Source organism: Streptacidiphilus sp. ASG 303 (genome assembly GCF_020991365.1).
Taxonomy (GTDB): domain Bacteria; phylum Actinomycetota; class Actinomycetes; order Streptomycetales; family Streptomycetaceae; genus Peterkaempfera.
This window is the reverse complement of sequence record NZ_JAJLRA010000010.1, coordinates 57,672-115,342: the sequence shown is the minus strand read 5'-3', so window position 1 is coordinate 115,342 and position 57,671 is coordinate 57,672. Positions and strand designations below refer to the sequence as shown.

Annotated in this window: 42 protein-coding genes (1 of these 42 only partly in view); 23 read left to right on the top strand and 19 right to left on the bottom strand. The window is 78.4% G+C overall.

The features are described from left to right. The 9 genes from LO771_RS15620 to LO771_RS15580 all read left to right on the top strand — a co-directional run. Window positions 1–567, top strand: partial view of a TIGR03084 family metal-binding protein gene (locus tag LO771_RS15620; protein WP_230652781.1) — the 3' portion only. The gene continues 228 nt to the left of window position 1, outside the view; the window shows 567 of its 795 coding nt (coding positions 229–795); its start codon lies beyond the left edge, outside the window; it ends in the stop codon at window positions 565–567. Next, window positions 564–2,399 (top strand): acyclic terpene utilization AtuA family protein, encoded by a 1,836-nt coding sequence (locus LO771_RS15615; protein ID WP_230652779.1) that lies wholly within the window; start codon window positions 564–566, stop codon window positions 2,397–2,399. The genes LO771_RS15620 and LO771_RS15615 overlap by 4 nt, the downstream gene beginning before the upstream one ends. Beyond that, complete coding sequence (locus LO771_RS15610) at window positions 2,396–3,994, top strand: carboxyl transferase domain-containing protein (protein ID WP_230652777.1); 1,599 nt, start codon at window positions 2,396–2,398, stop codon at window positions 3,992–3,994. The genes LO771_RS15615 and LO771_RS15610 overlap by 4 nt, the downstream gene beginning before the upstream one ends. A 14-nt stretch (window positions 3,995–4,008) precedes the next feature. Beyond that, a complete protein-coding gene (locus LO771_RS15605; protein ID WP_230652775.1) occupies window positions 4,009–6,006 on the top strand; it encodes a biotin carboxylase N-terminal domain-containing protein in 1,998 nt (665 codons plus the stop codon). 286 nt (window positions 6,007–6,292) lie between these two features. Further along, window positions 6,293–7,474 carry an acyl-CoA dehydrogenase family protein gene (locus tag LO771_RS15600; RefSeq protein WP_230652773.1) on the top strand — a complete coding sequence of 394 codons (1,182 nt, stop codon included), beginning with the start codon at window positions 6,293–6,295 and terminating at the stop codon, window positions 7,472–7,474. Between the two features lie 167 nt (window positions 7,475–7,641). Further along, a complete protein-coding gene (locus tag LO771_RS15595) occupies window positions 7,642–9,348 on the top strand; it encodes an AMP-binding protein (RefSeq protein ID WP_230652771.1) in 1,707 nt (568 codons plus the stop codon). Beyond that, complete coding sequence (locus LO771_RS15590; RefSeq protein WP_230652769.1) at window positions 9,345–10,115, top strand: enoyl-CoA hydratase family protein; 771 nt, start codon at window positions 9,345–9,347, stop codon at window positions 10,113–10,115. The genes LO771_RS15595 and LO771_RS15590 overlap by 4 nt, the downstream gene beginning before the upstream one ends. 87 nt (window positions 10,116–10,202) lie before the next feature. Continuing rightward, complete coding sequence (locus tag LO771_RS15585; RefSeq protein ID WP_230652767.1) at window positions 10,203–10,811, top strand: TetR/AcrR family transcriptional regulator; 609 nt, start codon at window positions 10,203–10,205, stop codon at window positions 10,809–10,811. 77 nt (window positions 10,812–10,888) lie between these two features. Beyond that, window positions 10,889–11,686, top strand: a complete 798-nt coding sequence (locus tag LO771_RS15580; protein ID WP_230652765.1) for an acyltransferase — start codon at window positions 10,889–10,891, stop codon at window positions 11,684–11,686. A gap of 48 nt (window positions 11,687–11,734) precedes the next feature. On the opposite strand, the gene LO771_RS15575 is transcribed toward LO771_RS15580, so the two are convergent. Continuing rightward, window positions 11,735–13,054, bottom strand: coding sequence for an MFS transporter (locus LO771_RS15575; protein ID WP_230652763.1), 1,320 nt, complete (start codon window positions 13,052–13,054; stop codon window positions 11,735–11,737). Window positions 13,055–13,377: 323 nt separating this feature from the next. Here LO771_RS15575 and LO771_RS15570 point away from each other — a divergent pair, with 323 nt between their 5' ends. Further along, window positions 13,378–15,105 (top strand): MFS transporter, encoded by a 1,728-nt coding sequence (locus LO771_RS15570; RefSeq protein WP_230652761.1) that lies wholly within the window; start codon window positions 13,378–13,380, stop codon window positions 15,103–15,105. A 162-nt stretch (window positions 15,106–15,267) separates the two neighbouring features. Beyond that, on the top strand, window positions 15,268–16,110 hold the full coding sequence (locus tag LO771_RS15565) for a hypothetical protein (protein ID WP_230652759.1): 843 nt from the start codon (window positions 15,268–15,270) through the stop codon (window positions 16,108–16,110). Between the two features lie 180 nt (window positions 16,111–16,290). On the opposite strand, the gene LO771_RS15560 is transcribed toward LO771_RS15565, so the two are convergent. Continuing rightward, window positions 16,291–17,598: an MFS transporter gene (locus tag LO771_RS15560; RefSeq protein ID WP_374228179.1), complete on the bottom strand. Its 1,308-nt coding sequence runs from the start codon at window positions 17,596–17,598 to the stop codon at window positions 16,291–16,293. 92 nt (window positions 17,599–17,690) lie between these two features. Between LO771_RS15560 and LO771_RS15555 the strand changes: the two genes are divergently transcribed. Beyond that, complete coding sequence (locus LO771_RS15555; RefSeq protein WP_230652929.1) at window positions 17,691–18,899, top strand: ROK family protein; 1,209 nt, start codon at window positions 17,691–17,693, stop codon at window positions 18,897–18,899. A 304-nt stretch (window positions 18,900–19,203) separates the two neighbouring features. Here LO771_RS15555 and LO771_RS31350 read toward each other — a convergent pair whose 3' ends face one another. Both LO771_RS31350 and LO771_RS15545 read right to left on the bottom strand, forming a co-directional pair. Continuing rightward, window positions 19,204–20,595 (bottom strand): peptidoglycan-binding protein, encoded by a 1,392-nt coding sequence (locus tag LO771_RS31350; RefSeq protein ID WP_230652757.1) that lies wholly within the window; start codon window positions 20,593–20,595, stop codon window positions 19,204–19,206. Between the two features lie 234 nt (window positions 20,596–20,829). After that, on the bottom strand, window positions 20,830–21,423 hold the full coding sequence (locus LO771_RS15545) for an ATP-binding protein (RefSeq protein ID WP_230652755.1): 594 nt from the start codon (window positions 21,421–21,423) through the stop codon (window positions 20,830–20,832). A 326-nt stretch (window positions 21,424–21,749) separates the two neighbouring features. On the opposite strand from LO771_RS15545, the gene LO771_RS15540 reads away from it, so the two are divergent. Next, window positions 21,750–22,877, top strand: a complete 1,128-nt coding sequence (locus LO771_RS15540) for a PLP-dependent cysteine synthase family protein (RefSeq protein ID WP_230652753.1) — start codon at window positions 21,750–21,752, stop codon at window positions 22,875–22,877. 25 nt (window positions 22,878–22,902) lie between these two features. On the opposite strand, the gene LO771_RS15535 is transcribed toward LO771_RS15540, so the two are convergent. Then, window positions 22,903–23,403 carry an SRPBCC family protein gene (locus LO771_RS15535; RefSeq protein WP_230652751.1) on the bottom strand — a complete coding sequence of 167 codons (501 nt, stop codon included), beginning with the start codon at window positions 23,401–23,403 and terminating at the stop codon, window positions 22,903–22,905. Between the two features lie 202 nt (window positions 23,404–23,605). Then, entirely contained in the window at window positions 23,606–24,415 is an 810-nt protein-coding gene (locus LO771_RS15530; protein WP_230652749.1) for a DeoR/GlpR family DNA-binding transcription regulator, read from the bottom strand. Window positions 24,416–24,860: 445 nt separating this feature from the next. Between LO771_RS15530 and LO771_RS15525 the strand changes: the two genes are divergently transcribed. Both LO771_RS15525 and LO771_RS15520 read left to right on the top strand, forming a co-directional pair. Beyond that, window positions 24,861–27,833, top strand: a complete 2,973-nt coding sequence (locus LO771_RS15525; RefSeq protein WP_230652747.1) for a hypothetical protein — start codon at window positions 24,861–24,863, stop codon at window positions 27,831–27,833. Window positions 27,834–28,289: 456 nt separating this feature from the next. Continuing rightward, entirely contained in the window at window positions 28,290–28,790 is a 501-nt protein-coding gene (locus tag LO771_RS15520; protein WP_230652745.1) for a hypothetical protein, read from the top strand. A gap of 161 nt (window positions 28,791–28,951) precedes the next feature. Here LO771_RS15520 and LO771_RS15515 read toward each other — a convergent pair whose 3' ends face one another. Together LO771_RS15515 and LO771_RS15510 are read right to left on the bottom strand one after the other, a co-directional pair. Further along, entirely contained in the window at window positions 28,952–29,536 is a 585-nt protein-coding gene (locus tag LO771_RS15515; protein WP_230652743.1) for a hydrolase, read from the bottom strand. Between the two features lie 279 nt (window positions 29,537–29,815). Then, window positions 29,816–30,310: a MarR family transcriptional regulator gene (locus LO771_RS15510; protein ID WP_230652741.1), complete on the bottom strand. Its 495-nt coding sequence runs from the start codon at window positions 30,308–30,310 to the stop codon at window positions 29,816–29,818. A gap of 147 nt (window positions 30,311–30,457) precedes the next feature. On the opposite strand from LO771_RS15510, the gene LO771_RS15505 reads away from it, so the two are divergent. Then, window positions 30,458–31,087: an MBL fold metallo-hydrolase gene (locus tag LO771_RS15505; protein ID WP_230652739.1), complete on the top strand. Its 630-nt coding sequence runs from the start codon at window positions 30,458–30,460 to the stop codon at window positions 31,085–31,087. A gap of 73 nt (window positions 31,088–31,160) precedes the next feature. Here LO771_RS15505 and LO771_RS15500 read toward each other — a convergent pair whose 3' ends face one another. The 9 genes from LO771_RS15500 to LO771_RS15460 form a co-directional block, all read right to left on the bottom strand. Beyond that, window positions 31,161–33,611 carry a right-handed parallel beta-helix repeat-containing protein gene (locus LO771_RS15500; RefSeq protein ID WP_230652737.1) on the bottom strand — a complete coding sequence of 817 codons (2,451 nt, stop codon included), beginning with the start codon at window positions 33,609–33,611 and terminating at the stop codon, window positions 31,161–31,163. A 148-nt stretch (window positions 33,612–33,759) separates the two neighbouring features. Next, complete coding sequence (locus LO771_RS15495; protein ID WP_230652735.1) at window positions 33,760–34,650, bottom strand: MOSC domain-containing protein; 891 nt, start codon at window positions 34,648–34,650, stop codon at window positions 33,760–33,762. Between the two features lie 394 nt (window positions 34,651–35,044). Continuing rightward, on the bottom strand, window positions 35,045–35,659 hold the full coding sequence (locus LO771_RS15490; RefSeq protein WP_230652733.1) for a DUF6643 family protein: 615 nt from the start codon (window positions 35,657–35,659) through the stop codon (window positions 35,045–35,047). Window positions 35,660–36,050: 391 nt separating this feature from the next. Next, entirely contained in the window at window positions 36,051–37,256 is a 1,206-nt protein-coding gene (locus tag LO771_RS15485; protein ID WP_230652731.1) for a DegT/DnrJ/EryC1/StrS aminotransferase family protein, read from the bottom strand. A 206-nt stretch (window positions 37,257–37,462) separates the two neighbouring features. Then, window positions 37,463–39,052 (bottom strand): hypothetical protein, encoded by a 1,590-nt coding sequence (locus LO771_RS15480; RefSeq protein WP_230652729.1) that lies wholly within the window; start codon window positions 39,050–39,052, stop codon window positions 37,463–37,465. Beyond that, window positions 39,052–40,251 carry a GNAT family N-acetyltransferase gene (locus tag LO771_RS15475; protein WP_230652727.1) on the bottom strand — a complete coding sequence of 400 codons (1,200 nt, stop codon included), beginning with the start codon at window positions 40,249–40,251 and terminating at the stop codon, window positions 39,052–39,054. The genes LO771_RS15480 and LO771_RS15475 overlap by 1 nt, the downstream gene beginning before the upstream one ends. Beyond that, the gene (locus tag LO771_RS15470; RefSeq protein WP_230652725.1) at window positions 40,248–41,498 is read right to left on the bottom strand and encodes a glycosyltransferase; all 1,251 of its coding nucleotides are present in this window, start codon (window positions 41,496–41,498) and stop codon (window positions 40,248–40,250) included. Before LO771_RS15470 ends, LO771_RS15475 begins: the two co-directional genes overlap by 4 nt. Beyond that, a complete protein-coding gene (locus LO771_RS31345) occupies window positions 41,495–43,327 on the bottom strand; it encodes a tyrosine-protein kinase family protein (RefSeq protein WP_230652723.1) in 1,833 nt (610 codons plus the stop codon). The genes LO771_RS15470 and LO771_RS31345 overlap by 4 nt, the downstream gene beginning before the upstream one ends. Before the next feature lie 531 nt (window positions 43,328–43,858). Further along, the gene (locus LO771_RS15460) at window positions 43,859–45,037 is read right to left on the bottom strand and encodes a glycosyltransferase family 4 protein (RefSeq protein WP_230652721.1); all 1,179 of its coding nucleotides are present in this window, start codon (window positions 45,035–45,037) and stop codon (window positions 43,859–43,861) included. Between the two features lie 378 nt (window positions 45,038–45,415). On the opposite strand from LO771_RS15460, the gene LO771_RS31065 reads away from it, so the two are divergent. The 6 genes from LO771_RS31065 to LO771_RS15425 all read left to right on the top strand — a co-directional run bounded on the left by LO771_RS31065 (window position 45,416) and on the right by LO771_RS15425 (window position 54,260). Next, window positions 45,416–46,516 (top strand): glycosyltransferase, encoded by a 1,101-nt coding sequence (locus tag LO771_RS31065; RefSeq protein WP_308188911.1) that lies wholly within the window; start codon window positions 45,416–45,418, stop codon window positions 46,514–46,516. 145 nt (window positions 46,517–46,661) lie between these two features. Continuing rightward, window positions 46,662–47,594 (top strand): class I SAM-dependent methyltransferase, encoded by a 933-nt coding sequence (locus tag LO771_RS15445; protein WP_230652719.1) that lies wholly within the window; start codon window positions 46,662–46,664, stop codon window positions 47,592–47,594. A 165-nt stretch (window positions 47,595–47,759) separates the two neighbouring features. After that, window positions 47,760–50,735 (top strand): AAA family ATPase, encoded by a 2,976-nt coding sequence (locus LO771_RS15440; RefSeq protein WP_374228178.1) that lies wholly within the window; start codon window positions 47,760–47,762, stop codon window positions 50,733–50,735. Window positions 50,736–50,958: 223 nt separating this feature from the next. Then, window positions 50,959–51,846 (top strand): ABC transporter permease, encoded by an 888-nt coding sequence (locus tag LO771_RS15435; protein WP_230652717.1) that lies wholly within the window; start codon window positions 50,959–50,961, stop codon window positions 51,844–51,846. Further along, entirely contained in the window at window positions 51,836–53,029 is a 1,194-nt protein-coding gene (locus LO771_RS15430) for an ABC transporter ATP-binding protein (RefSeq protein WP_230652715.1), read from the top strand. The genes LO771_RS15435 and LO771_RS15430 overlap by 11 nt, the downstream gene beginning before the upstream one ends. A 1-nt stretch (window position 53,030) precedes the next feature. Continuing rightward, on the top strand, window positions 53,031–54,260 hold the full coding sequence (locus tag LO771_RS15425; protein ID WP_230652713.1) for a glycosyltransferase family 4 protein: 1,230 nt from the start codon (window positions 53,031–53,033) through the stop codon (window positions 54,258–54,260). Window positions 54,261–54,294: 34 nt separating this feature from the next. Here the strand turns inward: LO771_RS15425 and LO771_RS15420 are convergent, their stop codons facing one another. Next, the gene (locus tag LO771_RS15420) at window positions 54,295–55,473 is read right to left on the bottom strand and encodes a glycosyltransferase (protein ID WP_230652711.1); all 1,179 of its coding nucleotides are present in this window, start codon (window positions 55,471–55,473) and stop codon (window positions 54,295–54,297) included. A 134-nt stretch (window positions 55,474–55,607) separates the two neighbouring features. Here LO771_RS15420 and LO771_RS15415 point away from each other — a divergent pair, with 134 nt between their 5' ends. Then, window positions 55,608–56,399, top strand: coding sequence for a glutamate racemase (locus LO771_RS15415; RefSeq protein ID WP_230652709.1), 792 nt, complete (start codon window positions 55,608–55,610; stop codon window positions 56,397–56,399). A gap of 101 nt (window positions 56,400–56,500) precedes the next feature. On the opposite strand, the gene LO771_RS15410 is transcribed toward LO771_RS15415, so the two are convergent. Next, a complete protein-coding gene (locus LO771_RS15410) occupies window positions 56,501–57,502 on the bottom strand; it encodes a polysaccharide deacetylase family protein (RefSeq protein WP_230652707.1) in 1,002 nt (333 codons plus the stop codon). Window positions 57,503–57,671: the final 169 nt, after the last annotated feature.

The window sequence follows — 57,671 nt, the reverse complement described above, 5'->3', positions numbered from 1 at the left end:
GGGGGCTTCGCCGACGCCGAGGCCGCCCGCACCGCGGACCAGCCCCGCGACCGGCTGCTGGCCGCCTGGCGGTCCGGCCGCGAGGCCCTGCTGGAGGCGCTGGCCGCCGTCCCGCAGGGCGCGCGGATGCCCTGGTTCGGCCCGCCGATGAGCGCCGCCTCCATGGCCACCGGCCGGCTCATGGAGTACTGGGCCCACGGGCAGGACGTCGCCGACGCCCTCGGGGTGCACCGCGTGCCCACCGGCCGCCTGTGGCACGTCGCCCGCCTGGCCGTCCGGGCCCGCGACTACGCCTACTTCGTGCACGGCGAGCAGCCCCCCGCCGGGGAGTTCCGGGTCGAGCTGGCGCCGCCGGGCGGCGGGGAGGCGTGGACGTACGGGCCCGAGGACGCCGAGCAGCGGGTGACCGGACCCGCCCTCGACCTCTGCCTGCTGGCCACCCGCCGCCGCCACCGCGCCGACCTCGGCCTCAAGGCCGAGGGCGCCGACGCCGACCACTGGCTGGACATCGCCCAGTCCTTCGCCGGGCCCGCCGGGCCCGGCCGCACCCCGGGGCAGTTCGCATGACCGCCGCCCCCGCGCCCGGCCCCGCCCCCGCGCCCGGCCCCGCCCCCGCCCCCGCGCCCGGCCCGGACCCGGCGGCCGGGCCCGCGCCGCTGCGGATCGGCAACGCCTCCGGCTTCTACGGCGACCGCTTCGAGGCCGTCCGCGAGATGCTCACCGGAGGCCCCCTCGACGTCCTCACCGGCGACTACCTCGCCGAGCTGACCATGCTCATCCTCGCCCGGGACCGCATGAAGGACCCCTCCCGCGGCTACGCACGCACCTTTCTGCGCCAGATGGAGGAGTCCCTCGGCCTCGCCGTCGACCGCGGCGTGAAGGTCGTCGTCAACGCGGGCGGCCTCAACCCGGCCGGCCTCGCCGACGCGCTGCGCGCCCTCGCCGACCGCACGGGCGTCCCCGCCGCCGTCGCCCACGTCGAGGGCGACGACCTGCTGCCCCGCGCCGCCGAGCTCGGCCTGACCGGTGAGGACGGCCCGTCCGGTGAGGGCCGCCCGTCCGGCGGGGGCGGCCTGCTCGCCGCCCACGCCTACCTCGGCGCCCGCGGCATCGCGGAGTGCCTCCGCGCCGGGGCCGACGTCGTCGTCACCGGCCGCACCACCGACGCCTCCCTCGTCGTCGGCCCCGCCGCCGCCCACTTCGGCTGGCGCTGGGACGACTGGGACGCCCTGGCCGGCGCCACCGCCGCCGGGCACGTCCTGGAGTGCGGCGCCCAGGCCACCGGCGGCAACTACTCCTTCTTCACCGAGCACGACGTGCGCCGCCCCGGCTTCCCGCTCGCCGAGGTCCGCGCCGACGGAAGCAGCGTGATCACCAAGCACCCGGGCACGGGCGGCGCCGTCACCGTGGAGACCGTCACCGCCCAGCTGCTCTACGAGACCGGTCCCGCCCGCTACGCCGGGCCCGACGTCACCACCCGCCTGGACACCCTGCGCCTGCGCCAGGAGGGCCCCGACCGGGTCGCCCTCACCGGGGTGCGCGGGGAGGCCCCGCCGCCCGCGCTCAAGGTCGGCCTCAACCGGCTCGGCGGCTGGTACAACGAGGTCGTCCTCGTCCTCACCGGGCTCGACGTCGAGGCCAAGGCCGCCCTGGTCCGCGAGCAGCTGGAGGCCGCCCTCGGCAAGCACCGCCCCGCCGAGCTCCGGTGGACCCTCGCCCGCACCGACCGGGCCGACGCCGCCGTCCAGGAGGAGGCGAGCGCCCTGCTGCGCCTCGCCGTCCGCGACCCCGACCCGGAGGCCGTCGGACGCGCCGTCAGCGGCGCCGCCGTCGAGCTGGCCCTCGCCAGCTACCCCGGCTTCCACGTCACCGCGCCGCCCGGCAACGGCACCCCGTACGGGGTCTTCGAGGCCGCGTACGTCGACGCCGCCGCCGTGCCGCACACCGCGGTGCTGCCCGACGGCCGCCGGGTCGCGGTGCCCCCGGCGCCCCGGACCGCCGCCCCGGCGGAGGTCCCCGCACCGGAGCCGCCCGAACCGGAGCTGCCCGCGCCGCTGCCGCCCGGCCCGACCCGCCGCGCCCCGCTCGGCCTGGTCGCCGGGGCCCGCAGCGGCGACAAGGGCGGCGACGCCAACGTCGGCGTCTGGGCCCGCACCGACGACGGCTGGCGCTGGCTCGCCCACGCCCTCACCGCCGACCGCCTGCGGGAGCTGCTGCCCGAGACCGCCGGCCTGCCCGTCACCCGCACCGTCCTGCCCCACCTGCGCGCCGTCAACTTCACCGTCACCGGCCTGCTCGGCGAGGGCGTCGCCTCCCGCGCCCGCTTCGACCCCCAGGCCAAGGCGGTGGGGGAGTGGCTGCGCTCCCGCCACCTCGACATCCCGGAGGTGCTCCTGTGACCGTGCTCGCCTCGTCGCTGGACCCCGGCTCGCCCGACTTCGCCGCCAACCGCGACGCCATGCTCGCCAAGCTCGCCGAGCTCGACGCCGAGCACGCCAAGGCGGTCGGCGGCGGCGGACCCAAGTACGTGGAGCGGCACCGCCGCCGCGGCAAGCTCCTCGCCCGCGAGCGCATCGAGCTGCTCCTCGACCCCGACTCGCCGTTCCTGGAGCTCTCCCCGCTCGCCGCCTGGGGCAGCGAGTACCCGGTCGGGGCGGCCCTGGTCACCGGCATCGGCGTCGTCGAGGGCACCGAGTGCGTCATCACCGCCAACGACCCCACCGTGCGCGGCGGCGCCTCCAACCCGTGGACGCTCCGCAAGGCGCTGCGGGCCAACGAGATCGCGCTGCGCAACCGCCTCCCGCTGGTCAACCTGGTGGAGTCCGGCGGCGCCGACCTCCCCAGCCAGAAGGAGGTCTTCATCCCCGGCGGCGCCCTCTTCCGCGACCTCACCCGCCTCTCCGCCGCCGGCATCCCCACCGTCTCCGTCGTCTTCGGCAACTCCACCGCCGGCGGCGCCTACGTGCCCGGCATGTCCGACCACGTGGTGATGGTCAAGGATCGCTCCAAGGTGTTCCTCGGCGGCCCGCCGCTGGTGAGGATGGCCACCGGGGAGGAGGCCGACGACGAGTCGCTGGGCGGCGCCGACATGCACGCCCGCGTCTCCGGCCTCGCCGACCACCTCGCCGTCGACGAGCCCGACGCGCTGCGCCTGGCCCGCCGCGTCGTCGCCCGGCTGCGCTGGGACAAGCGGGGCCCGGCGCCCGCGGCCGGGGTGGAGCCGCCCAAGTACGACCCGGAGGAGCTGCTGGGCGTCGTCCCCGGCGACCTGAAGACGCCCTTCGACCCGCGCGAGGTGGTCGCCCGGGTGGTCGACGGCTCCGACTTCGACGAGTTCAAGCCGCTGTACGGGACGAGCCTCGCCACCGGCTGGGCGTCGGTCCACGGCTACCCCGTGGGCATCCTCGCCAACGCGCAGGGCGTGCTCTTCAGCGCCGAGGCGCAGAAGGCCACCCAGTTCATCCAGCTCGCCAACCAGCGCGACATCCCGCTGCTCTTCCTCCACAACACCACCGGCTACATGGTGGGCCGGGAGTACGAGCAGGGCGGCATCATCAAGCACGGCGCCATGATGATCAACGCCGTCTCCAACAGCCACGTGCCGCACATCTCGGTGCTCATGGGCGCCTCCTACGGCGCCGGGCACTACGGCATGTGCGGGCGGGCGTACGACCCCCGCTTCCTCTTCGCCTGGCCCAGCGCCAAGGCGGCGGTGATGGGTCCGCAGCAGCTCGCCGGGGTGCTCTCCATCGTGGCCCGGCAGTCGGCGGCGGCCAAGGGCCGGCCGTACGACGAGGACGCCGACGCGGCGGTCCGGGCCATGGTGGAGCAGCAGATCGAGGCGGAGTCGCTGCCGGTCTTCCTCTCGGGGCGGCTCTACGACGACGGGGTCATCGACCCGCGCGACACCCGCACCGTGCTGGGCCTGTGCCTCTCCGCGGTGCACAGCGCGCCCGTGGAGGGCGCGCGCGGCTACGGCGTCTACCGGATGTGAGGGCCACCGAACAGATGATCACCTCAGTGCTGGTCGCCAACCGGGGCGAGATCGCCCGGCGCGTCCTCCGCAGCTGCCGGGACGCCGGCCTGGACGGTGTCGCGGTCTTCTCCGACCCCGACGCCGACGCCCCGCACGTCCGGGAGGCCGACGCCGCCGTCCGCCTCCCGGGCGCGGCCCCCGCCGACACCTACCTCCGCGCCGACCTGCTGGTGCAGGCGGCGCTGGCCGCGGGCGCGGACGCCGTCCACCCCGGCTACGGCTTCCTCTCCGAGAACGCCGGCTTCGCCCGCGCCGTCCTCGACGCGGGCCTGGTCTGGATCGGCCCGCCGCCCGAGGCCATCGCCGCCATGGGCTCCAAGACCGGCGCCAAGCGGATCATGGCCGGGGCCGGCGTCCCCGTCCTCGGCGCCGTCGACCCCGCCGCGGCGACGGAGGCCGACCTGCCGCTGCTCGTCAAGGCCGCGGCCGGGGGCGGCGGGCGCGGCATGCGCGTCGTCCGCGACCTCGCCGCCCTCGACGGCGAGCTCGCCGCCGCCCGCGCCGAGGCCGCCTCCGCCTTCGGCGACGGCGAGGTCTTCTGCGAGCCGTACGTGGAGACCGGCCGCCACGTCGAGGTGCAGCTCATGGCCGACGCCCACGGCACGGTGTGGGCCGTCGGCGACCGGGACTGCTCGGTGCAGCGCCGCCACCAGAAGGTCGTCGAGGAGGCGCCCGCACCCGGTATCCCCGACGCCGTGCGCGAGGCCCTGCACGAGGCCGCCCGCACCGCCGCCCGCGCCATCGGCTACACCGGCGCCGGGACCGCCGAGTTCCTGCTCGCCCCCGACGGCCGGTTCTTCTTCCTGGAGATGAACACCCGCCTCCAGGTCGAGCACCCCGTCACCGAGTGCACCACCGGCCTCGACCTGGTCGCCCTCCAGCTCCGCGTCGCCGAGGGCGCCGCCCTGCCCCCCGCGCCCCCCGCCACCCGCGGCCACGCGATCGAGGCCCGCCTGTACGCCGAGGACCCGGCCGCCGACTGGCAGCCGCAGGCCGGCCCGCTGCACCTGCTGGAGCTGCCCGGCACCACCGCCCGCTTCCGCACCCCGGCGGGGGAGGAGTGCGGCCTGCGGCTGGACTCCGGCGTCGAGGACGGCGACACCGTGACCGTCCACTACGACCCCATGCTCGCCAAGGCGGTCGCCTGGGCGCCCACCCGCGCCGAGGCCGCCCGCCGCCTCGCCGCCGCCCTGGCCCGCGCCCGCATCCACGGGCCCGCCACCAACCGGGACCTGCTGGTGCGGGTGCTGCGCCACCCCGCCTTCCTCGCGGGGGACGTCCACACCGCCTTCCTGCGGCAGCACCACGCCGACACCGTCGCCCGCCAGGCCCCCGACAAGGACGCGGAGGCGCTGGCGGCCCTCGCCGCCGCCCTCGCCGACGCGGCGGGGCGGCGGGCCGCCGCCCCCGTCCTCGGCGGCCTGCCCGCCGGGTGGCGCAACGTGCCCTCCGCCCCCCAGGCCAAGCGGTACCGCACCGCCGACGCCGAGCACGAGGTCCGCTACCGGCACACCCGCGACGGCCTCCTCGCCGAGGGGCACCCCGGCGTCCGGCTGGTCTCCGCCGCGCCCGGCCGGGTGGTGCTGGAGGCGGGCGGGGTGCGGCGGGCGTTCGCCGTCGCCCGGTACGGGGACACCGTCCACGTCGACGGGCCGCTCGGCGCCGTCGTCCTCACCGCCGTCGGACGCTTCCCCGACCCCGCCGCCCAGACCGCCCCCGGCTCGCTGCTCGCGCCCATGCCGGGCACCGTCGTGCGGACCGCCGTCGCCGAGGGGGACGCCGTGCGGGCCGGGCAGACCGTGCTGTGGCTGGAGGCGATGAAGATGGAGCACCGGGTCACCGCGCCCGCCGACGGCACCGTCGCCGAGCTGCGCGTCCGGCCCGGCCAGCAGGTCGAGCCCGGCGCGCTGCTCGCCGTGGTCCGGGAGGCCGCCCCCGCCGGGGGCGGCGCCTCCGCCGAGGGCCCCTGAGCACCCGTGCCCCCGGGCCCCGGCCCGGCCGCCACCGGCCCGGCCGCCCCCGACCCCGGGGGTCCGGCACGGAGGGGTCCCGACTCCGGCACGCCGGACCCCTCCCCGGCCGGGCCCCCGGCCGCCGCACTCGGACCACGGCCCCCCGCCCGCACCCGCCACCCGGCGCCGCCGCGCCCCCGGGCCCGCCCGCCCGCACGGCCCCCGGTCCGCCCGCAGCCCGCGACCCGCCCCCCGCGCAAGCCCCCGCAGAAGACCTGCAGCACCTGCAGAAGGGACGATCGGCATGACCGGCACCACCTTCCAGGAGTCCGCGTTCAGCGAGTCCGAGGAGCGGCAGGCCCTGCGCCGCGCCGTCTCCGACCTCGGCCGCCGCTACGGCTCCGAGTACTTCCTCGCCAAGGCCCGCGCCGGCGAGCGCACCGACGAACTGTGGCGCGAGGCCGGCAAGCTCGGCTACCTCGGCGTCAACCTGCCCGCCGAGTACGGCGGCGGCGGTGCCGGGTGCTACGAGCTGTCCATCGTCCTGGAGGAGCTGGGCGCCGCCGGCTGCCCGCTGCTCATGCTGGTGGTCACCCCCGCCATCTGCGGCTCCGTCATCGCCCGCTTCGGCACCGAGGAGCAGCGCCGCCACTGGCTGCCCGGCTTCGCCGACGGCTCCCTGCGGATGGCCTTCGCGATCACCGAGCCCGACGCCGGCTCCAACTCCCACCGCCTCGCCACCGTCGGCCGGCGCACCCCCGACGGCTGGCGGCTCACCGGCCGCAAGGTCTACATCTCCGGCATCGAGGGCTCCGACGCGATCATGGTCGTGGGCCGGACCGAGGACGCCCGCACGGGAAAGCTCAGGCCCGCCCTGTTCACCGTCCCCGTGGACGCCCCGGGCCTGGAGTACCGGCGCATCCCCATGGACATCGTCTCCCCCGAGTACCAGTACCAGGTCTTCCTCGACGACGTGCCGCTCCCCGAGGGGGCCCTCGTCGGCGACCAGGACACCGGCCTGCTCCAGCTCTTCGCCGGGCTCAACCCCGAGCGCATCATGGCCGCCGCCTTCTCCGTCGGCATCGGCCGCCACGCCCTGGCCAAGGCCGTCGGCTACGCGCGCGACCGCACGGTCTGGCGCGACCCCATCGGCGCCCACCAGGGCATCGCCCACCCGCTCGCGCAGTGCCGCATCGAGCTGGAGCTGGCCCGGCTGATGATGCAGAAGGCCGCCCACCTCTACGACCACGGCGACGACGCCGGCGCGGGCGAGGCCGCCAACATGGCCAAGTACGCCGCCGCGGAGGCCTGTGCCCGCACCGTCGACCAGGCCGTGCACACCCTCGGCGGCAACGGCCTCACCCAGGAGTACGGCCTCGCCGCGCTGCTCGCCGCCTCCCGCGTCGGCCGGGTCGCCCCGGTCAGCCGGGAGATGGTCCTCAACTTCGTCGCCCAGCACACCCTCGGCCTGCCCAAGTCGTACTAGGCGCCGCAGCGGCCCCGGCGGTCCCGCGGCCCGGCGGCCCGTCCGGTCCGCACCCGCCCGTCCGGTCCGTACCCGCCCGTCCGCCCCCGCCGGGTGCGGCCCGGCCCCACCCGGAGGCCGGCCGCAGCCGCCGCGCAGCCGTCCGCCCCGCCCACCCGGAGGGTCCCATGGTGTACCGCAGCGAGTACCCCGACGTCCCCGTCCTCGACGTGCCCATCCACGACGCCGTCCTCGGCGGGGCCGCCGGACGCGGCGACCTCCCCGCCCTGGTCGACGGGGTGACCGGCCAGACCCTGACCTACGCGCAGCTCGACGCCGCCACCCGCCGCGCCGCCGCCGGGCTCGCCGAGGCCGGGGTCGCCCCCGGCGACGTCGTCGCCCTGCACAGCCCCAACACCGTCGCCTACCCCGTCGCCTTCTACGCCGCCACCCGCGCCGGGGCCACCGTCACCACCGTCAGCTCCCTCGCCACCCCCGGCGAGATGGCCGCCCAGCTGCGCGACAGCGGCGCCCGCTGGATCGTCACCGTCTCCCCGTTCCTGCCCACCGCCCGGGAGGCGGCCGCCGCCCTCGCCGGCACCGGCACGCCCGTCCGGGAGATCTTCAGCTGCGACCCGGCCGAGGGCCACCGGAACCTCTTCGACCTGGTGGCCAGCACCGCGCCCGAGCCGTCGCCCGCCATCGACCCCGCCGCCGACGTCGCCGTGCTGCCGTACTCCAGCGGCACGACGGGCACCGCCAAGGGCGTCATGCTGACCCACCGCAACATCGCCACCAACCTCGCCCAGCTCGACGCCGCGCACCGCCCCGGGGTCGGCCAGCGCATCGTCGCCGTGCTGCCGTTCTTCCACATCTACGGCCTCACCGCCCTGATGAACCACCCACTGCGCTGCGGCTCCACCGTCGTCGTGCTGCCCCGCTTCGACCTGGAGCAGTTCCTGCAGACCCTCCAGGACCAGCGCATCCAGGGCGTCTACGCGGCCCCGCCCATGGTCCTCGCCCTCGCCCGGCACCCGGCCGTCGACCGCTACGACCTCTCCTCGCTGGAGTACGTCCTCTCCGCCGCCGCCCCGCTGGACGCCGACCTCGCCGACGCCTGCGCCCGCCGCCTCGGCATCGACACCGTCCGCCAGGCGTACGGCATGACCGAGCTGTCGCCCGGCACCCACCTGGTGCCGCTGACCGACACCTCGCCGCCGCCCGGCGCGGTCGGGAGGCTGCTGGCCTCCACCGAGATGCGGGTCGTCGCCGTCGAGGGCGGCGCGTCCGCGGAGGATCTGCCGCACGGCGAGCCCGGCGAGCTGCTCATCCGCGGCCCGCAGGTGATGAAGGGCTACTTCGGCCGCCCCACCGAGACCGACGCGGTGGTCGACGGGGAGGGCTGGCTGCACACCGGCGACGTCGGCTACGTCGACGACCGCGGCTACCTGCACGTCGTCGACCGGGTCAAGGAGCTGATCAAGTACAAGGGCTACCAGGTGGCCCCCGCCGAGCTGGAGGCCGTGCTGCTCGCCCACCCGGAGGTCGCCGACGCCGCCGTCATCGGTGTCGCCGGGCCCGACGGCGGGGAGGTGCCCAAGGCGTTCGTGGTCCGCGGGCCGGGGAGTACGCTCACCGACCAGCAGGTGATCGACCACGTGGCCGGGCAGGTGGCCCCCTACAAGAAGGTGCGCGCCGTGGAGTTCGTGGACGCCGTCCCCAAGTCGGCGGCGGGCAAGATCCTCCGCCGCCGGCTGCGGGAGCGCGAACGCGGCGCCGCCGGCGCGCAGGCCCCCGCCCAGGTCCCCGTGCCCGGCGCACCCGCCGCACCCGCGACCGAGACCCCCACCTACGCCGGCAACGGAGCCGGCCCGGAAGAAGGCCCCGCGCGATGACCGACGCCACCGCCGCCCCCCTCGTCCGCCTCGCGGTCGAGGGGGCCGTCGCCACCCTCACCCTCGACTCCCCGCACAACCGCAACGCCCTCTCCTCGCGCCTGATGGCCGAACTGGAGCAGGGCCTCGCCGAGGCCGCCAAGGACCCGGCGGTGCGCGCCGTCGTCCTCGCCCACACCGGCAAGGTCTTCTGCGCCGGCGCCGACCTCTCCGAGGCCACCTCCGGCGATCCGACCGCCGGCCCCCGCCGCCTGGTGGAGATCCTGCGCGCGGTGGTGGAGTGCCCCAAGCCGGTGGTGGCGCGCGTCGACGGGCACGCCCGGGCGGGCGGCCTCGGCCTCATCGGCGCCTGCGACATCGCCGTCGCCGGCCCCGCCTCCACCTTCGCCTTCACCGAGGTCCGGCTCGGCCTCGCCCCGGCCGTCATCTCGCTGCCGCTGCGGCCCAGGCTCGACCCCCGCGCCGCCTCCCGCTACTACCTCACCGGCGAGACCTTCGACGCGGCCGAGGCCGCCCGGATCGGCCTGGTCACCGTCGCCGCCGACGACACCGCGGCCGCGCTGGAGCCGGTCCTGGAGGCGCTGCGCCAGGCGTCCCCGCAGGGGCTGGCAGAGTCCAAGCGGCTGGTCGCCGCCGACGTGCTGCGCTCCTTCGACCAGGACGGCGAGGACCGGGTGGCGCAGTCCGCGCTGCTCTTCGGCAGCGACGAGGCCCGGGAGGGCATGACCGCCTTCCTGGAGCGCCGCCCGCCCGCCTGGGCACGCTGACCGGCCGCACCCCCCGACCGGGCCCGGCCGGACCCCCGGCAGGAGCCCCCCGACGAGACGTCCCCGGACCAGGAGCACCCCGACCCCATGACCACCCACGCGGCCTCCCGCATGCCGCAGCAGGACCGCAGCCGGGCCACCCGCCGCCGGCTGCTGGAGGCCGCCGTGGAGTGCCTGGCCGAGTACGGCTGGGCCGGCAGCACCGTCGCCGTGGTCGCCGAACGGGCCGGGGTCTCCCGGGGCGCCGCGCAGCACCACTTCCCGACCCGCGAGGACCTGTTCACCGCGGCCGTGGAGCACGTCGCCGAGGAGCGGCTGTCCGCCGTGCGCGGGCAGCTCGCCGCGGCGCCGGACGACGGCGCGTCCCGCACGGGGACCGTCGTCGAGGTGATCGTGCGGATGTATACCGGCGAGCTGTTCCGGGCGGCCCTCCACCTGTGGGTGGCGGCCGCCCGGGAGGAGGCGCTGCGGGCCCGTATCGTCGCCCTGGAGAACCGGGTCGGCCGGGAGGCCCACCGGGCCGCCGTGGAGTTCCTCGGCGTCGACGAGCGCACCCCCGGCGTCCGGGAGACCGTGCAGGCCACCCTCGACATGGCCCGGGGCCTGGGCCTGGCCAACCTGCTCACCGACGACAGCGCCCGGCGCGCCCGCGTGGTCCGCCAGTGGGCGCGCATCTTGGACGCCGCGCTCGGCTGAACCCCGCCGCGGGCCCGCCGGTGTGACGTTCCTCCCCTGGCCGATCATGGCCGCCGCGCGGCGGCTACGGTGTGCCCATGCCCTTTCCGCACGCCCTGCTGTCCGCCGCCCGCGCCCGCCGCCGGCGCGCCGTCGGCCGCCTGGTCCACCGCGGCTGGCGCTGGGTGCAGGAGCGGGGCGCGGTCTCCCCGGAGAGCCCCGGGCCGTACCGCTTCGGGAGCCTGGGCGACGGCACGAGGCTGGCCTTCCCGCTGGGCACCGTCTTCAACGAGCAGTGGATCCACCTCGGGCCGTTCTGCATCGTCGGCGAGCAGGTCACCCTCTCCGCGGGCTTCCTGCCCGGCCTCGACCTCGGGCCGGAGCCGATCGTGCGGATCGGCGGCGGCTGCGTCATCGGCCGGGAGAGCCACATCGTGGGCCACCAGTCGATCGTGATCGGCGACGACGTGTGGACCGGACCCCGGGTGTACATCACCGACCAGGGCCACGAGTACCGCGACCCGGAGCTCCCGATCGGGAAGCAGTGGCCGCGCAACGAGCCGGTGGAGATCGGCTCCGGGAGCTGGATCGGCACCGGCGCGGTGATCCTGCCCGGCGCCCGGATCGGCCGCAACGTGGTGGTCGCGGCCGGGGCCGTGGTGCGCGGCGAGGTGCCCGACCACAGCGTGGTCGCCGGCGCGCCCGCCCGGGTCGTCCGCCGCTGGACGGCGGAGGCCGGCTGGGAGCCGCCGATCCGCACGCCCGCTCCCCGGCCGGTGCCGGACGGCGTCACCGCGGAGCAGCTGCGGGCGCTCGTCGGCTGGGACCTGCGCCTGCCGGCGCAGTCCGACGGCGGGACCGGCGCCGACGCGGCGGACCCGTCCGCCGCGCCGTGAGCCGGCCGCCCGGCCGGGGCCCCGCCCCGCACATGGCGGGGCGGGCCGTCAGCCCGGTGTGACGGCGGCCGGCTCCGGGACGCCGCCGGGGTGCCCGGCCCGGACGACGCCGGGCTGCGCCCTGCGCAGCTGCCGCACCTCGGGCACGGCCACCGCGAGGAGGGCGAGCGCGGCGGTGACGCCCGCCGCCGCCCACAGCGCCCCGGTGAGGCCCGTCCAGACGGCCACCGGCCCCGCCACCGCCGTGCCGACGGGGGACAGCACGAGGGAGCCGAGCCAGTCGTAGGCCGACACCCGCGCCATCCTCTCCGCCGGGATCTCCTGCTGGAGCGCCACCATCCAGTTGACGCCGAAGACCTCGGTCCCCACCCCGGAGAGGAGCATCGCCCCGGCGAGCACCGGCACCGGGGCGGACGCGGCCAGCGCCGCCGCGGGGAGGGCGAACGCCAGCACGCCCCAGTTGCCCGCCAGCAGGATGCGGCGCGGCCGCCACCGCAGCATCAGCAGCCCGCCGGCCACCATGCCGACCCCCTGGGCCGCCAGCGCCAGGCCCCAGGGCCGCGCCCCGCCGAGCCGCTGGGCCGCCACCACCGGCCCGTACACCGACTCCGTGGCCAGCACGCAGGCCATCACCACGGCGAACTGCAGCACGACCGCCCACAGCCAGCGCCGGGAGGCGAACTCCTGCCAGCCCTCCAGCAGCTCCCGCGCCAGGTTCGCGGACGCCTCCCGCGCCCGCGCCGGCGGCGGGACCCGCAGCAGGGTCCGCAGTCCGGCGGCGAGGGCGAACCCGGCGGCGTCGGCCGCCAGCACCCAGCCGGGGCCGACCGCGGCGACCAGCACGCCGCCCAGCGCGGTCCCGCCGATCTGGGCCGCGTTGAGCGCCAGCCGGTAGAACGCGAAGGCCCGGCCCGCGTCCGCCGGGTCGACGGCGGCGAGGACGACGCCCTGCGCGGCGGGCATGTAGAACGCCTGGGCCGTCCCCGCCGCGGCGGAGAGCGCGAGCATCTGCCACAGCTGCGGGTGCCCGGTGAGCACCAGGACGGCGAAGGCGGCCTGGGCGGCGGCGCTGCCCACGTTGGCGGCCACCATCACCCGGTGCCGGGGGAGCCGGTCGGCGAGGGCGCCGCCGAGCAGGACGAAGACCACGGCCGGGAGCAGCCGCGCCGCGGTCACCCATCCGACGTCCCCGGCGCTGCCGCCGGCGCCCAGCACCGCGAAGGCGGCGGCGACGGGCGCGGCGGCGCTGCCGAGTCCGGAGACGAAGGCGGCGGCGGTCTGGACGCGGAAGTCCCGGCCCGCCCAGGACGGGCGGCGGCGCGGAGCGGGAGCGGGAGCAGGAGCGGGAGCGGGTATCACGGGTGGCACCGCCGGATCATCGCTGCACGCGGCCGGGCGTGTCCACCCGGTTCCCGCCGCCCGGGCGGGCGTCCACGGGCGACGGGCCCGCCCGGCACGCGTCCCGGGGCACGCCGTCCGTGGGCAGGACGCGTCGCGCCTGCGGGAGCGCCCGGCCCGGCGTGGGCCGGGCGGCGGGCGGTGTCGCCCGCCCGGGTCCGTGCGGGCGCGTCCCGCCGGCCTGCGGTGTGCACGGCGTGCACCCTGAACCGGGGAGCCGGGGACGAGGGCCGGTCCCTGCGGCAGCGGGCCCGCCCGTCCGGGGCGGGGCGATCGAACGGCAGGACGCATTCGTGCAGAGGCGCAACGGGACGCGGCGGTCCGGGGGACCGGTCGGAGGGGGCACGCCGTCGGCCGCCAGGACCCTGTTCCTCGTCCTCGCCGCCGAGAACCTCGTGATCAACTACACCGCCACCGCCATGAACGTGGCCCTGTCGGCGCTCGTCGGGGACCTGCACACCACGCTGACCGGCGTGCAGTCGGCGATCTCGCTGTACGCCCTGGTGGTCGCCGCGTTCATCATCAGCGGCAGCAAGCTCGGCACGCGCCACGGGTACCGGCGGACCTTCGCCCTCGGCGGCGGGACCTTCGTCCTGGGCGCGCTGATCACCGCCTCCGCCCCGAGCCTGCCGTTCGTGCTGCTCGGCTGGTCCGTGCTCCAGGGGCTCGGCGTCGCGCTGATGCTCCCGGCGCTGATGGCGATGCTCACCCGGACCTTCACCGGGGCCGTGCGCACCAGGGTGCTGTCCCTGCTGGCCATGACGTCCGGGGTCGGTGCGGCGTCCGGTCCCGTCCTGGGCGGCCTGGTCACCACCTACCTGAGCTGGCGCGTGTCGTTCCTCCTGGGGGCCGTGACCACCCTGGCCGTGGTGTGGCTCATGCGGTGCACGGCCGGTGCCGGGCCCTTCCCGGGACGCCCCGGGCGGCGCCTCGACGCCGTCGGGGTGCTGCTGTCCACGGCAGGGCTGGTCCTGCTCGTCGTCGCGGCCCTGTTCGCGGGGCGGTACGGCCTGCTCAGGGCCCGGCAGGACTTCGAGGTGCTCGGCCGCACGCTGCTGGAGCGCGGCGGCCTGTCGCCCGTGCCCCTCCTGGCGGGCCTGGGGCTGCTGGTCCTGGCCGCCTTCGCCGCGTGGGAGCTGCGTCTCGTCAGGACCGGGGGGGATCCGCTGGTCCGCGTGACGGTGCTGCGGAACCGCGCCGTCCGGACCGGGATCTCGACGCAGCTGATGCTGATCCTGGTGCCCAACGGCGTGCTCTTCCTGATCCCGGTCTTCCTGCAGACGACCTTCGGGTTCAGCGCCCTGCACTGCGGGGTCGTGCTCCTGCCGATCACCCTGGGGCTGATGGCGGCCGCCCCGCCGACCGCCCGGCGCATCGGGCGGGGGAGGACGACCCACCGGGCCGCCTCGATGGGGGCGTTCGTCTGCATGGGCGCCGGCTGCGTCGCCGTCGCCGTCCTGTTCAGCCCGCACGCCCAGGGGGTGGCGGCGGTCGGCCTGGCGCTCGCGCCGGGCGTCCTCCTCATCGGGCTCGGCCGGGGCATGGCCACGACGCTCACCGACCTCGTCCAGTCGGCGCCCGCCTCCGACGAGGTGAGCGACGTGACGGGGCTCTCCTACACGGCCGGCTACCTGGGGAGCTCGTTCGGCGTCGCGCTCGCCGGCGCCCTGATGACCACGGCGCTGCTGTACGCGTTCGAGGCCGGGACCGACGGCAGCGCCGTCCTGTCCACCGCCCAGAAGGGGATGGTGACGCGGACGCTGGAGCACCAGGTCCAGATCACCGCCGTGAACGACGACGCCCTGCGGGCGAGGGCGGCCTCACGGGGCGTCACGGGTGCCGCGGGCGGCGAGCTGGTGCGGATCAACGCGCGTGCCAGGGAGCGGGCGCTGGCCGTGTCGGCCACCGGCATGGCCGCACTGGCCGTCGTCGGCTGGCTGATGGCACGGCGCCTCCCCGTCCCTGCCGGGACGGCGACGGACGCGGGTCCCGGACGAGGGGCGCCCGCGCAGGACCGGTAGGGCCCGGCTGCGCCGTTCCGCCGGAGGGCGGCGTCGTCGCAGGTGCAGGCGGTGCCCCGGGGCCGCCGGGTGCACCGGGCGCCCCGGTCCGCCGGACGTGCCGGGGCGCACGGGGCGGGAGATGATGGAGGTGCGGATGCGTCGTGCGGAGAGGAGTGCGGCATGACCGGACCCGCCCCCTGCGGTGCCGGGGGCGTGCCGGGCGGCAAGTCGCGGTTCGACGACGTCTACGTCCGGCCCGATCCCCGCGCCTACTTCGGGCGGCTGGCGCCGCTCGCGTACGAGATCCCGCACCACGCCCAGCCGGTCTTCCGGCGGGCCGCCGCCGAACGGGCCGCGCTCGACGACGCCCGCCCCCACGGGCCGGCCGTGCTGGACGTGTGCTGCTCGTACGGGATCAACGCCGCGCTGCTCAACCACGACGTGACGCTGGCCGAGATGTGCGAGCGCTACACCTGCCCCGCCGCCCGGACGATGTCGACGGAGGAGCTGACGGCATCGGACAAGGCGTTCTACGCGGCACGGCGCCGGCCGGACGCAGTGCCGGTATTCGGCCTGGACGTCTCGGCCCCCGCCGTGCACTACGCGCTCGCGGCGGGCCTGCTGGACGCCGCCTTCACCGACGACCTGGAGCACGGCCCGCCCGGCCCCGCTCTGGGCCGCGCGCTCGCCGAGGTCGGCCTCGTCACCCTGACGGGCGGCGGCAGCTACGTCACCGCCCGGACGTTCGCGGCGCTGCTGGAGGGCGCCCGCAGACCGGTGTGGGTCAGCGCCTTCGTGCTGCGGACCGTGTCGTACCGGCCGATCGCCCGGGCGCTGGCCGCACACGGCCTGGACACCGCCGTCGACACCTCCCGCACCTACCCGCAGCGCCTCTTCACCGACGAGCGGGAGCAGCGCTACGCGGTCGCGGCGGTCCGGGCGCTCGGCGGCGACCCCGCAGGGCACGAGGAGGACGGCCGTTTCCACACCCTGTACTACGCGTCACGGCCCGGCACGCCGTGACGTCCGGCACACGGTGACGTCCGGCACACCGTGACGGCCGGTGCGCCGGTCCCGGCGGGACGCCGGCCGCGGCCGCCGTCCGCCGTCCGCCGGACCGCGGACCTCCGCCGCCCGCCGGGCCGGTCGTCCGCCCGCCGGACCCCCGCCGCCCGCCGGGCCGGTCGTCCGCCCGCCGGGCCGTCAGGGGGCCGCGGGGGAGCGGCGGCCGGCGCCGACGGCGACCAGGGCGGCGACGGCGGCGGCCGCGGCCACGGTGGTGAGGGCGGCGGGCAGGCCGAAGGCGCCGGCCAGGAAGCCGATGACCGGCGGGCCGACCAGCATGCCCGCGTAGCCGAGGCTGGAGGCGGTGGCCACGCCCTGCGGCCCGGCGAGCGCCCCGGCGCGGGCGATCGCCAGCGGGAACAGGTTGGCCAGGCCCAGCCCGACGAGGACGAAGCCGCCGACCGCGGCCGGGACCGAGGGCGCCAGCGCCGCCGTCAGCATCCCCGCGCAGGCGAGCAGTCCGCCCCCGGCCATCACCCGGGTCTGCCCGAGCCGCACCGACAGCCAGGTCCCGCCGAGGCGGCCCGCCGTCATGGCGGACGCGAAGGCGGAGTACGCCGCCGCGGCGAGGCCGGCGCCGGTGTGCAGGTCGTCGGTGAGGTGGAGGGCCGCCCAGTCCGCGAGGGCCCCCTCCCCGTACGCCGTGCACAGGGCGGTGAGGCCGAGCAGCACCACGAGGACGCGGGCGTGGCGGCCGCCGCGCGCCGCCGGGCCGCCCTGCGGGACGGGCCGTACGGGCTGCGGCCGCACCGGCGCCGGGGTGCGGACCAGGACGGTGCCCGCGACGGCGGTGACGGCGAGTCCGAGGAGGGCGGCGAGGCCCAGGTGCCAGGCGGTGGTCAGCCGGCCGGCGAGCAGCCCGCCGAGGCCGGCGCCGCACAGCCCGCCGAGGCTGTAGGCGGCGTGGAAGCCCGGCATGACGGGGCGTCGGAGCGCGGCGACCACGTCGACGGCGGCGCTGTTCATGGCCACGTTCAGCGCGCCGTAGCCCGCGCCGAAGACAACCAGTGCGGCGCCGAGGGAGACGGTGGAGTGCGCGTGGGCGGGCAGGGCCGTCCCGAGGCAGAGCAGCAGGGCCGAGCCCGCGGTCACCGGGTGGGTGCCGTGGCGCAGGCAGAGCCGACCGACGACGGCCATGGTGGCGACGGCGCCCGCCGAGATGCACAGCAGGGCGAGGCCGAGCGCGGCGGGGGAGGCGTGGACCTGCGCCTTGACGGCGGGGACGCGCACCACCCAGGAGGCGAAGAGGAAGCCGTCGGCGGCGAAGAAGGCGGTGAGGGCCGCGCGCAGCGGGGAACGGGCGGGTCCGGCCGCGCGGGGGGCGGGAGGGCCGCCTGCGGCGGGGCGTCCGGCGGCGGGGCGCCGGGGCGCCCGGCCGGGGCTGCGGAGGGCGCGGGGGAGGAGGGCGGTTCCGGGGGTGGCGGCTATTTTGTTGAGTGGCGGCACAAATGCAGAATAGAGGGGTGCCGTACACGCCGACAAGTCCCGCACCGGGCGCCCCCCGGAGCCGCACCGCCGCGGGCTCCGCCGCCGGTGCCCTGCCCGGGCCCGCCGCCAGGCCCGCCCCGGACCGGGGCCGCACCGTGCTCGGGCCCGCCCTCGCCCTCGTCCACACCGGCCGGGCCCCCACCCGGTCCGCCCTGACCGAGGCCCTGGGCGTCACCCGGGCCACCGCCGGCGCGGTCGCCTCCGAACTGGCGGCGCTCGGCCTGGTCACCGTCGACGCCCGGCCCGCGGGCGGCGGCCGCGGACGCCCCTCGCACCGGCTGGCCGTCGACCCGGCCGGCCCGGTGGTCCTCGCCGCCCAGATCCACGCCGACGGCTTCAGCGTCGCCCTGGCCGGCCTCGGCGGCGTCCTGGAGGAGCCGGTGGACCTGCCGCTGCCGCGCCCCGGCGACCCCGGCCGGGTCCTCCGCGCCGTCGCCGAGGCCGGCGCGCGCCTGGTGGCCGCGAGCCCCCGGTCCTGCCTGGGCGCCGCCCTCGCCGTCCCCACGCCCGTCGCCGAGCCGGACGGCACCGCGCTCGCCGCCCTCTACCTCGACTGGCCGGCGGGCACCCCCGTGACGGACCTCTTCGCCGCCGCCGTGGCGGAGGCCGTCCCCGGCGCCGCGCTGCCCACCGCCGTCGCCAACGACGCCAACCTCGCCGCCCTCGCCGAGCACCGGCACGGCGCCGGCCGGGACGCCCGCCACCTGCTGTACGTCACCTCCGGCCACCGGGGCGTCGGCGGCGCCCTCGTCGTCGACGGCCGCCTGCACACCGGCAGCGCCGGGCTCGCCCTGGAGGTGGGCCAGCTGGTGGTCGACCCGGCGGGGCGGCCCTGCCCCTGCGGCCGCCGCGGCTGCCTCGACGTCGAGGCCGACCCGCCCGCCCTGCTCGCCGCGGCCGGCCGCACCCCGCGGCCCGGCGAGCCGCTGCTCGACGCCGCCCGGGCGGTCACCCGCGCCGCCGGCCGGGACCCGGCGGCCCGCGCCGCCGTGGACCGGGTCGCCGACCGCCTGGGCGCCGGCATCGCGGGCATGGTCAACATCCTCGACCCGGACCGGATCGTCCTCGGCGGCCTGCACCGCGACCTGCTCGCCGCCGCCCCCGAGCGGCTGCCCGCGGCGGTCGCCGGGCAGTGCCTGTGGGGCCGCCGTGCCGGGGTGCCCCTGCTGCCGGCCGCACTGGAGCGGCCCGACCTGGCCGGCGCCGCCGAACTGGCCTGGCAGCCCTACCTCGACGACCCGTCGGCGGTCGCGGCCTGATCCGCGGCGCGGGGGAGGCGGGGCCCGGCCGCCCGGCCGCCCGGCCGCCCGGCAGGGGAGGCGGGCCGGGAGGCCGGGCGGTCCGCTTGCCGGCGGGGGCCCGGCGGCGTCCGCCGGGCCCCCGTCGACGGACGCAGGGCGGCGGTTCTGCGCGGGCGGGCAGGGCGCGCAGGCGGTCCGCCTCCCTTGCGGCGGTCCGCACCCGCTCCACCGCGGCCCGCCGCCCGCCGCTCCGCGGCGCCCCGTGCCCGGCGTGGCCCCGCCCGCCCCGTGCCCGGCGCGGCCCCGCCCGCCCCGCGCCGGGTCAGTCGAAGAGGCGCTCCCAGGTCTCCGGGCCCGGGTAGCCGTCCGCGGCGGCACCGCGCCACCCCTGGGCCCGCTGGAAGTCGCGGACGTTCAGGCGGTCGGCCTCCGTCCACACGCGGTTCGGCCCCACCCGGTACCGGCCGCCGTAGCCGCGCGCCACGAGGCGGCGCCCGAGCTCCAGGATCCCGCCGCCGATCCGCCCGGGGCGGAAGGCGCCGGCGCCGGGGAAGGCGCGGGTGCCGCCGGCCGCCGGCAGGGAGCGGTACCCGTACCCGTAGTCGTCCCCGTCCGCGTGCGGGATGTCGGCCCCGCCGCCCTCGACCAGCAGCCGCCAGGTCTCCGGGCCCGGGTAGCCGTCCGCGGCGGCACCGCGCCACCCCTGGGCCCGCTGGAACGCCCGGGTGGCCTCCCGGTCGGGGAAGCCCCAGTCCGGTCCGGGACCGTCGTCGTAGAACCGGCCGCCGCCGCGCGCCACCAGCAGCGACCCCAGCGTGCTCACCGCGTCGTTGGTGGCGCCGGGGCGGAAGGAGTCCTCGCCGGGGAACGGCGTCTCCTCGCTGCTGCCCTGCACCAGGTACCGGTAGCGGTAGGCGCGGTACTGCCCTGAGTGCGTGAAGTAGCCGTAGGGGATGGTGCGCCGCAGGGTGTGCGGCGGCGCCTGCTCGTAGCCCACGTACGCCCGGTGCGAGCGGTCGGCCCAGTGGTCGAAGATGACGACGTGGGAGCCGCGGACCGGGTGGCGGGCGTTGTGGAAGAGCAGGATGTCGCCCGCCGCGAGCTCGCGCTTGGGGATGCGCTCGGCGAAGTCGGCGAGGTTGCCCGTCCAGGCGCTGTCCGGGAGGTCCCAGGCCATGGAGACGAAGCCGGAGCAGTCGGTGCGGTAGCCGTCGCGGTAGCGCGACTGGCTGTAGGGGATGCGCCGGTCCAGCCAGCGGGCCGCGCGGGCGACGATCTCGGCGCGGGTCAGCTCCCGCACGTCCGTCCGCGCCCGCCCGCTCCGGCGCGCCGGCCGCCCTCCGGGGGCGGCCGCGGTACCGGTGGCCGCGGCAGCGGTCCGGACGGCTGCCGCGGTCCGGACCGCGGGCGCGCCGGCGGTCAGCGCGACGGTGCGGACCGGGCCGCCCGCCGCGGGCAGGTCGGCGGCGGACGGCAGTCCGGCGGCCGGCCGGGCCGGCGCGTCCGCGGGGGCGGCGTGCGCGGCCCCCGCCGCGGTCAGCGCCGTCCCTGCCGCGGCGACCGCGACCAGGGGGCGCAGCGGGGCGTGCCCCTGGCCGCCGCCGGTCCCGGCGCGGCGGAGCCGGCGCACGTCGTGGGCGAGCCGTGTCGCGCTGCACGCGGGGCAGAGGCAGCCCTCGGCTGACGGTACGTCACGGAATGTCGGGGTCTCCACAGTGTCCCTCCCTCGGTCGGAAGGCCGACTGTAACCAGATCGCCCAGGATTAGTACTATTTGTAACGGTGTGTCGTGCGCGATGCACTCCTCCGGCCGCCCCGTCCTGGCCCGCCCCCGCCCCGGCTCGCCCGCCCCGCAGCGCAACGGAACGGGCGGTGGCGGCACCCCGGGGTGCCGCCACCGCCCGTCCTGCACCGTCCGCGCCCCGACGCCGCCGGCCGTGTCCTCCGCGTCAGCCGCCCGGCACCACCACCGGGCGGGCCCGGTCCGGCCGTGCGGGCGCGTACGGGACGTCCCCGGTGCCCGCGGGCACCAGCAGCGGCGCGGTGCGCAGCGGGGCGGCCGGCCGCAGCGGGTCCACCGCGAGCCGCGGCCGGGCCACCGCCCGGCGGGCCCCGGCGGCGGGCGGCGGGGCGGCGAGCACCGGGTCGGAGCCCAGCGAGAACCAGACGACCTTCCCGGCCAGGCGGCCCTCCGGCTCGGCCTCGGCGCCCCACTCCTTGCTGAGGGCCGCCACGATGGCGAGCCCCCTGCCGCTGACCTCCCACACGTCGGCCTCGCGGGCCACCGGCAGGGTCGGGTCGGCGTCGTGGACCGACACCGTCAGCAGGTCGGCCGCGGCGGCGAGCCGCAGCACGCACTCCTCGCCGCCCGCGGCGTGCTGGTGGACGTTGGCCAGCAGTTCGGTCAGCCCCAGCAGCGCCGAGTCGACCAGGGGGGAGAACCTCCAGTACCGCAGGTGTGCCGCCGTTATCCGGCGCACGGCTTCGAAGCGGCTCGGGACTGCGGCCAGCCGCAGTTCGTAGTGCCTGACCCGATCCTCCATGACGCGACGACTCCCTCCGAGGTGGGGCCGGCTGCGCGTCGCGAGACGCTCGAACGCGCAGAGTGTCTGGGTCGCAACGGAACGCGATGTGCACCAGGGTCACCCCGATGCGGGGGTTCCGCAACTTGCGCATCCGCGGGCGCGGTGCTGCGCCGGGGGCGCACGGTGCGAACGGGCCGGTGGCGGGCCGTGCGCGCGGGCGCGTCCGGCCGTTCGGCGGACGGGGGGTGGCATAAGGGGCGCATGGAGGGCGCGTAACAGTCACTTATGGTAATCGCCTGTTACGCTGTGCGTCGCACACCACCGGCGCGAGGAGGCCCGACGGCATGGCAGACCCCCGGGGGACGGGCGTCCCGGCCCCGACCGTGGACGTCGACCGGTCCGACGACGCCTACCGCGGCTGGCTCAAGGAGGCCGTGCGCAAGGTCCAGGCCGACGCCAACCGCTCCGCCGACACCCACCTGCTGCGCTTCCCGCTGCCCGAGGACTGGGGCGTCGACCTCTACCTCAAGGACGAGTCCACCCACCCCACCGGCAGCCTCAAGCACCGCCTTGCCCGCTCGCTCTTCCTCCACGCCCTGTGCAACGGCTGGATCCGTCCCGGGCGGCCCGTCGTCGAGGCGTCCAGCGGCTCCACGGCCGTCTCCGAGGCGTACTTCGCCCGCCTGGTCGGCGTGCCCTTCGTCGCCGTCATGCCCCGCACCACCAGCTGCGAGAAGATCAGCCTCATCGAGTTCCAGGGCGGCACCTGCCACCTCGTCGACGACCCGCGCACGGTGTACGAGGTCTCCGCGCGCCTCGCCGAGGAGACCGGCGGCCACTACATGGACCAGTTCACCTACGCGGAGCGCGCCACCGACTGGCGCGGCAACAACAACATCGCCGAGTCGATCTACAGTCAGCTCCGCATGGAGCGCTTCCCCGAGCCCGCCTGGATCGTCGCCACCGCCGGCACCGGCGGCACCTCCGCCACCCTCGGCCGCTACGTGCGCTACCTGCAGTACGACACCCGCATCTGCGTCGCCGACCCGGAGAACTCCTGCTTCTTCGACGGCTGGGTCAGCGGCGACCCCGACGTGCACTGCGACCGGGGCTCGCGCATCGAGGGCATCGGCCGCCCCCGGATCGAGCCGAGCTTCGTGCCCGGCGCCATCGACCGCATGATGAAGGTCCCCGACGGGGCGTCGGTCGCCGCCGTCCGCATGCTGGAGCGCGTCCTCGGCCGCCGCGCGGGCGGCTCCACCGGGACCGGCCTGTGGAGCGCGCTGCGGATCACCGCCGAGATGCGGGCCGCCGGACGTCGGGGCAGCGTCGTCACCCTGCTGTGCGACCCGGGCGACCGCTACCTCGACAAGTACTACTCCGACGACTGGCTCGCCGCCCAGGGCATCGACGCCGCACCCTACGCCGCCGTGCTCGACGCCTTCCTCGCCGGCGGCGGGTGGCGGGACTGACGCGCCGTCAGGATCTCCTGCGGGCTCAGCGGGGGGCCGCGGCCGCGAGGCGCTCGTCCAGCCGCCGCGCGGCCCGCCGGAACGCCCGCCCCAGCAGCGGCCGCGCCGCGCCCCACAGGGCGGCGGCGGGCCGCCGGGCGTCCAGCGCCGTCGTCCACTGCAGCCGGGTGCCGCCGTACGGGGACGGCGACAGCCGCCACTCCTCCGCCATCTCCAGCACCCCGGGCACGTTGGTCTCCTCCACCCGGTAGGCGAACCGCCGCCCCGGTTCGGCGGCCGTCACCGTCTCCGTGAAGCGCGCGCCGCCCACCAGGCCGACCCGGCGGCGGCCGCCCTCCCGGCACGGGGGGCCGTCCGCGTACGCCACCGAGGACACCTCGCGGAACCACGCCGGCCAGCCCTCGGGCACCTCCGCCAGCTCCCGGTAGACCGCCTCCGGCGGTGCCGCGAGCACGGCCGTGAGGACCAGGCGCAGCGGCGCCGCGTCGAGGAAGTCCGCGCTCCCGGGCCTCAGCCGCCGTGCCATCGTGCCGCCTCCCGCTCCGTGCGACCCCGCTCCGTACGACCCCGCTCCGGCGGGTCCCCGCCCCGGGCCGCCCCGCTCCGGGCGGTCCCGTCCTGCGGGCCTCCGCCCCGGCCGGTCCGCCGCCACGGCGGACCCGCGTCCGGGGGCGCCATCGTACGGGAGGCGCCGCCGCCGCGGCGAGGGCGCGCGGGAGGGCGGCGGGTCAGTCGGACGCGCCCGCCAGCACCAGCTCGCCCACGTGCTCCCGGGCCGCCTGCCGCGCCTCCTCGGGCAGTCCGGCGTCGCACACCCAGGTGTCCACCTCGTCCAGCGAGGCGAAGGTGGAGAGCCCCACCGTGCCCCACTTGGTGTGGTCGGCCACCACCACCAGGCGGCGGGTGGAGGCCACGAAGCTCCGGTTGGTCTCCGCCTCCGCGAGGTTGGGCGTCGACAGGCCCGCCTCCGGCGAGACGCCGTGGCAGCCGAGGAAGAGCAGGTCGAAGTGGAGCGACCGGATCGCCCGGTCGGCGATCGGCCCCACCAGCGCGTCCGAGGGGGTCCGCACGCCGCCGGTCAGCACCACGGTCGTGCCCGCCCCGCCGCCCTGCCGCCCCGCGGCCTCGAACACGTCGGCCACGCGCACCGAGTTGGTCACCACCGTCAGCCCCTCCACCTGGGCCAGCCGGTGGGCGAGCGCGAAGGTGGTGGTGCCGCCGGAGAGCGCCACCGCGCTGCCGGGGGAGACCAGGCCGGCCGCCGCGCGGGCGATCTCCTCCTTGGCGCCCTGCTCCAGCGACGACTTCGCCTCGAACCCCGGCTCGTGCGTACTGGCCTCCTCGACCGGCACCGCCCCGCCGTGCACCTTCTCCAGCACGCCCTGCCGGGCGAGGGCGTCGAGGTCCCGGCGGATCGTCATGTCCGAGACGCCGAGGCGCCGGGTGAGCTCGTTGACGCGCACGCCCCCGCGGCGCCGCACCTCGTCGAGGATCAGCGCCCGCCGCTGCTCGGCGAGCAGGTTGCCGTTGTCGGTCAAGGGGGCCGACCCGCCTTCCGTTTGCGCTCCGTCCCTGGTGTGGGGGGCCATCGTCGCACGCGCGCCCGGGGCGCGGCCACGTCCGGGCGCGCGTTCCGGCCCCGGCGCGCGCCCCTCGTCCGGGGGGCGTCGCCGCACGGGAGGTGTACGCACGGCCCCGGAGCGGAACCATGGCCTCACCGGGTCCGTCCCGGGCGGCCCGCCGCACGCCGCCCCTCCGGGCCCGCCCGCCCCTGTACGCGTCCTCCGCACCTGCCGCTGCCCTCGCGCCCCGCGCCGCCCGGACCCCCGTACCCGCTTTTCTGCGCCTCCGGCCCGTCCCGCCGCCGGGCGTGCGAGCCGCACCGGCCGCGCGCCCCCGTCCGGCCCGGCGCGCCGTGCCCCACGACCCGCACCGCCCGCGACCCGCACCCGCCCCGTCCCCACCCGCCCCGGGGGAGAGCCCGTGACTCCTGCACCCGGACCGGCCGGCGGGCCGCCGCCCGCGCCGGCCCCGCCGCCCGCCGCCCTGCCCGCCCCCGCCCGGCCCCCGGACCCGGAGGCACGGCCCGGCCCCGCCCTGGAACTGCTCGTCCACGGCGTCGGCGGCGCCACCCCCGACGGCATGCTGGCCGACCCGTACCCGGTCCGGGTGCTCGGCGACGAGACCGCCGGCCTCTACCGCCGGCGCTCCGACGTGCAGGCCGAGGACCACCCGCAGGGGCGCCGCCGCGGCCCCCTCCAGGAGGCCTACTGCTGGTCCGGCCTCACCTCCGGCGACGGCACCCGTGCCCTGTGGCTGCTGCTGCTCCCCTTCATGGTCGTCAACCTCGCCCACTGGATGCGGCCGCCCGCCCCTCCCGGACGGCCGCCCGGCCGCACCGGGGCCGCCTACGACCTGCTGCTGCGGCTGCTGGCGCTCGTCCTCACCGTGCTGCTCGCCGCCGGGGCCTGCGAGGTGGTGCTGGACCTGGCCGCCTGGCAGTGCGCCGGGAGCACCGGCTGCGCCTCCCACCTGTCGTGGCTGCGCTTCGCCGCCGACCCGCACAACCGGTGGCACCAGCCGGGGCGCCGGCTGGTCCTCGGCGCACTGCCGCCGCTGGCCCTGGTCGCCCTGCTCGGCCACCTCTCCCACCGCACCTGGAGCGTCTTCGAGGCCCACCAGCCCGGCGGTGTCCGGGCGGCCGGCCGGTCCGCGGCCCCCATGGAGCAGCCCGGGTTCTGGTACGGCAAGCGACCCGTCGGCCGGCTCCGCATCGCCCACCTCGCCGCCGCCCTCGCCACCGTGGGCGCCGCCCTGACCGCCCCCGCGCTGCGGCAGGACGCCGCGCACGGCGACCCGCACCCCGTCCTGCTCGGCGCCGGCGTGCTGCTCGCCGTCCTCCTCGCGGCGGTGGCGGCCGCCGCGGTGGCGGTCACGGCGGGCAGCTCCCGCCGTGAGCACCGCCCGGACGACGGCCGGGACGGACCGCTCCTGCGCCGCCTGCACTGGGCCGCCCTCGCGCTCTGCGCGGCCGCCCTCCCCTACAGCGGATGGGGCCGCGGCGACTGGACCTCCTCCGGTCCGCTGCCCGGCGCGGGAACGGTGTTCACCGTGCTGACGGGCGCCCAGCTGCTGCTCGTCCTCGGCCTGGCCGTCGTCACGGCGCTGCTCGCCCGCGCGGCCCGGCCCGCGGCGGGCGCCGCCCCCGCCGCACCGGACGGCGGGCCCGGGCGGGCCGGTCCCGGTGCGCAGGGACCGGGTGCCGGGAGTGCTCCGGACGCGGGGGCCGACGGCCCCGGCCCCGCGGGCGCCGACGGTCCGCACACGGGCGCCGACGGCCCGGACGCGGGCACAGGGGACCCGGGTGCAGGCGACGCGGGAGAGGCGGGAGAGGCGGGGGAGACGGGGGAGGCGGGGGAGGCACCGTCCGCCGCTCCCGCCGGACCGCCGCGCGTACCCGGCGACGCCCCCGCGGCCGTACCGCCGCAGGCCCGCCGCCGCGCGCCGGACCCCGCCTCCCCGGGCTCCTCCCGCGCCGAGGGGCCGCCCGCGGGCCCGCAGCCGCCGGACCCCGCCGCCCCCGCCGTGCACGGCCTCCCGTCCACCGGTGCGGCGCCGGCCGCATCCCCGGCCGGTCCTCCCCACTCGCCGCCGGGCGCCTCTCCGGCCCCCGTCCCGCCGGCCCCCCTCCCGTCCTCCGACGGTTCGCCGGATGCACCCCCGGACGGTCCGGGGGACCGCCCGCAGCCCCTCCACGCGCCCGGCTTCGGCGGCCCCGACGGGCCCGCGCTCCGCGGCTTCGGCGGCCCGGTGACGGCCGGGCTCGCCTGCGGTCTGGCCGTGCTCCTCACCTCCGGCGCGGTCGTCTGGGCCTCCGACTGGCTCAACCGCGGCGCCGGCCCGGGCGAGCGCCGTGACGCCCTGCCCGGACCGCCGCCGCTCCTCATCTGGCACGCCGCCTGCTTCCCCGTCGTCCTGCTGGCCGCCGCCGCCCTGCTCCTCCCGCTCGGCGGCCGCACCCTGCTCCAGCAGCGCCGCCTCGCCCGCCGGGTGCCCGCCGCCTACGGCCTGGACCCCGCCTCGGCGAGCCCCGAGCGGTCCGCCGCCGTCGCGGGCGCGCTCGCCCGGGCCCGCCTCACCGACTCCGCCCCGGCCCTCCTCTGCGCCCTCGCCCTGCTCTCCCTGACGGCCTGCGCGGGATCGCTCGCCGGGGCGCTCGCCAGCCGCACCGTCCCCGCCGTCGCCGCCCGCGGCACGCCCGTCGCCGTCTCGTACACCGCCGACGCCGCCCAGGCCCTCGGGTCCTGGCTCATCGGCACCGCCGTGGTGGCCCTGGTGACGCTCGGCCGCCGCGCCTACAAGGGCGCCACCGCCCGCCGCACCGTCGGCATCCTCTGGGACGTCGGCACCTTCTGGCCGCGCGCCGCCCACCCCTTCGCCCCGCCCTGCTACGCCGAGCGGGCCGTGCCCGACCTGGTGGCCCGCATCCGCGCCTGGTGCGACCGCGTCCCGGACGGCCGGATCGTCGTCTCCGCGCACTCCCAGGGCACCGTCATCGCCGCCGCCGCGCTGTGGCAGCTGCCCGGACCGGTCCGCCGCCGGGTCGGCCTGCTCACCTACGGCTCGCCGCTGCACCGCCTGTACGGGAGGTTCTTCCCCGCCTGCACCGGACCGGCGGACCTCGACCGCCTGCACCGCCGCACCCGGGCCTGGCGCAACCTCTACCGGTACACCGACCCCATCGGCGGCCCCGTGCGGGTGCCCGCCGCCCCGGGCGAGGAGCCCGTGGACGCCCCGCCGCTCACCGACCCGCCCTCCTACGGCCGCACCCCGGAGCAGCCGCTGCCCACCCAGGTCGAGGGCCACTCCCACTACCAGGCGGACCCGGCCTTCGCCGCCGAGCGCGAGGCCCTGCTCGACCGGCTCGACCGGCTCGACCGGCTCGACCGGCGGTGACGGCGGACCGGCCCCGTCGCCCCAGGCCTGCCGTTCCACCCCGGCGGCCGCCCGGCCTGCCGGGACCCCCGGCACCCGGGTGCACGTGACGCGGTCGTTCCCCGCGCCTCGCGACGTCGGGTGACGAAGCCGCAGGGAACGGCCGCCGCCCGCGGGCCACTCCGTCGGCGTGCCCGCAGGCGGGGCGCCGGGCCTTTCGCCCCGCTTCCGGGCCGGGGTCCGCGACTGCCCCCACGCCCGTGCGGGCGCGCCCTCCGGGCCGACCGGCGCGGTGGCGGGCACCGGTAGGCCGGTCAGGACCCTGAGGCCGCATCCGGCTCGGGCGTCCTCCTCGCGGGGGAGGCGGATCGACGGTACGGATGACGAAGACGCCCGGCACCGGTGGCATCGTCGAAGAGCCGGTCCACCCCAACCCGCACGGAGCTTCTGATGACAGGTCAAAACCCTTCTGACGTCATGTCCGCCCCGCCGCGGTGGGCCGTGCGGGCGGCATGGGCGACGGTGCTCTGCACGGTGCCGTCGTGCGTGTGGCGACTGTCGCTGGGCCTCGGGGCCGACGTCGGCTTCACGGGCCGGCTCGGTGCGATGTACACCGGCGCGGCGGTCACGGTCTACGTGCTCGTCCTGTCGGTGGTGTCGCAGGCCGCCGCCTGCCTGACACTCGGCCTGGTGAGACCGTGGGGGGAGCGGGTGCCGCGCTGGATCCCGCGGCTGGGCGGCCGCCGCATCCCCCCGTCGGCCGTGGTCGTCCCCGCCTCGCTCGGCGCCCTCGCGGTCGCGGCCCTGTGCGCCGCGGTCGCGCTGGTCCCCGGCGGGCCCCTGGACAACCCCGACTTCCCGCACGGCGGCGCCGGCGTGGTGATGGATCTCTGCTACGCGCCGCTGCTGGCGTGGGGGCCGCTCGTCGCGGTCCTTACCGTCGCCTACGCCCGACGCCGCGCCGGGCGCGCGGCGTAGGCCCGGGTCCCGGATCGAGGACGGTGGCCTCCCGGGCCCTCCGCCCCGCGCAGGCCGCGGGCGGACGGCCCGCGACGCGCGACGCGCGGTGTGCGACGGCCCGGGGCCTCCCGGCGGGCGGAAGGCGTCCGCCGGAAGGCCCCGGGCCGGTCGCTGCGCCGTCAGGGGCGGGTCTTGGCCAGCAGTTCCACGACCTCGGCGGTGGTACCGGTCTCGCCGAGGCGCGGGAAGACGCGCTCCACGCTGTTGCGGTGGGCCTCGGCGTCCATGTCCGCCATGGCGTCGGTGGCCAGGGTCACGTGGTAGCCGTGCTCGTACGCGGCGCGCGCGGTGGACTCCACGCCGATGCTGGTGGCGATGCCGGCCAGCACGACCTGGGTGACGCCGCGGCGGCGCAGCTGGAGGTCGAGGTCGGTGCCGTGGAAGGCGCCCCAGTTGCGCTTGGTCACGGTGATGTCGCCGGGGTGCCCGGCCAGCTCGGCCACGACGGTGTCCCACCCCTCGGGCCGGGGTCCGCCGGGGCGCCGCACCTCGGTCCGGCCCGGCACGGCGTCCGAGCCGTCGGGGGCGGAGGTGACCCGGACCAGGACGACCGGCAGGCCGTGGGACCGGAAGGCGTCGGCCAGTTCCACGGCGCGCGCCACGACCTCGGGGCCGGTGGTGGGGGCGGTGGGCAGGGCGGTGATGCCGTTCTGCAGGTCGACGACGACGAGGGCGGTGCGCGGGTCGAGGGTGCTGAGCGTCATGGTGCGGTGCCTTTCGTGCAGGGACGTGTTCCAGTGGTGCCGGGTGCCGGGTGCCGGGTGCCGGGTGCCGGGTGCCGGGTGCCGGGTGCCGCGTGCGCCCGGGGGCCACTGCCCGGCCGGGGCCCGCTGCTCCGGTGCCGGGGGCGCCTGCCGGTCCGCTCCGCCGCGGTGCGCGGTCCGGCGGGGCACCGTCACGGGCGGTCGGCGGTGGCGAGGAGCGGCCGGTGCGGGCCGCCGGTGACGGCCCGGCGCCGGAGGGACGGCCGCCGGCGCGGGCCGTCACGGCTGCGTCAGCCGGTCCAGCAGGGCCATCGCCTCGACGACGGTCCGCCGCTCGTCCTCCGTGCAGCGGTCCTGAAGGGCGCGGGCCAGCCACTCCTCGCGGGCCTGACGGCCGCCCTCCACCCGCGCGCGCCCGGCCGGGGTCAGGCTGACCAGGTGGCGCCGCCCGTCCCCGGGGTCGGGGTCGCGCCGGACCAGGCCCTGCTGCTCCAGTACCGCGAGGGTGGCGGCCATCGACTGCGGGCGCACCCGTTCCGCGGCGGCCAGGCCGCTCGCGGAGGCCGGGCCCTCCCGGTGCAGCCGGGTGGCGACCGAGACCTGGGAGGGGGTGAGGTCCTCGGGGCCCGCCAGCTCCCTGAGCCGGCGGCGCAGGCGGCTGAAGACCGCCCGCACGTCGCCCGCGGCACGCGTGGCCGACGCGCTGACGCCCCCGGTGCGCCCCGCGTCCCCGGTGTCCCCGGCGTCCCCCGTTCCTCCGGTCTCCTCGGTCATGCCGCCACCGTAGTTTCCCCGGTCCGATCTGTACAGTCGGGACTGTTCAGTCCAGGCTGTCCTTCCGGGCGGGGCGTCCGGCCCCGCGCGGAGGGCGGTGACGTCCGAACGGCCCTCTGGAACGGCCTCCTCTGGCACAGTGGGCGCATGCGCCTGATCAAGTACGGCCACGCCTGCGTCCGCCTGGAGTCCGACGGCCGGGTGCTCGTCATCGACCCCGGCACGTTCTCCGAGGCGGAGGCCCTCGACGGGGCCGACGAGGTGCTGGTGACCCACGAGCACCCCGACCACCTCGACGTGGACAAGCTCGTGGCGGCGAGCGCGCGCAACCCGGCGCTCCGGGTCCACATGCCCCCGCAGGCCGTCGAGCAGGCCCCCGGACTGGGCGGCGCGGCGGTCGCCGTCGAGGCGGGGCGGAGCTTCACCGCGGCGGGGTTCACCGTCGACGTCGTGGGCGGGGCGCACGCCGAGATCTACAACGGCCTGCCCGGCTGCGCCAACGTCGGCTTCGTCGTCGACGGGAGCCTCTACCACCCCGGCGACGCGCTGTTCGTCCCGCAGCAGCCGTTGGAGACGCTGCTCGTGCCCGCCGCGGCCCCCTGGCTCAAACTCGCCGAGGCGCTGGACTTCGTGCGGGCGGTGAAGCCGGTGCGGGCGTTCCCGATCCACGACGCCACCCTCAACGACCTCGGCCGGCAGTACGTGGCCTCCTGGATGGAGTCCGAGGGCGGGACCGACTGGACGACCCTCACCGCCGGGGAGTCCGCGCGGTTCTGACCCCGCCGCGGCTCCGTCGGGGCGTCCCGGGGCCGGCCTGCCGGAACCGGCGCCCCACCGGTCCGCCGCCCCGTCAGACCGGCAGGTCGTCCGGGACCAGCAGCTGGAGCTCCTCCGTGGACGGGTCCGCCAGCTGGGCCACCCGCACGGCGTGCCGCTCGACCATGGTCTCGAAGACCTGCCGGGCGGTGCGCCCGTTGCCGAACGACGGCCCCCGGTCCAGGGCGGCGAAGTGCTCCAGCAGGGCGGCCGCGGTCTCGTCCGCCAGCCGGTACTCGTGCTCCGCGCACTGGGTCCGGGCGATCTGCAGCAGTTCCTCGGCGGAGTAGTCGGGGAAGGTGACGGTCCGGGAGAAGCGCGACGCCACACCGGGGTTGGCGGAGAGGAACCGCTCCATCTCGGCCGTGTAGCCGGCCACGATGACCACCACCTCGTCGCGGTGGTCCTCCATCAGCTTCACCAGGGTGTCGATGGCCTCCCGGCCGAAGTCCCGCGCCCCGTCCTCCGGTGCCAGCGCGTACGCCTCGTCGATGAAGAGGACGCCGCCGCGCGCCCGGTCGAACGCCTCCGAGGTGCGCAGCGCCGTCGAGCCGATGTGCTCGCCGACCAGGTCGACCCGGGCCACCTCCACCAGGTGGCCGCGCTGCAGCACCCCCAGCGCCGCCAGGATCTCCCCGTACAGCCGCGCCACCGTGGTCTTGCCGGTGCCGGGGGAGCCGGTGAACACCAGGTGGCGGCGGAGCGAGGGCGCCTTGAGCCCGGCCTCCTGCCGCCGGCGGCCCACCGAGATCAGGTCGATCAGGGTGCGGACCTCCTGCTTGACGGTCTCCAGCCCGATCAGCGCCTCCAGGTCGGCCAGCGCCTCGTCGGCGGGCCGGTGCGCGGGCGCAGGGACGGCGGAGTCCACCAGCGGCGCGCCCTCGGCGGCCGTCCGGGCGCCGGGCAGGGCGCCGGACGCCGGCCGCGCGCCCGTGAAGCCCCCGCCCAGGATCCCGCCGGAGCCCGCCGCGTGGTCCGCGGCCGGCCGGACGGCGGCGGCAACCGAGGCCTGCGCCCGCACCTCGTCGCTGCTGCAGTCCTCCAGCACCGGCCCCGGCTCGGAGAACTCGAAGCCGCCCCGCGCGTTCTGCTCCGCCCGGCAGCGGGTGATGACGGTCCGGCAGCCGTCGATGACGTGGAAGCCGTAGCCCTTGCCGTGGGAGACCCGGCAGTCCTCGAAGACCCCCTTGCCGCCCGCCGAGACGTACACCGCGGCGTCGGCGCTGCCGCGCACCGAGCAGGAGCGCACCACCGGGTCGGCGCCGCGGGCGACGATGACGCCGGTGGACACGTCCGCGATCTCGCAGCCCTCCAGCGTGCCGCCGCTGCCGTGGTCGCGGAACCACAGGCCGGTGCCCGCGTCCTGGATCCGGCAGCGCTCCAGCCGCACGGTCGCGCCGCCGCTCACCGACACGGCGGAGCTGCGGATCTGGGTCAGCGAGCAGTCCACGGCCTCGGCGTGCGACGCGCGGTCCAGGACGAACAGGGCGTCGGGCACGTCGTGGACGCGGCAGTCGGAGAGCGAGACACGGGCGCCGTCGCTGATCCACACCGCCGGGTAGTCGCCGGTGCTGTCGTGCAGCTCGCTGGCGGTCGCCTCGGCCCTCGTGCCCGCGTCCCACACCGACAGGCCGTTGCGGCCGAAGGACCGCACGCTGCTGCGCTCCAGGGTGAGCACCGAGCGGCCGCGCAGGTCCGCGCCGTTCTCCGGCACGTCGTGGACGCGGGTGCCGACCAGGGCGAGGACGGCCTCCGAGTCGAGGGTGACGCCGTTGCCGGACACCCGGTGCACCTCGCAGTCGGTGATCCGGCCGGCGGCCCGCGCCTCGGCCTGGACGCCGGTGCCGTCGATCTCGTACACCTCGCAGCCGACCGCCTCGACCGCCGTCCCCTCGCCGGACAGCAGCAGCCCGGCCCCCGACGCGTGGTGCACGCGGCTGCGCTCCAGGCGCGCGGTGGCGCCCTCCAGCACCGCGACGCCGGCCTGCCCGGCCGAGGACACCTCGCACTCCTCGAAGACCGCGGACGCGCCGTCGCGGACCCGGATGCCCAGGCCGCCGGGGTTCTCCACGGTGCAGCGCCGCACGGTGGGGCGCGCCCCGCCGCGGACCTCGATGCCCACCGCGGAGACGGTGCTGACGCGGCACCCCTCGATCTCGGCGACCGTGCCCTCGCCCTCGGCCAGCACCGCCGCCGAGGCGGTGTCGTGGCCCTCCAGGACCAGGCCGCGGACGGAGGCGGAGGCGAGCAGGGTGACGGCCGGACCCCCGGAGGGCTCGATCCGCACCGAGCCGAGGGGGCCCGCGGCGGTCACGGTGACGGGCTTGTCGAGGACGAGGTTCTCCCGGTACGTTCCCGCCCGCAGGGTGAGGGTGTCGCCGGGCTCGGCGGCGGCCAGCGCCTCCGCCAGGGTGTCGTACTCGCCCGCCCTGCGCCGCCAGCGGGAGGCGCCGTCCTGCGTGACTCGGACCCTCTGCTCTCCCATAGCGGAACGCGTCCCCACCTCTCGTCCGGCCGTGCTGCGGCCGCGCCCCCGGGGACGGCCGGGGGCGGAGCCGATGCCCAACGGTAGCGCCTCGGGCATGGTCGTCCGTGCCCGGCCGCCGGAAGTCCCCCGGTCAGCGTCCGGATGATCAGCGTCCGGCCACCGGACGCGGACCCTCCTCCAGCACCGCCACCGGATCGCCGACCCGGACCGTGCCGAGCACGGGACCCGCCTGCCCCGCCGGACGCTCGGGAACCAGGTTCTGCCCGAACAGCAGCCGCCGCCCGATCCGCCGGTGGCGGCCCAGCGCCCGCAGCGGCTCCGGGCCGCGCACCGTACCGGTCTCCTGGTCGGTGGTGGTGATCACGCAGCGGCCGCAGGGCTTGACGACCCGGAAGACCACCTCGCCGACCCGGATCCGCCGCCAGCCGTCCTCGGCCCACGGCTCGGTGCCCCCGACCACCAGGTTCGGCCGGAACCGCTCCATCGGCACCGGCGCGCCCGCCTCCGGGTCCGGGCCGCCGGCGTGGTCGGCGGCGATCGCCGCGTTGAGGGCGTCCAGGGAGGCGGTGGCGGCCAGCAGCAGCGGGAAGCCGTCGGCCATCGACACCGTCACGCCCGGCGCGTACTCCGGGTCCGCGGGGCGGGCGAGCGGGTCGTCCAGGTGCACCAGCCGCAGGTCGGCGCCGAACAGGGCGGAGAACCAGGCGTGGGCCTCCGCGGCCGCCACCGCCGCCCGGAAGGGCGTGCCCCACACCTCCACGCCGGCCGTGGGGTCGCCGCGCTCCGCCGACGGGGCGGCCACCTCCAGCGGACGGGCCCCGGGGGCGGCCAGCAGCAGGCCGCCGTCCGGCCGCGGCTCGGCCCGGACCAGGGCGAGGCGGGGGTGCTCGCGCTGGCTGACGAACCGTCCCGAGGGGTCGGCCAGCATCCACCGGCGGTCCCCGGCCAGGCCCCACGGCTCGACCGCGGCGGACTGCGGGCTCAGGCGGCGGCCCGACTTCAGGGGGTGGACGTGGAGCGAGGTCAGACGGGACATGCGGACATCGTGCCAGGTCGTCCGCGCGCCCGCGCTTCCGCACGTCAGGGCGGGGGAGCCGGACGTCCGGAGTCCCGGGTGGGCCCGGGTGGGGCGCGGGGCCGGGACGGGGCGCCGACGCGGACGGGCGTGCGTCCCCCGGGGCCCGCCGCACCGGGCGGCTGCCTCGGCCGCACCGCCCGCTGCCGATGCGCCGCCGGGACGGCGGCGCGTCCGGGCCCCGGCGGCCGGACCCGGACATGCGACCGGGCCGACCGGCTGGTGCCGGTCGGCCCGGTGGCGACCCTCCCCCCTGCCCGGCGTACGGCCGGGAGGGGCCCGGTGCTCCCCCTGGTGCGCCGTGGCACCGGGGTCGTGCGGTGGGGCGGCCGGCACCGCGGTGCCGGCCGGCCGGTCAGTATCCGGGGTAGGCCCCCCGCTGCGGGTACTGCTGCTGGTCCCCGTACTGGGCCGGCGCGGCGGGCCGCTGCGGCATCGGCCGGACCGGGGCCACCGGGGCCACCGGGGCCATCGGCGCGGAGGCGGGACGCAGCCCGTTGCCGCCGAAGCTCTGACCCGCCGGACCCGGGTACCCGTAGCCGCCGGGCTGGCCCTGGCCGCCCTGCGGCGCCATGCCCTGCGGGGGCACGCCCTGGCCGGGGGCCGCCATCCGCTGGCCGGGCACGTACGGCTGGGGCGCGCCGTACTGGGAGCCCGGCTGCGCCGCCGCGTACTGGGCCGCCGCGTACTGCGGCGCCGGGGCCTGCGCGGGCACGTACGCCGTGCTCGGGCCGGGGCCCAGCGCGGGGCGGGAGGCGAGCGCCGGCAGGTTGCTGCCGGAGGACTCGTAGCCGCCGTAGCGCGGCTGCTCGTACGGCGCGGGGAACGCCGGCGGCAGGGCGGCGGGCACGTTGATGGGGGCGATCTGGGGGACACCGCGTTCTGCGACCAGGCTGTCGTAGATCGGGGTCTCGGAGGAGAAGGACGGAGAGCGGTAGCCGACTCCGTCGAAGGAGCGCGGGGAGGTCATGCGCATACCGTAAGCCACCCCGTGCCTGCTGAGGAGAGCGGTGAGGCACGGAGTTGGAGTGTTTACCGGGACTTCGCGATGACACTTGCATCGAAAGTATGAAAAACGGTCACGGACTGCCGGTGCGCCTGTCAAGCACCGACGCGCGTGACGCACGACCCCACTCCGAACCGCCCCGGACCGGTCGCCCATCCGGTCGCGGACGTGCAGGCGCGCGCACGCCGGCCGCAAGCCCCGGCAGGCGGCCCACCGCCCCCCGCGCGCCCCGCCCGGGAGCGCCCCTGCTCCCTCCGGACGGGCCCGGGGTCCGGCCCGGGGGCCGGACCGCGGCCCCCGGGGGACGGTCCCCCGCCCCCCGCACCCCGCCGGGGGGCGGGGGACCGTTCCGGCCTCAGACGCCCTCGGCGCGCAGCTGCTCCGCGCCGGCGTGGATCCGCAGCACGGCGTCCGCCGTCCGCCGCACCGTGGCGGCGTCCATCTGCGTCCACAGCGGGACGGTGAGCACCGAGTCGGCCAGCCGGTCGGTGCGGGGCAGCGCCTCCGCCTGCCCCAGGTGCGCGTACGCCTTCTGCCGGTGGACCGGCGGGTGGAAGTACCGGCGGCTGTCCACGCCCTCGGCCTTCAGCGCCCGGGACAGCTCCAGGGCGGTGAGGCCGAAGGCGTCCGCGTCCAGCATCAGCGTGAGGTCCTTGAACGTGGAGGTGTCGCCGTCGTCCGGCAGCGCCACCCGCAGACCCGGCACCCCGGCGACCGCCGCCGCGAACCCCGCCGCCAGCGCCCCGCGGTGCGCCACCCGTTCCGGCAGGCCCTCCAGCCAGGTGAGCCCCACCGCGGCGTGCAGTTCGCTCATCCGGGCGTTCAGGCCGGGGAAGAGCGTGTCGTAGTCCCCGGGGTTGCCGTAGTCGCGGGCGCAGCGCAGCGTCTCCGCCAGCGAGCCGTCCCGGGTGGCGACCAGCCCGCCCTCGCCCGCCACCGCCACCTTGGTCGGGCTCATGCTGAACACCTCGGCCAGGCCGAAGCCGCCCACCGGCACACCGCCCCGGCGGCTCCCCAGGGCGTGCGCCGCGTCGTACACCAGCGGCACCCCGGCGGCGCCGGCCGCCTCCCGGAGCCGTTCCACCCGGCAGGGCGTGCCGTAGACGTGCGTCGCCACCAGGGCGGCGGGCTCCCGCGCGGCCGCCAGCCGGGCGGCGGCGTCCTCCGGGTCGAGGGTGACGTTCTCCTCCAGCGCCTCGGCGAAGAGCGGCACGCCGCCCGCCCAGTGCGCCGCGTGCGCGGTCGCCGAGAAGGTGAAGCCGGGCATCACCACCGGGCGCCCCGCCGCCACCCCGGCGGCCTGGAGGACCAGCATCAGGCCGGCGGTGCAGCTGGAGACGGCCACGACGTGCTCCACCTCCAGCAGCTTGGCCGCGCGCTCCTCCAGCTCGGCCACGGTCGGGCCGTTGGTCAGCCGGCCGCTGTCGAGGACGGTGGCGAGGCGGCGCAGCAGCCCTTCCCGGTCGGGCACCTCGACGACGGTGAGCGGCAGCCCCTCGGGGAAGGCGGGTGTCCCGCCGAGCGCTGCGGGCAGGGCGGCGGAGGTCCGGTCTGCGGTCATGGGTCGATCCCCCCTGGATCAGTGGGCTCAGTGGGCACGGGGTCTCCGGGCGACGGGGTCCCCGGACGGGCGGTCGGCGGTCGGCGGTCGGCGGTCGGGCGGGTCGGCGGTCGAGCGGGTCGGCGGAGCCGGCCGGCGGGCGGACCTCCCGGTGCTCCGGTCCCCGGCCGCCCGTCCGTCCGGTCCCCGGTCGGCCGCCCGTCCGGTCACGGTCGGCGGGGCCGGTGGGGCGGCTGGGCGGACGGGTGCCTGCGGGGCGCCCCCCGGCGCGCGGGGACGGGGTGACGGAACGCCCGGACGGCCCCGGCCGGCACCGGCCGGGGACCGGGCGCCGCCGCTCCCCGGGGCGGCCGGTCCCCCCGCCCGGCCGTCCCCGCGGGCCGCTCCCGCGGCCGCGGACGGCCCGTCGGCCGGACGGCGGCCGGCCGGGGCACCGCCAGCAGCACCAGCACCAGGGGCAGCACCTGCACCCGCTCGCGGGAGAGGATGCCCAGGTTGTTGATGCTGGAGAACGCCCAGCAGAACAGCAGCGCGTAGACGACCGTGAAGGCCATGTAGGGCCGTCGCAGGACGAGCCGCGGCACCTGCCGCAGCCTCGGCCAGGAGCGGACGAAGACGGCGAGCAGCGCGAAGCACTCCACCGACTGCACGAGGTTCTGCAGGTTGGACGCCTCGAACGGGAACGGCCGGAAGAGCACCGTCACCACCGCCGCCGGCAGTCCCAGCGGCGACAGGCTCACCCGTGGCCCCGCGTCGTCGCCCGCCGCCGCGGCGGCCGCCCCCGGGTCGAGCTGGGAGCCGCCCTGCGAGGTGCGGCGCGCCGTCTCCTGCAGCACCTGGTGCACGGCGCCCTGGCCGGCCCCCTCGGTCCCGAAGAACGAGCTGACCTGCTGGAGCATCAGCATCACGCCGATCCCCAGCACGGCGACGGTCACGACGGTGCGCAGCGGCCCGAGCGCACCGACCTCCCTCGGCCGCCGCCGCAGCACGTACGCGACCACCAGTCCGGCGCCCGCCAGCACGGTGACGTGCGGCCGGACCATCGCCGTGCCCAGCGAGCCCGCCACCAGCCAGGCGAAGGCGCCGCGCCGCCGCTCCAGCAGCCGGGCGGTGCCGTGGGCGGTGGCGCCCAGGCAGAGCATCATCCAGGCGTCCTTGCCGATGCTGGACGGCCAGAACAGCAGCGAGGGGAGGAAGAAGACCAGCTTGGCGTAGCGGCGCGACTCCGCCTCGGGGAAGGCGGTCAGCAGCGCCCGCCAGAACAGCAGCAGACCCCAGAAGCCCATCCAGGAGAAGACCAGGAAGCCGCCGAGCAGGCAGGGACCGGTGACCAGGTAGACCAGGCCCGTGACGATCACGACGAACCCGGTGCCCGCCACCTTCATGCCCAGGTCGTAGTGGCCGCCGTCGAGCACGGCCCCGTGCTCCAGCGCCGCCGCCAGCGCCCGGCCCCTCTCGTCGTACATCCGGGCGTCGGCCTGCCCCCCGTACAGCACGAACGCCATCAGGTAGCGGGGGAAGGCGCAGAGCAGCTTGAACGCCAGCGCCGCCACCAGCAGCCGGAAGGCGCCCGGTTCGGGGTCGGCCGCGGCGACCCGGGCCAGGACGGGCGTGCTCACCGCCATCAGCACGGGCAGCACGAGCAGTGCGCCCCACACGTCGTACGCGGTGTGCGCCATGGCCCAGGCGAACACCGCCACGTAGCCCGTCACCAGCAGCCCCGCCGTGCAGGACGCCCAGGGGACCCCGCGGGCCCAGCGGGCCGGCGCGGACGCCCACCCGTGCCCCGCGGGCATCAGAAGACCTCCAGGTCGCCGAGGGTGAAGCGCCAGTCCGCGAGGGCACCGCCCGGCGCGGCGTCCTGCCTGCCGCCACTCCGGCCGGGGCCGCCGCCGGGTGCGCGGGAGACCAGCGTCATCCCGGTGCGCGGCGCGGTGAGGTAGCCGCAGCGCAGCGCGGCTGCGGCGGCCTCCGTACCCGGTGCGAGGTGGGTGGCGACGTGGTCGCAGCCCGCGCCCGCGGCGGCCCGCAGCAGCCGGGCGGCGGCCGCCCGGTCGCCGGGGCGCACCACCACGTCGGCCAGGGTGAACTCGGTGAGCGGGCCCCGGCGGCGCGGCCGCCCGAACGCCACCCCGGCCAGCTCGCCGCCGCGCACGTCCGCCAGCACCCGGTAGTCCAGGCCCGGCGCCCCGCCGTAGCGCCAGCGCAGGAAGGCGGGGGTGCGGACGGTGGCCAGCCGCGGGTCGGCGGCGTCGGCCGCCGCCCGCTCGCGCAGCAGCTCCGCCAGCGGCCCGGCGCCGTCGTCCGGCGCAGCCCCGAACCACTCCGCGGCGGCGGGCAGCGGGCAGCGGGACCCGGCGTCCCGCGGCGGGGCGGGCGAGGCCCGGCGGGCCACGGCGGCGCGCACCCCGCGGGCGAAGGCGGCCGCCCGCACCGGCCGCACCGCGACCGGCACCCGGCCCGCCTCCCGCCAGCCCATGGAGAGGTAGCCGGGGAGGCTGCTCGCGTTGGGCGTGTTGAGGACCAGCTCCGTGTCGCCCGCCACCTCCTCCAGCAGGCCCAGGGTGAGCCGCCGGAAGACCCCCCGGCCCCGGAAGTCCGGGTGGGTGGCGGTGTCCACCGGCCGCACCGCGCGGACGGTGCGCCCGGCGGCGGCGTACTCCCAGCGCAGGAAGAGCCGTACCCCGGCCAGCCGGCCGTCCGGGGCCTCGGCGACCAGGCCCGGACTCTCCCCGAAGGGGTTGCGCAGGTGCTTCCAGGCGAAGAACGCGGCGCTGCGCTCGCCTGTGGGGCCGCCGGCCAGCGACGCGGTCAGCAGCTCCAGGGTCCGCGGCAGGTCGGCGGGCCGCCACGGGCGGACCGTGAGCCCTTCCGTGCCGGGCGACCCGCCCGCCGTGTCCGCGGCGCCCGCCGTGCCCCGCCCGGGCGGTGCGGTCGCGGACGGACCGGCCGACGCGGCCCCGGCCCCGGCCCCGGGGGAGTCGATGCCGTTCACCGTCGTCCGCCCCCCAGCACCCGGGCGTACACGGCCTCCACGGCCCGCTGCGCGCCCGCCGCGTCGAAGCGCCGCGCCCGCTCCCGGGCCGCGGCGCCCATCCGGTCCCGCAGGCCCGCGTCGCCCACCAGCCGCGCCAGGGCCCGCGCCAGCGCGTCCGGGTCGGCGGGCGGCACCAGCAGGCCCTGCTCGCCGTCGTCCACGACCTCGGGGATCCCGCCGACCCGCGTCACCGCGGACGGCAGTCCGCAGGCCATCGCCTCCATCAGCGCCACCGGCAGGCCCTCCTGACGGGAGCTCAGCGCGAAGACGTCCAGGGCGGGCAGCAGCTCCGGCACGTCCGGCCGGGAGCCGGCCAGCACGACCGCCCCGTCCGCCAGGCCCAGCGCCGCCGCCCGGCCCCGCAGCTCCTGCTCCAGCGGTCCCGAGCCGATCAGCACCAGCACCGCGCCCGGGTGCGTGCGCCGAAGCCGGGCGTGCGCCTCCATCAGGGTCCGCTGGTCCTTCTTCGGTGTCAGGTTGCCCACGCTGCCGACGACCACCGCGTCCTGCGGCAGGCCCAGCCGGCCGCGCGCCGCGGACCGCGCGGCCGGTCCGGCCGGGGCGCCGGAGAGGTCAGGCCCGTGGTGCACCACCGTCAGCCGCCCGCCCAGGTCGCGCCCGCCGCGGGAGACCGTGTCCGCGACGGCCCGGGAGACCGCGACCACCGCGTCGTTGCGCCCGTACGTGGCCGCGTTGGCCCAGCGGGTGGGGCGCCGGTACCGCTCCCAGAGGTTGTGCTCGGTGTGCACCAGCCGCACCCCGTGCAGTCCTGGCCCGCGGAGCAGCAGCCGTGCCGCCACCGCGGGCACGGGCATGTGGGTGTGCACCAGCCGGTAGCCGCGCTCGGCCGCCAGGCGGCGCAGCCGCAGCGGCCAGCGCGGGTCGGCCCGGCCGGGCGCCCCCGGGGTGCCGCCGAGGCAGTGCACCCTGATCCCGGCCTCCTCCAGGGCCGGCGCCAGGGCGTCCTTCCAGGGCAGCACGTAGGCGACGTCCACCTCGTACCGGTCGCGGTCCAGGTGGCGGGCGCAGGTGACCAGCAGCTGCTCCGCGCCGCCGCGGCCCAGGCCCTTGGCCAGCCACAGGACCCTGGTGCGTCCGCCGGGTGCGGCCTGCGGCAGCGGTCCGGCTTCCGGCCCGGGGGCCGGCCGGGGGTGCGGCTGCCGCTCCGCCCCGGGGGCGGTGTCCGCGGCCTCGGCGTCCGTCACCGGTCGTCCCCCTCGGTCCGGCGCGCCGCGGCGGCGGCGCCGAGCCCGCCCTCGCCGAACCCGCCCTCACCGAGCCCGCCGCCGTCCGACGCCTCGCCGCCGCGGGCCCAGCTCGGGGCGTGCCGGTCCCGCTCGCGCTCGCGGGCCGCGTAGGCGGCGGCCGGCTCCTCGCCGGTCCTGTCCAGGGCCCGCGGCCGGTCCCCCCGGCCCAGCGGGGTGACCGGCGCCGGCGTCGTCTCCGAGCGGCGCAGGCCGGTGCGCGGTCCGCCCCCCGACGGCGACAGCGAGGCGGTGAGGGCCACCCCGGCCACCGGCACGCCGGTCCGGGCGAGCAGCTCGCTGACCCGCGCCGCCTGCTCCGGCGTCACGTTGCCGCTGCGCGCGGTCACCAGCACCGCGTCGGCGTGCTGCACCAGGTCGTACGCGTCGTTCGCGTGCAGCAGCGGCGAGGTGTCGACCAGGACGACGTCGGCGTACCGCCGGACCCGCTGCAGCACCTCCCCGGCCCGCAGCACCAGGGCCGCCGGATAGGCGTTGGTGTTGCCCGCGCCGATGACGCTGACCCCCTCCACGTTGGCGGGGCGGACGACGTCCTCGACGCCGACGGACCGGTCGCCGCCGAGCAGCTCCGCCATGCCCGGGCCGCCGCCCGCGCCCAGGTGCTCGTGCACCCCGGGGTGGCGGAAGTCGCAGTCCAGGACGAGCACCTGGCGGCCCGTCTCGGCGAGCGCGGCCGCCAGGTTGGCGACCGTGGTGGTCTTGCCGTCGCCGCTGCGCCCGGACATCACCAGCACCACCGGCGCCGGGTGGGCGAGGCGCCGGGAGACCAGGGCGGCGGCGGCCGCCGGGCCGCCGTCCCCCTCGCCGTCCTTGACGTGCAGGGACAGCGACGCCGGACCGGTCAGCAGCAGGGTGGAGCGCAGCGACCGGTAGGCCTCGGCGGCGGGCGCCGCGGGACGGGCGGTCACCACCGGCTCGCGCAGCCGCCGCAGCCGCCGCGAGAGGACCGGGATCTCGCCGATCACCGGGAGGCCGAACGCCTCCTCGGCGCCGTTGCGGCTGCGCAGGCGGCTGTCGACGCGGTCCAGCATCAGCGCGGCGACCACCCCCAGGGCCAGGCCGAGGACGACGGCGAGGGCCAGGCGCAGCGGGCGGCTGCTGGGTGCGGTGAGGATGCTGCCGTCCGCCGGGCTGCTGTCGATCGAGCCCCACTGCCGCACGGCGTCGGTCCGGGAGGCGTTCTGCAGGTTGGAGATGTCGGTCAGCGTCTTGGTGACGGCGGCCCTGGCGGCGTCGACGTCCGGTGCCAGCCGGGCCTGCTCGGCGGCGCCCGCCCCGGCGGCCCGGGCGTTGAGGGCGTCGAGCCTGGCCTGCTGCTTCTGCTGCTCCTGCTGGAGCGACCTGATGGAGGCGGCCGTGTTCCGCTGCGCGGCCCGGACGTAGCCGGTGATGGTGGCGTCCGAGAAGGCGCTGACCACGGCCGAGCAGGACTGCTGGGTGGGGCCGTGTGCGGTGAACTGGAGCATCTGCTCGCTGACCGCCGCCACCTCCCGGCGTGCCAGCAGCCCCTGGATGTCGGTGGTGCCGAGCTTCCTCGCGGCCTCCTGCGTGACGTCCGAACCGGTGGCGAAGGACAGCACCTGGTCGATCTTGACGGTGTCCCCCGAGCCGGCCGCCGGCACGATGCTGACCTTGCACTGCCACTTGCCGTTGTCGACGGCGGTGCCGGCCGGCGTGAGCAGCCAGCCGACGACGAGCGCGGCCAGTGCGCAGCCGACGAGCAGCCGCCAGTACCGTCGCAGGACGGTGAGATGGTTTGCCGGTTCCACCGGTGGAGTTCCCCTCGCGGTCGTGTGCTCGCTGCTGCAGGCCCGGCCGCCTCGCCCCGCGGGCGTGCCGCCGGCCGTGCCGTGCCCGTGCCGCGGCGCCGGCCCGCGGGCCGGCGCGGGCCCGCGGGACGCGCCCTGCGGCTCTGCCGTGCGCCGGTGCGAGCGCCGCGCCCTCCCCTTGGCGGCGGCCACGCACCCGGTGCCCCGGAACCTCCTGCTTCAGAACCCCTCGACGCGGGGCCCGGCCGACCGGGTCGGCGGGCCCCCGTGCGCCGACGGCCGTGGGCCGGCGCCGGGGTCCCGGCGGGCGCGGTCCGGCACGGGACTCCTGCGATGCGCGGTACTCCTGGGACGGTCGTGCACGTGTACCCCCCTGACGACGCGGAAGTTCTCGTCCACACCCCCGTGGGCTTCCGGCGTCACCTGCGATGCTTGCCCCAGCAGGCCTCCGGCGCAACCGCTTTGGCAATTCCCGCGGGGCCGGGCGCCCCGCCGGACGCCCGCCCGGCGCCCGGGGCGCGCCCCGCCGCCTCAGCGCCCGGCGAGCGCCCGCTCGTAGAACCCCACCATGCGCTCCGTCACGTGCTGCAGCGTGAAGAGCGCCAGGAAGCGCGCCCGCGCCGCCTCCACCCGCCGCCGGGCGGCGGCGGGGTCCCCCAGGGTGCCCGCGAGCGCGTCCGCCAGCGCCGCGGGCCGCTCCGGCGGGACCAGCAGCGCGTACTCCTCCGAGCCGACGGTCTCCCGCAGGGCCGGCACGTCGGAGCAGACCAGCGGCACCCCGACGCCCATCGCCTCCATGGCGGCGCTCCCCAGGCCCTCCCAGCGCGAGGGGGCGGTGAAGACGTCGGACGCCGCCATCAGGTCGAAGACGTCGTCGCGCGCCCCCAGGAACCGGACCGACCCCCCGGCGGCACCCGCCGCACCCGTGGCGTCCGCCGCCTCCGCGGCCTCGGCGAGGGCGCGCAGCCGGGGCGTCTCCGCGCCGTTCCCGCCGGCGAGGAGCAGCACCGCCCCGGGCGCCGCCCGCCGCACCGACGGCCACGCCTCCAGCAGCACGTCCAGGCCCTTCTGGTACTGCTGCCGGGCCGCGGCGAGCACCACGGGCGCGTCCTGCGGCACGCCCAGCGCCGCCCGCACCGCGGCGCGGCGCTCCGGGCCGGCGGTGCCCAGCACCCGGGGGTCGCGGCCGCGCGGTACCACGTCGATCCGGTCCGCGGCGATCCGCAGCCGCCGCGCCATCGCCTCCGCGACGTGCCGGGTCAGCGCGTGGAACCGCCGGGTGCCCTGCGCGGTGGCGGCGTCGGCGGCCTGGGCCGCACGCACCTTCCACGGCCGCAGCCCGCGGGCCCGGACGTGCTCCGGCCCGTACGCCGAGTTGACCAGGCTGGAGACCACGGGCACCCGGGCCGCCAGGGCGGCGCTGCGGCCCAGCACGTCCGCCTCGTACAGGGTCGTGTGCACCAGGTCGGGCCGGCGCTCGCGCAGCAGGGCGTGCAGGGCGCGCAGGCGCGCCACCCGCCCGCCGGGGCGGTCCGCGCTGAAGAGCGTGGCCCCGGCGGCGGCCAGCTCCCGGTGCATCCCCTCGCGCTCCACGAGGTAGGCGACGTCGAGCCTGACGCCGCCGCGGACCAGGTGGGGCGCCATGCCGGCGAGCGCCTGCTCGGCGCCCCCCACCCGGTCCAGACTGTCGATCACATAGAGCACGTGCATGTGCCGCGTCCCCCCTCGGTGCCCCCGCGCGACGCGCGCGGGGCCGTGCGGGGCCCGGCGGCGCGATCGCCGCCCCAGCATCGCAGGCCGGTGCGCCGTACGCTGCCGAATGTGTGTTCCTGCGACCGCGTGTTCTCGCGACCGCGTGTTCCTGCGGCTGCGTGTCCCCGTGCCCCCGCGGCCGGGTGTCGCCGCGGCGCGGACGCCGTCCCGGGGCGCCGGAGGGGCGCCGTCCGCGCTCGGAAGCGGTCCCCTCCGGGCCCCGACCCGATCCGGCCCGGCCCCGTCCGGACCGTTCCCGGTCACTCCGTGCCCCGGAAGGACCGCCGGCCCGCCGAACCGGCTGTGCCCGGCCGCCCGCTGTGCCAGGGTGTGGCCGTGCCCGACACCGCGCCCGCCGAGTGCCCCCGCGTCCTCCACCTGGTGACCGACCCCCGCCGACGCGGTGCCCAGAACCTCGCCCGCGACCTGCACGGCGAACTCCTCGCCCGCGGCGCCCCGAGCGCCGTCGCCGCCCTCCAGCCCCACCCCGACGCCCCCGCCGGCGACCCGCTGCCGGTCCTCGGCCCCGCCCGCTTCCACCCGGCGACCCTCCGCGCCCTGCGCGCCGCCGCGGCCCGCGCCGACGTCGTCGTCGCCCACGGCTCCAGCACCCTGCCCGCCTGCGCCGCCGCCCTGCTCGGCAGCCGCACCCCCTTCGTGTACGTCGGCATCGGCGACCCCCGCCACTGGACCGCCACCCCCGCCCGGCGCCTGCGGGTCGCCGCCGCCCTCCGCCGGGCGGCCGCCGTCACGGCCCTGTCCGACGGCGCCCGCGAGGTGCTGCTGGAGCACTTCCGGCTCCGCCCCGAACGGGTCCGCACCATCCCGAACGGCCGCGCCGCCGACCGGTACCCGCCCGCCGGCGGCCCCGGGGACCGGCTCGCCGCCCGCCGTGCCCTCGGCCTGCCGCCCGACGTGCCGCTGGCCGCCGCCGTCGGCGCCCTCGCCCCGGAGAAGCGCGTCGACCTCGCCGTCGACGCGGTCACCCGCACCCCCGGCGCCCACCTCGCGGTCGCGGGGGAGGGGCCGCTGCGCGCCGCACTCGAGGAGCACGCCGCCGTCCTCGCACCCGGCCGGATCCACTTCCTCGGCGGACTGCCCGACCCCGCCGTCCTCTACCGCGCCGCCGACGCCCTCGTGCTCGGCAGCGACAGCGAGGGCGTGCCCGGGGTCCTCATCGAGGCGGCCCTGGCCGCCCTGCCCGCCGTCGCCACCGACGTCGGCTGGGTCCGGGAGGCGGTCGTCGACGGGGTGACCGGCGTCCTGGTGCCGCCCGGCGACGCGCAGGCCCTCGCCGACGGCCTGGGCAAGGTCCTCGGCGGCGACCGCACCGCCCTGGGCGCCGCCGCCCGCCGCCGCGCCCTGGACCGCTTCGAGCTGGGCGTCGTCGCCGACGCCTGGCAGGCGCTGGTCGCCGAGGTCGCCGCGGGCCGGTAGGCCGTCACCCCCGTTCCCCGCGGGGACCTCCGGCGCCCCTTCCCGCAAGGCCCCTCCGCCCCCGCCGCCCCGTCCGGATCGACAACGCCGGACCGCGGGCGGACGCTGGTGCTGTCGTGTCCCGACGCGAGGAGAGGTGCACGCCATGCCCGAGCCCTCGGAGCCCTCCCCGCCGTCGCGGCCCTCCGCCCCGCCGCCCGCCCCGTCACCGCCCTCCGCGCCGTCGCGGCCGCCCGGCCCGCCGCCGGACGCCGGGGGAGCGGCCGGTGCGGGGCGCTACGGCCGGGACCTCTTCCCGCCCGACCGCACGGGTGAGGCCGCCCGCATCGACCACGGCGCCGAGGCCTACGACGCGGTGACCCGGGCCCGCCTGCTCGCGCTCGGCGCCGGACCGGGCCTGCGCTGCCTGGACGTGGGCGCCGGGACGGGCACCGTCGCCGCCTGGCTGGCGGAGGAGGCCGGTGCGGAGGTGCTGGCCCTCGACCGCGACGTGCGCTTCCTCCCGGCGCCGCCCGGCGGCCGGCTGCGCACGCTCGCCGCGGACCTCACCGACCCCGGCCTGGACCCCGGCAGGTTCGACCTGGTCCACGCCCGCTTCGTGCTCATGCACCTGCCCGGGCGCGACGAGGTGCTGGCCCGCCTGGCCGGCTGGCTGGCGCCCGGAGGGTGGCTCGTGGTGGGCGACGCGGTCGACCTGACCACGGCCGGATCGCCGAACGCGGCCTACCGCCGGGCCATGGGGGCCATGTGGGAGGCGCTGCGGGAGACCATCGGCACCGACATCACGCGGGTGACCCGCTACCCGCAGCAGCTGAGCGCCCTGGGACTGGCGGACGTGGGCGCGGAGATCCACGTGCCGCCGCTGACCGCCGACGCCCCGATCACCGCCTTCTGGCGGGAGACCTGGACCAGGATGCGCGAGGCCCTGACCGCCCCCGGCCGGCTGGACCCCGCCGAGCTGGACGAGGCCCTCGCCCACCTCTCCTCGCCGGGTCTCGCCGACCTCTCCCCGGGCATGCTCACCGCCTGGGGGCGGGCGCCGCCCGCCGGGACCGGCGGTCCCTCCCCCGGGCGGTGACGCCCCGCTCCCCGGCCCGCCCGCCGGCTCCCGGACGCCTCCGGTCCCCTTCCGGCCGGAACCCTGCACCCGGTCCGCACACCGCGGGCGGCCGAACCGCCCTCCCTCCGGCCGTTTTGTCAGTACCATCCCCCGCAGAGCGCTGACGAGGAGAGGGGCGCGGTGGTGTCGGAGACGACCGCGGCGTCAGGGGCGGCGGCCGGTCGCGCGGAGCGCCCGCCGGCCGCGTCCGCCGTGCCCCGGCCGCCGCTGTACGAGCGGGACCGGGAGCTGGCCGCCGTCCGCGATGCCGTGGACCGCCTGCGCGGCGGGACCGGGGACGGCACCGGGCTGGGCGGCCTGCTGCTCTTCAGCGGCGCCGCCGGCCTCGGCAAGACCACCCTCCTCGCCGAGGTGCGCCGCGCCGCGACCGCCCGCGGCTGCACCGTGCTCTCCGCCCGCGGCAGCGAGCAGGAGCGGACCGTCCCGTTCCACGTCGTGCGCCAGCTCCTGCAGCCCCTCCTCGTCTCCCGCACCGAGGCCGAGTGCCGGGAGCTGTTCGGGGGCTGGTACGAGGTCGCCGGCCCCGCCGTCGGCGTCACGGCCCGCGCCGACGGCGCGCCCCCCGACCCGCAGGGCGTCCGCGACGGGCTGGACTGGGTGGTCACCCGCCTCGCCGTGCACGGACCGCCGGTCGTCGTCGTCCTGGACGACACCCACTGGGCCGACGCGGAGTCCCTCGCCTGGCTCGCCGCCTTCGCGGTCCGCATCCGGGAGCTGCCCGTCCTCGTCGTCCTCGGCTACCGGCCCGAGGAGGTGCCCGGCGGGACCGAGGGCTTCCGCGACCTGGTCACCGGCCGCGGCGCCCGCCCCATCGCCCTCACCGCCCTCAGCCCGGACGCCGTGGCCGGCCTGGTCCGCAGCACCCTGGGCGACGACGCCGACGACGCCTTCTGCCAGGAGTGCTGGACGGTCACCGGCGGCAACCCGTACGAGGCGGTCGAACTGGTCGCGATGGTCCAGGACCGGGGCCTCGCCCCCGTCCCCGGCGCCGCGCCGCTGCTGCGCGACCTCGCCGCCACGGCCCGCGGCACCGGCCTGGTCCGCCGCCTGGAGCGCCTCGGGCACGCCGCGGTGCGGCTCGCCTGGGCCGCGGCGGTGCTCGGCACCGAGATCTCGCCCGGCCTCGCCGCGGCCGTCGCCGGACTGGGCTCCGCCGAGGCGGTCGACGCGGTGGACCGGCTGCGCACCGCCCGCATCCTCACCGGCACCGCCACCCTGGAGTTCGTCCACCCGCTCATCGCGACCGCCGTCTACCGCGCCATCCCGGCGCCCACCCGCACCGCCCTGCACGGGCAGGCGGCCTGGGCCGTCGACGACGCCGGGCTCGGCACGGCGGCCGCCGCCCGCCACCTGCTGGAGACCCACCCCGAGGGCGACGGCGTCACCGTCGGGCGGCTGCGCGCCGCCGCCCGCGAGCACCTCCGCGCGGGCGCCCCCGAGGCGGCGCGCCGCTGCCTGGAGCGGGCCCTGCGCGAGCCCCCGGCCCCCGAGGTCCGCGCCGAGGTCCTGTACGAGCTGGGCTGCTCGGCCCTGCTGACCGAGCCCGCCGTCACGGTCAACCACCTGACCGCCGCCCTCGCCGAGCCGGACCTGGACCCCGACCTGCGCGAGGACATCGCCTTCCGCCTCGCCCAGGCGCTCGCCCACTGCGACCGGATGCAGGAGGCCGCGGACGTCGTCGGTGCGGAGGCGGCCCGCGCCGGTTCCCACCGCGCCCGGCTGCGGCTGCAGGCCGCCCACTTCCTGTGGCAGGTCTTCGACACCGCGGAGGACGGGGGGCCCGCCCGCTCCCGCCGCCTCGCCCGGCTCGCCGCCCACCTGGGCGGCCGCACCGAGGGCGAGCGCGCCGTCCTGTGCCTGCGCGCGTGGGACGCCACCGTCCGGGGCGAGCCCGCGGCCACCGCGGTCGCCGCCGCCGAGCGGGCCCTCGGCCTGCCGTCCTGCGAGGCGCCGCACCCCGGGCCCCCCGCGTGCCGGCCCGCCGCGTCCGGGCCCCGGCGCCCCGACGGGCCGCCCCTCGTCCCCGCGCCCTCCGGCGTGCCGCTCCCGGACGCCGGGCCGCCGCCGGCCGGGACCGACCGTCCCGGCGGGCTGCCCGCGCCGCGCCCCGCCCTGGACTACACCGACCCCGACTGGGGCTTCGAACTGCCCAGTGTCGCCGCGCTCTCCTTCCTGTACGCGGACCAGCCCCACCGGGCGGAGCAGATGTTCACCGCGGCCGTCGCCGAGTGCGAGCGGTCCGGCTGGAGCGGCGCCCACCTCTCCTTCGCCTTCACCCTGCTCGGGCTGGTGCGCTTCCGCCGCGGCAGGCTCGACGAGGCGGAGGCCTGCGCCCGGGAGGGCGTGCGGCTCGCCGACCGCGTCGGCCCCCGGGTGCCCGCCCAGTGGTACGCGGTCGGCCTGCTCGTCGACGTCCTGCTCTCCCGCGGCCGCACGGACGAGGCCCAGCAGGTCGCCGACGCCCACGACTTCGGGCCGCCGTTCCCCCGCGCCGTCGTCTTCCCCGACCCGCAGACCGTGGTCGGCCGCCTGCACCTCGCCCGCGGCCGCCACGCCGCGGCCGCCGCCGAACTCTCCGAGGTGGGGCGGCGGATGGAGGCCAAGGGCGCCCTCAACCCCACCTGGTGCCCCTGGGCCGGGCACCTGGCCCTGGCCCTCGCGCACGAGGACCCCGCCGCCGCCCGCCGCCTCGCCGCGCAGGCCCTGGGGCGCGCCCGCCGCCAGGGCACGCCCACCGCGGTCGGCCACGCCCTGCGCACCGCCGCCGCCGTGGCCGCCGACGACCGGGAGGCCGCCGCGCTGCTGGAGGAGGCCGTGGCCCACCTCCGGTGCTCGCCCGACCTCCACGGGTACGCGGAGGCGCTGGTGGACCTCGCGCGGGCGCGGCGCCTGGCCGGCCGCCCCGGCGAGGCCGCGGAGCCCCTGTACCTGGGGGCCGACCTGGCGGTGCGGTGCGGCGCGGACGGCCTGGCGGAGCGCGCGCGGGCCGAACTCGCCGCCGCCGGCCTGCCGCCGCGCCTCCTGCGCGTCGTGGGCGGTCCGCCGGCCCCGTCCGGTCCGCCCGCCCCGTCCGGCCGGCGGGAGCCGGAGCGGCGCTGAGGCGGCGGTCCGTCCCGCCCCGTCCCGCCCCGTCCCGCCCCGTCCCGCCCCGTCCCGCCCCGGACGGTCCGCCGCACCCCGCCCCGCCGGCCGGGCGGTCCGCACCGAGTGTCGATCACGTTCACCGAACCGCCTCCGGTCGCGCACACTCTGTGCCACAGTGGACCCGGAACCGCAGACCCGGGTCCGGGGGGACCGCCGGGGGACGGAAAGGCGGAGGTCCGTGGGGGGACGCAACGCACAGGTCGTCGACGTGCGCGCCGGGGAAGGCGCCGCGGTCGCCGACGGGCCGCTGCCCGGCACGGTGTTCAGGCGCCGCCTGCGGCCGGCCACGGTGGCCCGCGAGCTGTGGGCGTCGCGCGAACTGGTCCGCGCCCTGGCCGAGCGGGACCTCAGGGCCCGCTACAAGCAGGCGGTGCTCGGCTTCGCCTGGGCGGTGCTGACGCCGCTCGCGCTCTGCGCCATCTTCACCCTGGTCTTCCACCGCGCCGTCAGGATCGACACCGGGACGGCCCCCTACGCGCTCTTCGCCTACGTCGGCCTGATCGTCTGGCAGTTCTTCAGCAACACCATGAACCAGGGTGCGCTCTCCTTGGCCAACAACCTCAGCCTGCTCAACAAGGTCTACTGCCCGCGCGAGGTCTTCCCGCTGGCGACCATGCTGGTGGCCGCCGTCGACATGCTGATCGGCGTCGGCGTCCTCGGCGTGATGTTCCTGGCCTTCTGGACGGCGCCCGCCGCCACCGCCGCCTGGGTGCTGCCGCTGCTGGCGGTCCAGTTCGCCTTCACCTACGGCGTGGCGCTGGTCCTCTCCGTCGCCGTGGTCTACCTGCGGGACGTCCGGCACCTGCTGCCGATCATCACGCAGATGGGCGTCTTCGCCACCCCGGTCGCCTACCCCCTCGCCAAGATCCCGCATCGCCTCCAGGAGCTCTACGTCGCCCTCAACCCGCTGGGCGCGGTCATCGAGGGCTACCGCCGGGCGCTGCTGTACGGCGACGCGCCCGACGCCCGGCTGACCCTCGTCGCGGCCGCCAGCTCGGTGGTCTTCCTGGTGGGCGGCTACCTCATCTTCAAGAAGCTCGAGACGGGGATCGCCGATGTCGCGTGAGCTGCCCGACGGGACCATCCGCACCGAGCACGTCTGGAAGCGCTTCCGCGCCGACCAGCAGCGCATGCTGCTCCGCGACCGGGTCGAGGCGGCGGGCCGCCGCCTGCGCGGGCGGCGCGGCGAGGACTGGCGCTGGGCGCTGCGGGACGTCAACCTGCACATCGGGCCCGGCGAGTCCGTCGGCCTGATCGGCTCCAACGGCTCGGGCAAGTCCACCCTGCTGAAGATGCTGACCCGGGTCATGTACCCGTACGCGGGCGGCATCGACGTGCGCGGCCGCATCGGCGCCCTGATCGAGATCCGGGCCGGCATCCACCCCGACCTGACGGGGCGGGAGAACATCTACCTCTTCGGCGCCCTGCTCGGCCTGCGGCGCCGCGAGGTCGCCGGGCGGTTCGACGACATCGTGGAGTTCGCCCGGCTCGGCGGCGCCATCGACCGGCAGGTGAAGTTCTACTCCTCCGGCATGCAGATGCGGCTCGGCTTCGCCGTCGCCGCCTACCTGGAGCCGCACGTCCTCCTCGTCGACGAGGTGCTGGCGGTCGGCGACGCCGTCTTCCAGCAGCGCTGCCTGGACCGCATGCGCGAGGTCCTCGACCAGGGCACCACCCTGGTCTTCGTCTCCCACGACCTGCCCGCCGTGGAGTCCGTCTGCACCCGCGGCGTGTGGCTGGAGCAGGGCACCGTCCGGGTCGACGCCGGCATCCGCGAGGCCATGGCCGGCTACCGCGACTCCATCGAGGCCCAGTCGGAGGCGGGCGCCCGCGCCGGCGAGCCGCTGCAGCTGCTCAAGTACGAGATCCGCGGCGCCGACCGGGAGAACCTCCTCACCGACGAGCCGATGACCGTCGACCTGCACCTCGGCGGCGACTACCGCGGCGACGCCACCCTCCACCTCGGGGTCAGCGAGGGGACCGCCAGCCCGGTCTTCCAGATCAGCCACGAGGTGCGGCTCACCGGCGAGGACCGCACCGTCACCTGCACCATCCCCCGGCTGCCGCTGCCGCGCGGCCGGTACACGCTGTGGACCGGCGTCTACGGCATCGGCCGCACCGACGGCGGCACCCTGATGAGCTGGCACTCCGCGGGCCAGTTCGACGTCTTCGGGCCGGTGCTGGACACCCCGCCGCGCGCCGTGGTGCTGGCCGCGCCCGTCTTCGTCCCCCACCACTGGGAGGACTGACGTGCCGTCACGTGCCGGGGCGGCGCCGCGCGACGGCCTGCGCGTCCTCGTCCACCTCAACAACCTCGCCCTCGGCGGCGCCCAGATCAACGCCGTCGACATCGCCCGCACCCTGCACGGCCGCGGCCACCACCCGGTGCTCTTCGCCCAGGGGGTCGACGGACCGGCACCGCTCGTCGAGCGGGCCGCCGCCCACGGCCTCGACCTCGTCGTCGCCGGCGGACCGGACACCCCGCACCGGGCCGTCCGGACCCGGCTGGAGCGGCTCGCCCGCGACCACGGCAGCGACCTGGTGCACGCCTGGGAGGTGCGCGCCGCCCGCAACGCCTACTTCGGCCCCGGCCGGTTCGGCCGCCTCCCCGTCCTCACCACCTTCTACGGCGTCCGGATGCTCCGCGGCATGCCCCGCCACCAGCCGCTCGTCCTCGGCCTGGGCGCCCTCACCGCCGAGGGCCGCGCCTTCGGCCACCGCGACCTGCACCTCGTCGAGCCGCCCGTCGACACGCGCGCCGACGCGCCCGGCGCCGTCGACGGCGCCGCCTTCCGCGCCGCGCACGGCATCGGCGCGGACGAGCACCTGCTCGTCATCGTCACCCGGCTGGTGCCCGACCTGGGCAAGGACGCCGGCGCCGAGCTCACCGTCGAGGCCGTCCGGCTCCTCGCCGACCCCCGCGTCCGGCTCGCCGTCGTCGGCGAGGGGCCCAGCCGCGGCCGGCTGCGCGCCGCCGCCGCCGCGGCCAACGCCGGGCTCGGCCGCGAGGCCGTCCTCGTCCCCGGCCAGATGCCCGACCCGCGCACCGCCTACGCCGCCGCCGACGTCGTCCTCGGCATGGGCAGCTCCGCGCTGCGCGGCCTCGCCCACGGCAAGCCCGTCGTGGTCCACGGCGCCGGCGGCTACACCGCCGTCCACGAGCCCGGCCCGCTCGCCGAGGAGCACGCCTCGCGCTGCATGTACGGGCTCGGCACCGGCGCGCCCTCCGCCGCGGCGCTCGCCGCCCAGGTGCGCGGCCTGCTCGACGACCCCGGCCGCCGGGCCCGGCTGTCCGCCTGGGGCCGGGAGTGGGTCGTCGGCCGCTTCTCGCTGGAGAGCGTCACCACCGCCTTCGAGCGCCTGTACCGGGCCGCCCTCGCCGACCCGCCCGGCCTCGCGGGCTGGCTGCGCGACGCAGAGCAGATGGCCCGCTACGAGTACCTCAAGCCCGCCGGGCTGCGCCTGCTGCGCCGCGGCTGAACCGGACCGCCCCGCCCCGGCCCCCGGTCCGCCCTCACCCGGCCTCCCCGGGGCGCGGCGCCGGGTACGTGCGGCCCTTCCACGCCGCGCCCCGGCCGCGCCGGTGCTGCACCGCCGAGTCGACCGTCATCAGCAGGTACAGCGACGCCGTGAACGGCAGCAGCACGGCCGCCGCCGCCGGCTGCCCGTAGTACCGCAGCATCGGCGCGTACGTCGCCGCCATCAGCGCCCACGCGGCCAGGCCGAGCAGCGCCGCCGGGCCGCCCCCGGCCCCCGCGGCCGCACCCGCCGCCCCGGCCGCGGCCGCCGCCGGCGGCACCAGGTACACCAGCGCCAGCCCCAGCACCGTCCCCGCCAGCAGCAGCGGCGAGTACCGCAGCTGGGCGTACGCGCTGCGGGAGACCATCCGCCACAGCTGCGCCAGCCCCGGGTACGGCCGCACGCTGTCCACGTGCTCCGCCAGGCCCAGCCAGGTCCGGCCGCCCGACCGCTTCACGGCCCGCGCCAGCGACACGTCGTCGATCACCGCGCCCCGGACCGCCGCCACCCCGCCCGCCCGCTCCAGGGCCTCCCGCCGCACCAGCGAGCAGCCGCCGGCCGCCGCCGCCGTTCGGCCGGACGGCCGGTTGGACCACCGGAACGGGTACAGCTGCGCGAAGAAGTACACGAACGCCGGCACGACCAGCCGCTCCCAGCCCGTGCGCACCCGCAGCCGCGCCATCTGCGACACCAGGTCCAGCCCGCCGCCCTCGGCCGCCGCGACCAGCCGGGCCAGGGAGTCCGGCCCGTGGGCGATGTCGGCGTCGGTCAGCAGCAGGTACTCGGCGTCCCCAGCCTCCTCCACGCCCCGCCGCAGCGCCCACAGCTTGCCGGTCCAGCCCGCCGGGGGCTCCCCGGGCGACACCACCGCCAGCGGCAGCCCGCCCGCCGCGCCCAGCTCCGCGGCGAGCGCGCCGGTGCCGTCCGACGACCCGTCGTCGACCAGCACCACCCGCGCCTCGCCCGGATAGCGCTGTGCCAGCAGGCCCGGCAGGCTCAGCGGCAGCACCTCCGCCTCGTCCCGGGCGGGCACCACCGCCACCACCGACGGCCAGCGGGCCGGGGCGGGCCGCTCCGGCAGCCGCACGTCGGTCCGCCAGAAGAAGCCGCGGCCGAGCGCCAGCCACACCCAGGACGCCAGGGACACCGCGGAGACCCACCCGAGCACCGTCACGCCCCGCAGTCTGCCGCACACCCGGCCCCGCGGGCAGCACCCGCGGCCCGGCGCCGCCCGCGGCGCCGCGGCCGGGCCCGTCCCGGCGGCCCGCCCGGGCGCCGCCGCGCGGCCATCGTCTATGGTCAGTGGTCGTGAAGATCGCACTGATGGACTCCGGTACCGGCCTGCTCCCCGCCGCGGCGGCCCTGCGGCGGCTGCGCCCCGACGCCGACCTCGTGCTCTCCTCCGACCCCGACGGCATGCCGTGGGGCCCCCGGACCCCCGAGGAGATCGCCGAGCGCGCCCTGGTCTGCGCCCGCGCCGCCGCCGCCCTGCGCCCGGACGCCCTGATCGTGGCCTGCAACACCGCCTCGGTCCACGCCCTGGAGGCCCTGCGCGCCGAGCTGGAGCCCGGCCTGCCCGTCGTCGGCACCGTCCCCGCGATCAAGCCCGCCGCCGCGACCGGCGGACCGGTGGCGATCTGGGCCACGCCCGCCACCACCGGCAGCCCCTACCAGCGCGGCCTGATCCGCGCGTTCGCGGACGGCGCCGAGGTCGCGGAGGTGCCCTGCCCCGGGCTCGCCGACGCCGTCGAGCACGCCGACGAGCAGGCCGTCGAGGCCGCCGTCGCCGACGCCGCGGCCCGCACCCCCCGGGGCGTCCGCGCCCTGGTCCTCGGCTGCACCCACTACGAGCTGGTCGCCGACCGGATCCGCGCCGCCGTCGCCCCCGCCGCCGACCCCGGCCTGGTCCTCCTCGGCTCCGCCGAGGCCGTGGCGGCCCAGGCGCTGCGCCGCGTCGAGGCCGCGGCCCCGCACCGGCACGCGGCCGTCGGCGGCGGCACCCTGACCGTCCTGGCGAGCGGGCGGGAGGGCGTGCTGCCCCCGGAGGCGCTGGCCTTCGCCGAGGGCCGCCTCGTCGCGGGGGCCGCCGTCCCGAACTGACCGGACCGGCGCGCACCGGTCCGCCTCCGGGCGGGCCCGGCGTCCCCGCCCCCGGCCGCCCCGGGGCGCGCCCCGGGGGGCGCGTCCCCCGCAGGCGCCGCTCAGCGGCCGCCCCGCAGCCGGTGCACCGCGGGGTGCAGCCCCGACAGGATGGTGTCGAACCGGTCGCGGCTCGTGGAGCTGTTCACCCGCAGCCGGCTGATCCGCAGCGGGTCGCGGGGCAGCAGCGCGTCGTGCCGGTGGTCGAAGAGGAAGCCCAGCCGGTACCCCAGGTCGCGCAGGACCCGGTCGGCCCGCGGGTCCGTGCCGCCGTTCGGGTAGGCGAACGCCGTCGGGGCCTCGCCCAGCCACCGCTCCAGCGCCCGGTGCGCCTCGGTGACCTCCGCCCGCACGGTCTGGTCGTCGCAGCGGTCCAGGCAGGGGTGGCCCGCCGTGTGGTTGCCGATCCGCACGCCGGCCCCGTGCAGGGTGTGCAGGTCCTCCACCGACAGCTGCTCCTGCCGGGGCGCCCGCCGGGAGGCGCTCACCCGCATCTCGGCGAGGCTGCGCCTGCGGTCCGGGTCGGGCATCGCCTTCATCCGCCGCACCGCGGCGCCCGGCCCGATGCCGGGCGGCAGGGAGCGGGCCGTGCCGCCGTGCCGGGCCAGGAACTCCGCCTCCCGCCACCAGAACGGCTGGTCCCCGCCGACGAGGCCGGCCACCACGAACGCGGCCCCGGGGACTCCGTGGCGGGCGAGGACCGGCAGGCCCTCGGTGACGACGGACCGGTCCCCGTCGTCGAAGGTCACGAGCACGCTGCGCGGCGGCAGCGGCCGCCCCTCGGCCACCGCCCGCTCCACCTCCCCCACCGTCACCGGTGACGCCGTGCGCCGCAGCCGCTCCATCTGGGCGGCGAAGGCCTGCGGGTCGTCGATGCCGTGGTAGGCGAGCACGGCGAGGCGGCGGGCGGCCCGCGCCCGGAAGAGCGGCTGGGCGGGCGAGCGCCGCAGCAGGGCGTCGACGCGCCGGCGGTGGGCGGCCGCCAGTCCGGCCGCCCCCGGTGCGCGCCCGGGTCCTCCCGCGGCGGTGGCCGACGGTCTCGTGGTGGTCTCCGGCTGAGGCACGGCTCCCCCTTCCACGCCCGGGGCGCGGCGGATCCTCCGGACGGGCGGACGACCGCCCTACCGGTGCTGGTGGTGCTGGTGGTGCGGGCGGGACGGAGGGCCCCGTCCCGGGGTGGCGGCGGCCCCGGGGCCGGCTCCCGACCGCCCCGGGCCGCTCAACGTAGTACAG

Coding starts and splice junctions, on each gene's coding strand:
- LO771_RS15460 (WP_230652721.1), bottom strand. CDS start 45,037: ATGCACGTGCTCTATGTGATCGACAGTCTGGACCGGGTGGGGGGCGCC.
- LO771_RS15480 (WP_230652729.1), bottom strand. CDS start 39,052: ATGCCCGCGGGGCACGGGTGGGCGTCCGCGCCGGCCCGCTGGGCCCGC.
- LO771_RS15535 (WP_230652751.1), bottom strand. CDS start 23,403: ATGGCACGGCGGCTGAGGCCCGGGAGCGCGGACTTCCTCGACGCGGCG.
- LO771_RS15605 (WP_230652775.1), top strand. CDS start 4,009: ATGATCACCTCAGTGCTGGTCGCCAACCGGGGCGAGATCGCCCGGCGC.
- LO771_RS15515 (WP_230652743.1), bottom strand. CDS start 29,536: ATGACGCTCAGCACCCTCGACCCGCGCACCGCCCTCGTCGTCGTCGAC.
- LO771_RS15590 (WP_230652769.1), top strand. CDS start 9,345: ATGACCGACGCCACCGCCGCCCCCCTCGTCCGCCTCGCGGTCGAGGGG.
- LO771_RS15615 (WP_230652779.1), top strand. CDS start 564: ATGACCGCCGCCCCCGCGCCCGGCCCCGCCCCCGCGCCCGGCCCCGCC.
- LO771_RS15600 (WP_230652773.1), top strand. CDS start 6,293: ATGACCGGCACCACCTTCCAGGAGTCCGCGTTCAGCGAGTCCGAGGAG.
- LO771_RS15565 (WP_230652759.1), top strand. CDS start 15,268: ATGACCGGACCCGCCCCCTGCGGTGCCGGGGGCGTGCCGGGCGGCAAG.
- LO771_RS15545 (WP_230652755.1), bottom strand. CDS start 21,423: ATGGAGGATCGGGTCAGGCACTACGAACTGCGGCTGGCCGCAGTCCCG.
- LO771_RS15495 (WP_230652735.1), bottom strand. CDS start 34,650: ATGTCCCGTCTGACCTCGCTCCACGTCCACCCCCTGAAGTCGGGCCGC.
- LO771_RS15510 (WP_230652741.1), bottom strand. CDS start 30,310: ATGACCGAGGAGACCGGAGGAACGGGGGACGCCGGGGACACCGGGGAC.
- LO771_RS15520 (WP_230652745.1), top strand. CDS start 28,290: ATGTCCGCCCCGCCGCGGTGGGCCGTGCGGGCGGCATGGGCGACGGTG.
- LO771_RS15485 (WP_230652731.1), bottom strand. CDS start 37,256: ATGACCGCAGACCGGACCTCCGCCGCCCTGCCCGCAGCGCTCGGCGGG.
- LO771_RS15585 (WP_230652767.1), top strand. CDS start 10,203: ATGACCACCCACGCGGCCTCCCGCATGCCGCAGCAGGACCGCAGCCGG.
- LO771_RS15505 (WP_230652739.1), top strand. CDS start 30,458: ATGCGCCTGATCAAGTACGGCCACGCCTGCGTCCGCCTGGAGTCCGAC.
- LO771_RS15430 (WP_230652715.1), top strand. CDS start 51,836: ATGTCGCGTGAGCTGCCCGACGGGACCATCCGCACCGAGCACGTCTGG.
- LO771_RS15490 (WP_230652733.1), bottom strand. CDS start 35,659: ATGACCTCCCCGCGCTCCTTCGACGGAGTCGGCTACCGCTCTCCGTCC.
- LO771_RS15445 (WP_230652719.1), top strand. CDS start 46,662: ATGCCCGAGCCCTCGGAGCCCTCCCCGCCGTCGCGGCCCTCCGCCCCG.
- LO771_RS15595 (WP_230652771.1), top strand. CDS start 7,642: ATGGTGTACCGCAGCGAGTACCCCGACGTCCCCGTCCTCGACGTGCCC.
- LO771_RS15500 (WP_230652737.1), bottom strand. CDS start 33,611: ATGGGAGAGCAGAGGGTCCGAGTCACGCAGGACGGCGCCTCCCGCTGG.
- LO771_RS15540 (WP_230652753.1), top strand. CDS start 21,750: ATGGCAGACCCCCGGGGGACGGGCGTCCCGGCCCCGACCGTGGACGTC.
- LO771_RS15580 (WP_230652765.1), top strand. CDS start 10,889: ATGCCCTTTCCGCACGCCCTGCTGTCCGCCGCCCGCGCCCGCCGCCGG.